This is a genomic window from Aureivirga sp. CE67 (assembly GCF_015767245.1).
Taxonomy (GTDB): domain Bacteria; phylum Bacteroidota; class Bacteroidia; order Flavobacteriales; family Flavobacteriaceae; genus Aureivirga.
On the sequence record NZ_JADOTV010000011.1, the window covers coordinates 1 to 57,671 of the forward strand.

Here is a 57,671-nt window from a genome sequence, read left to right on the forward strand (position 1 = left end):
ATAAAGGAATTCCTATTTCTATGTCTAAAGCTATCTCTGGATGTCATAATGATCTATTTGAAATCGAAAATAACATCAAAAATATGTTAGAAGATTTACATAAATCTAAAATTGAAACTAAAGGACTTTTTTTAAATGCTGATGCAGGTTTTGATTCTGAAAACTTTAGATTATTTTGTTTTAAAAATGAAATCCAAGCTAATGTAGCTTTTAACAAAAGAAATAATAAAATGTCTGATAATGAATACTTTTTTGATGAAGAATTATATAAAAATAGATATAAAATCGAAAGAACTAATTCATGGTTAGATGCTTTTAAAGCTATAATTATAAGATATGAAAAACTAGAAAAAAACTGGACCAGTTTACATTATATTGCGTTTATAATTATACTTTTTAATAAAGTCTATTTTTAAACAGGTTCATTATATAAATAATATTTACGATGAATATTAAAAAAGAAATTAAATTAATAAGGATTAAGATAAATGCGTTCGATTTTAATACATCATATAAAATAAAAGTAGCTACAATTATTACTAAATGTAAGATGGATAATTTTAGATTTGGAAAATATTTTGTTAAGGCTAAAATTCCATAACCCAATAAAAAAATGAATAAAGAACTATATTTAAGAACTAATAAAAAATTAGTATAATCATATTCCCAACTAACAGTTTTATTAAATCCAATAGTACCAATTTCATTCATTTCACTTGGATTATTCCCCTCAAAAAAAGTAAATCCTAAAATCACTAAAATTAGGTTGAGAAGAATTATTATTAGATTTCTTTTTTTGAACAATTTATTTAATTTTTCATTCATTTTTAATGTCATTTAAAATTTTCTCAATATTCACTGGTTCAGGTGGAGGAGGAGGTGGTTTGGTCACATAAAAATCAGAATCAATTAATACTTTTATTTCTTTTGAATTAATTTTTTGATTATCAAATTTATTTAAAATCAATTTTCCACCAACATCCAATCCATTTCCAATCATTCCATGATTTTTAGTGAAAATCCAAACTCCTGATCCATGAGGAGGTGATGAAATATTTCCGCTTCCATATAGAAATACTAAAGCAGTATCATTCAAGGTTTCTAATTTGATCTTTTGAGTTAAAAGAATTGTATCATGTTCTAATAATAATTTTTCTTCAAATATTTTAAAATCAAGAGCTGTGTCTAATCTATTTTCATCAAAATAATAATAGTAAGTTGTCAATTTATCTGAAGAAATTGTTTTTTCAAAGAATAGTACTTCATCTTTTCTTTTCCTAAATGAATCGAAAAACTGGAATTCTGTTTTTATAAGTTCTTTTTTCGAACATGAAATAAAGAAAAATAAACTAAATATTGATACGGTAATTTTTTTCATTTTTTTAATCATCAATTTTTTTCTACTAAAATAGACTAAGAAAGCCTAAAAATTATATTATTTAGATAGAAATTTCTTAGAGTTTCTTTCTATAAATTATATCCTAAATCAAAAGTTATTGGGTTTTTATCTTCAAAAATAAATTTGAAAAATCTCCCATCAGATTCAATCATAACAAGATTTTTAGCTTTTGAAGGTAATATAGGTTCTGTATAATATGTACTATTAAATTCAGTTTCTACAACCTTTGATTTTTGTAACTCTAACCATAGATAGAAATATTCAGACTTATCTAGTATTACCATTTCATCATTTTTTTTAAGTCTAAAATAATTAATTACTGGCTGATTTTGTGTTTTAATTGAAACTGATTTAAGTTCTGTCTGTGTATATAAATATTGAAGTGGAGTATAAGCCCAAATCAATTCTTTAGTAATTGATGAATTATGATTCTCAATAGTTTTGATTATTTTTCCGTCTTTGAATAAAGTTGTAATAAAACTACTATCATCTGTATGATTCGATTTTATAAGAGAATTATTATGTGTTTTTTTTATTTTATTAGATGAATTTTCATTCAGTAAACTATTATAAGCATGCGCGAATTTTGAAAATACCTTATTTACAGTAACACTGTCAATTTGAGATTTATAAACTCCAAGTGGATCAACATACGACTCTCCATAGAAATAAAATTCTCCTTTTTTATTCAGTGAAATATCTATTATTGAACAAGAACCATAACAACCAGTTTTTGAAAGAATAATTTGGTCAAAATCATTGTTTTCAACTAATTCAACTTTTTTTAGTTGCATAAAATCGGTTCTGTCTTTAGTTAAAATTAAAGTGTCTTTTTTAACCTTTGAAATTTCCCATTTAAACTCCCAAACTTTATCAAATGGATTTAAAATAAAAATACTGTCATTATTAATTTTATAATCACTATAAATTCCTTTAAAATTAAGCTTACGTTTTTTTGAAATTGAATCAAGGTCGTATCTTAAAAATCCATTCAAATATTCAACAGTATCTTTTGAAAAACGTATTCCAAAAGGAGGAATTCCAGGTGGTGATGGAGGTGAATTTAAATTTGAGTCTATTTTACTCCATGCTCCTATAAGATCATTTTTAATTTTTTTTTGTTTAGGATTGCAAGCGATAAATAAAAAGGTGAATAATATTAAAAGAATTGTTTTTTCTATTTTCATTTATGTATATTTTTTATGGAGATGTGTTGTATAAAGTTTTCAAATTTACTTTTTCTAGTGAAATAAGCTAAAGTCCAGCTTATAACCTTTTTGAAGGTATTTTTTACTTACAATTTTTGCTATTTCTTTAGGATTATCTCCTTTAGGTAAATTTTCCATCTCTGAATAAAACTTTAATCTTCTACTTTTACAACTTTTCCAATTACATCTCTAATAGGAATCCAACCATTAATTTTACCAAGATTATTTCCAATCAATACTTCATTTTCATTAATCTCTTTAATTATATGAAGCAGATAATTACCTTTCCATTTTACCAAAGCAGCATCTTCAATTTTTATTTCTTCGGGCTTAATTTTTTCAATCGTTACCAATTGTCCACTTTCAATTCGACCTCTCATCGAACCTCCTTGAGGTCTAATCTGACAACTACCATTTTTAGATAATTCTTTTAAAGCATCTTTTACCCAACCCATTTTTATTTCTTTTTATGTTAATCATAAATGCGAGCTGATGATTTATGAAAATTCTCTTCAGCTCGCATTGGATATTTTATTTAGAATACTTTTTAAGTACTCAAATCTGTATCTTCCCAATTTGTTCCTTTAGACACCATCCAAGTTAATGAATGTCTTCTTTCATGAATAACACCTCCGTTACCCATTGGATCAAATCCATTCGGAACCGTTTGTCTTCCCATTTGTGCACTACGAACAGCATTATGTAAACAATAGAATAAATCGGTCATTTGCATTAAATCTTCTTCTGGTAAAATTTCATATTCCTTTATCCACTCATTGATATCTGCATCTAAAGGACAAGTGAAATCCATTAAAATTTCTTGCATTTGCTCTCCAGGCATCATTTCTCCTGTAATACTTGGTTTTTTATATCCAAAATACCAAGCTAGAGGCCAAGCATTTTCAAATTTCCAACCTATAGCATTTCTAGCATCTTCATCTGTTCTTGAGTTATTCAGAATTGCTTTTTCTCCTTCATCCATGAAATCTCTTAAGCCATTCTTTTCTACAAAATTTAAAATCTTAGCACTTTCTAGTTGCTCTTCAGGAATCATCAACCAAAGAATTAATGCTTTGATAGCATTCAGCCTTTTCGCAATTTCCACAGCAGGACGTAATTCTCTTTCAAACTCAGTTGGTAAAGCATTAGAAGGTCTAAAACCATTATGAAGGCAAATAGAAACATTTTGAAGTCTCATATCGGTCATCCAAGGAACTTTTTTGAATTTTTCTAAGTCTGGATGTTCTTCCATTTCTTCTTCCTCTTCAGAATCCATTTCACCGATGGCTTTAAATAATTTTTCAGCAACTACTTCCGCAGAAACTTCCGGTTTAAATTGATCTTGAACATCGATTCTTACCAATTGCATGGTACATTTGAAATTCTCATCAATGTCTTCACCGAAACTTTGCCAAACATAATGCTCTAAAACTTGGCTTTTAAGATTTTCATCTCTAAGTCCCATAGTGATAAATGCATTGTTATCATTATCAGATTTATCTCCTCCAATAGCAACAGTAACTTTAGATCTAAAAAGAATTTCAGGTTTTTCATTACTTGCCAATACTTCTTCAAGCGTTACAGTTTTAGTAGATTCTTGGCTTTTCTCTTTCGTGGCTTTACTACCAAATAATTTTTTTAAAAAACTCATATATTAAAATTTGTAATATTTTTCATTATAGCAAATGTTTTAATCACAGCGATTTTGGTTTTCTATGATCTCCTGAAACTATATTTTGGGAATAATTTTATTTTCATAGCAGCAGGTTTCCAAATATAGGAGATTTAATTCAAAATAAAAATTGACTTTTGAATTGATATGAAATTAAGTAAATATTGAGTAAAAATCACTTAATCCTTACGTTTATCAATAGGAAGATTTTCTAATAATTCTTCAATAGTTTTATTTTTGTGTTGTTTTAAAATTTTAAAGATTTCACGAACATTTCCTCTAGTATAATCAATTCCATTACATTCAAAAGAACTTGTAATAGAAAATGGATCTGACCATAAAACAAAATTTCCAATACTTTCAACTGTTGCACCACATTTAGGATAGCAACAAGAAAGAGCCATTAATCTATTTGTTTCAAATTTACTTATAGAATCAAAAAGAGCTAGTGGATAAATATCGAAAGAAATAGAAGGGATTAAAACTTCATTTTCTTTTTCTATTTTTTCTTTTCGTTTAAATTCTAAAACACCATAATTATCATTGTTTTCAGTTTCTGTTTGAAAATTATATTCCCACATTTCAAGAGAATCAATATTTTTAACGATTGGTGAAATTTTAATTTCTTCATAATTTTCAGAATTTTTACAAGAGCTTAATGAACAAAGAATGATAATTATAACTATATATAATTTTTTCATATTTTAAATTCATTTTTGATTTCATAACAAATAGAAATTAGTCTTTGTACAATTAATTTGTTCATTTCCAAAGTTAAATCCTGTTCCAGCTTTTCGTTATCAAGCCATAAAAATAATTTTTCATTATGGAAATAATATTTGTCTACTTTTACTTTTGTTTTGTCAGTATCGTATGTTTCAATATCCTCATTTTCTAGGGCAGTTTTTTTGTCCCAATAAATTGGTCGATTATATTTATACTGATGTTTTATTGCAAAAATTAAATTAGTATTTTCAAAATAGTATTCTATTTGTGATTTTCCAGTTTCACCAAACCATTCAACTCTAAGTAATTTCAATTTTTTATTTTTAAAAACTGCTGTTTTTTGTGAGTCATCTGTATTTGAACTATTTTCTATTTGGATGAAATTAGAATTGTTAGATTTGAGATTGTAATTAATTTCAGTATAAATTGAATCAATACTTTTAATCAAAGCATTATTATTTTGACTGTATAAAATAGTTTTTGTTAACAGTGATAAGATTATTGTTATTAGTATTTTTTTCATATTTTCAATCTAATAAGGACTATCAAAAGTCAACCATTTAGAAGATTCTGAATTTTGATTTCCACAAATATCCATCAAACTAAATCTTACTTTGTACTTTCTACTGTCTCTAAAACTAAAAGCACCAGAACACATTCCATGTCCTACACTAACAATTTCATTTTCATCAATAGTTAAAAAGAAAGTGTTTGATTCTCCTGTTTTTAAATCTACTAATTCTGCTTTTACCAAAACTTGTGATTCGTCTTGAGTTTTAATTGTAAAATCTGCCGATATTTCAGGACCACATCCGTAGACTTCAACATTTGTATCTACGAATTCAGGTTGATTTATAAATCTAGGTTTTTCAGAATCGATTCCGTTTTCAACTTTCCATTGAATGGGTTCTTCTTTTCGTAGCTTTGAATTCCATTTACTTAAATTTGATTTTTGATCTTCTTTTAAATTATCAATTTTAAGTATATACGTTTTTCCTGTAATAAGTTTTTCGCTTGGTACTAGAATAGCTTGTGTTAATCTGAACAATCCTTTATATGTGTTTTTAACTACTAGTTTTACTTTATGCCCATCGCCTTCAAGATAAATAGGGTAGTCTTTATTTAAAGATTTTATAATTTCTTGACTTGAAGCATATCCATGAATAATAATCCAAGAGTTTTGCTTGATCACTCCGTTTTCTGGATATGTCCATATAGCACTACTAGCACATTTTGCAAAAGCTTGTCCTGTAAAAAGGATTGCAATAATTAAATTTAGAATTGTTTTTGTCATTTTTTTAGTTTTTAGTTTTTCAAAACAGTTTTATTCTTCTACACTACAAGTTGTCCAAGGATATGCGCATTGGTATTTTTTTTCTAACCATCCTTTATATTCTTTTTCATTATAAATAAATTTTACTTTAGCCCATAATCCTTTTGTTTCAATGATATTAACTTTTAGAAAATCATTTGTTTCAAAGATTACTTTAGATTTTTTATTAGACTCTTTATAAAATTTAAAAGTTATGTTTTTTATATCAGGTAAAAATATTTCAAATTGTTCAGCCTTAATCCATTTTTCTTTATACTTTTCAATATTTTGATTTAACTCATGATCTTCACAGCCTGGTAAAACCATAAGGTTTTCAATTTTCAACCAGTTATCTCTTGAATCTGTAATAGCCAATTTAAACCAACAATTTGGGAAATCTAAAACTTCTAATTCTTTAACTAGTTCTCCGTTTGGTTTATTGTATATTATTAGAGGTTTATCTGTTTTATTGGAATAAGTACATTCCACAAAATCAGGGGAAAATATTTTTTGTTGTTCTTGAGAAAATCCAAAAACTGAATTTAGAAATAATATTATTAATGTTAGTTGAGTAAACAATTTTGAATAAGTCTTTTTCATGTTTTATTTATAATATGATTTTGATAATTGTTACAATTTGAATCTGCAATCTGTTTTTTTCAAAAATAAATAAAAACAATAAATTCTTAAATTATTTCTGATAGTATTCTAACATCTTAAAAAGATAATATTGTATCAATATTTTATAAAAACCGTATATTGATTTTCAAAATATTTGATTTATTTAGTGTAACAAAATTTTGCAAAATATAATAATCGATTGTTATAGTTTTTAAAAGAGAAATCTTTTTATAACAAATAATGAAAGTGAAAAAGCTTTTATTGTTTGAAAAATTAATTATTAATCCAAATTTAAAAACTAAAATGAAATCTATTTTAAGTTTGTTAGCTTTCTTTATGCTAACAATTACATTATCAGCGCAAACAATTTCAGATGATTTAATAGAAATTCAACCACCAGGTTTTTCTGAATCAGGAAGTTTTGTTCATGACGGACATTTAATTCAATACGAAGGAAACTACAGTGTTTGGGAAACAACTACCTATAAAATCATGAAAGGATTCATGAAAAGAAAGGATAAAAATAAAAACACTAAGAACTATAAATTTATGGTGAGAGTGTACAGAAATCTATATGGACAAATTACAAGTGTGGAATTTGTAAATCCAGAACCATTTATGCAGTCTCCAGGATTTGCTACTAAATTTATGGGGACTTTAGATCAAATTATTATCATTTTACCACCAGATCCTGTAGAATAAAATTGAATTAATTCTCTTTTTTTTTCATAGGCAAAAGCAATAATAAAACTCAAAATATCAGATTGAAATCTTTAAAAATATTGGATTATTTATTTTTAAAATTAAATAAGATTTTTTCTAATAGAGTGTTTATTATTGCTTTTATATTTTGTTTAATTCGGCATCCAATAAGGATGTTCATAATAACTATAATCCACAGATTCTCCTAGTTCTGAGATTACTCCATTTATATCATTAATATTTTCAATAAAAGATGTTTCATCAAAAATTTTATTTCCCATATGCCATTCAATATTAAGTGGTTTTCCATATTCTACTTCTAAACCTTCTTGATCTTGGTAAATAAATTTTAAAAAATAATCAGTAAGTTCTGGATTGTTTTGTTCTCTAGGAATTGAAATATAGCAATATTTCACCAAATCCATTTCTTCAGTAGAAATTATTGGGGTGTAATTTTTATCTGTAATTTGAAAACAAACCAAACGATCTTGTTTATCATAAACTCGAATTGAATATTTTATCATAGTTTCATTTTCAAAAATATAAGTATCTCTTTCTCTTTCTATGAATAAATCACCCATAGGAAATTTACGTTCTTTAAAAACTACAGAACCAAATTGTTGGATTAATTCTTTGAAAATATCTTTTTCGTTTTCTCCTTCATCTAAATAATAAGTAATATCGGGTATGTTTTGATTTAGATAACTTTCAATTTTTTTAATAACACCATTTTCTTTAAAAATCTTTTCATAATGACCACTTTCTAAAGTTTCTTTTTCAGTCATTTCATATTCTATAACGTTTGTAAAGTATGAAATACGAGCATATGTAATTTCCATAATAATTTAAGTCTTTGAAGTTTAAAAATAGTGTTTCTATTTAATATTATTTTTCATTCCTTTTCCAATTTTGAAGCCTCCCAACCAATTATTGCTTTTTTTCTAATAGGATTCCAGTGATATCCACCAAAATTTCCAGATTTTTGGATCACTCTATGACAAGGAATCAAATATGCAATTGGGTTTTTCCCAATTGCAGTTCCGACTGCTCTTGATGCTTGAGGATGTTCAATCGATTTTGCAATTTCTCCATAAGTAGAAAGATCTCCGTATGGAATAGATAATAGTGCTTCCCAAACTTTCAACTGAAATTTAGTTCCTTTCAAGTGTAATTTTATTTCATTTAACTTAGTCCAGTCATTGCGAAAAATTTGTAAAGCTTCCTTTTGAAATTTATCCGATTTTTGATTGAATGTTGCATTAGGGAAAATTGTTTGTAATTCTTCAAAAGCTAAATCATTATTCTCACTAAAAGCTAAGTGACAAACTCCTTTATTGGTAGAAGCAACTAGAATTTTTCCAAAAGGACTTTCTTCAAAACTATAATTGATTTTTAAACTGGAACCACCATTTTTATATTCTCCAGGAGTCATTCCTTCAATCGTAATAAACATATCATGAAGCCTGCTCGTACCTGATAATCCCATATTAAAAGCAGTTTCAAATAAACTGCTTTCTTTTTTCTTTAGTAAGCTTTTTGCATAATTTGAACTTATAAATTTCAAATATTGCTTAGGACTAATTCCAACCCAATCTTTAAATAATCGTTGGAAATGAAAAGGACTCAAATTAACGTGCTCTGCTATTGTATCTAAAGAAGGTTGTTCCTTAAAATTTTCATCTATAAATGTAATAGCTTCAGCTACTTTGTTATATTGATAAGTTTTATTGTCTTGCATAAGATTTTACTTCATTATTTAGTTCATCTATTAGTTCGTCAATATCCTTTTCTGTCGTATTATAGTTTGTGATACAAGCTCTAAAAGTTGGTGTTCCTTTGATTGGATATACAGATAGCCATGATTTTCCATTGGATAATATATTGTTTAAAACTTCTTTTGTGAAATTAAAATCAGTTTCAAATTCTTCTTTTGTAAAACAAATGACAGGCAAATCAGTATTATTTTTAATTATCCAACCATTTTTTTTCAATTGATTTTTTAAATATTTCCCCATTTCTGCCTGATGATTAATCGTTTCTTCATATCCTTTCCAACCATAAAAAAGAAGAGAGAGATAAACTTTTAAACCGATAAACCTTCTAGACCATTGAATAGAATGCGTAAATGGTTCTGTAACTGTAAGCATATCTGCTTCTTTAGGCATATATTCGGTTGTGATTCTAAATGTTTTTCCTAAAATTTCACTTTTTGAAGTTAAGAAAATACTTGTTCCCATTGGAACAGACATCCATTTATGTGCATCAAAAGTAATAGAATCTGATTTTTCAATACCAGATAATTGCTGTTTTAAATCTTGACTCAAAATTGCTCCACCTCCATATGCAGCATCTACATGAAACCAAATATTATTCTTTTTACAAATAGAACTTAACTTATTTAATGCATCAATTGTTCCAGTTCCAGTTGTTCCTGCAGTTCCAATAACCATCAATGGAGAATATTCAGAATTATCAAGGTTCTTTAGTTCTTCTTGTAAAATGTTAGTGTCTAATTTTAATTCATCAGTAATTGGAATGGATTTTACAAGATTATAACCTAAACCTACAACTTTTGCAGCTTTTTGAATGGAATGATGCGCTTCTTCAGAACAAAAAATAATTGGTTTTTTATTTAATCCAAACATTCCGTCTTTAGCAAAATTTGGATATTTATGGTTCAAAGCACAAAGAATTGCTGTAAGATTAGCTTCAGCTCCACCAGTTGTAAAAACACCATCTGAATTTTTATCATAACCAAATTTATTTGCAAATTCTCGTATTAATAATTCTTCTACTTCAACAGCAAAAGGAGCATGACTCCAAGCAGCTAATTGAGGATTATAAGTTGCTGTGATTAAATCAGCGATTATTCCTGCATAATTAGAACGCGGATTAAATAGACCAAAATATTTAGGATGAGGTGTATGAACTGAAAAAGTTTCAAGCTCTTTTGTTACATGTTCAATTGCTTTTTCTGGAGAAATTCCATTAACTAATTCTTTAGAATATATAGATTCTCTGATTTCTTTTATATTTAAATCAGGATTAGTTTTAAAGTCTTTTGTTTTGCTATAGAAATTTTCTAATTTTTCGAAAGTTGTTTCAAGTATTTCTTTTCTCTGTTTATTGTCAAAATCAAATTGCATACGAATTTTTTTAAATGTTAGGGCAAAATTCTTAATTAAGAGAATTTATTAAAACCCGATTCTTGCGGTATTTCAAATTACTAATAACTTTCCATGTATGTTTATGTAAAAACGATGCTTTTAATTTTTATATTAAATTAAGTTTTTGAAACTTAAAAATAGTGTTTTCTATTTGTTAAAATCTCAATGATTACTTTATAAAGTATATTAGACATTATCACGATTGATTTTGTAAAGAGGTATACAGATTGTCAAGTTCCCCTCTTGAGAGGGGCTAGGGGTGTGTTTTAACTGAAACAAAATTCCCTCATAATATTTTAAACGTGATAATGTCAATTAAATAATTTAGTTTCATCTTTGAAAAAATTATTCTACCACTTTTTCCAAATGCCATATTTTAGAAACAATTTGCCAATCATTTTCACCATAAACAAATCCAAGATGATCAACAAATATATTCTCATGTGCCCGAATTCTTATTTTAACTGTAGCGCATTTAGGAGATAACCAATCAATCATTAAAATTTCAGCGTCTGGTTCTTGGTTCTTACTATTTGGAGATATTCTTGTTCCAACATCTTTACTAAAACTCTCGATGGATTCTACAAAAACGTTGCCTTTATCTACATCAAAAAGACTGGATTTCTTGTGAAAAACTTTATTCAGTAATTCCGTATCACAATAAAAAAGAGCATCGAAATAAGTTTGTACAGCATCAAGTAATTCGGTAGTTGTATTCTTTTTATGATTTTGCATAATTTCTTAGATTTATTTTTTCAAACTTAACAGAACAAGCTTCAAATTTTAAATTTAGAAATTGAACTAATTTAATTTTTTGTTGAAATATTTTCAATTATAGCATGATATTAAAATATTACATTTGTTTATATGGAAATTAAATATTTTAAGTTAATAAAATCAATAGAAGAAGAAGGGAGTATTGCTAATTCTGCTGAAAAATTATTCTTAACACAATCTGCCCTAAGTCATCAATTACGAGATTTGGAAGAACGATTAGGGTTTAAGGTTTTTTTGAGAACAAGAAATAAATGGAAATTAACAGAAGAAGGCTTAGAATTATATAATTTAGGAAATGAAATCCTAGAAAATATTGAGAAGAGTTTTCAAAATATTAATCATTTAAGATCAGGTTCTCGAGGAAATATAAAATTAAGTACAGAATGTTATAGTTTTTATCAAGGACTTGCTGGTTTTATTCAAAAAATGGGACTTTTATATCCAGAAATAAATGTTGAATTAAATATTGAAGCAACACATCAGCCTATTTCGAAGATTTTGTCTAATGGAATAGATGTAGCTATTGTAACTACAAAACCCCAAAATAAAAAATTAGTATGCATTGAAGTTTATCAGGATGAAATTTTTGCGATAATGCATCGAGAACATCCTTTGCATTCAAAATCATTTTTGGAGTCAGAAGATTTTTTAAATATAGATTTAATTATTCATTCTTATCCTTTGGAAACAGTTTCGGTACATAAACAGTTTTTAAAACCAAAGGATATAAAACCCAAAAAAATAACTGCAATACCACTTACAGAAATTGCATTGGAAATGGTAAATGCAAATATGGGAATCATTTGTATGCCACAATGGGCAATCAAATCATTTAAAATATCTAGAGATTTAGTTTTTAAAAGAATTGGTGAAAATGGTTTAAAAAGAACTCATTATTTGATTTGCCGAAAAGAAGATGAATCAAAAAAATATTTAAATGATTTTATTTCAAATTTGAAAGATTCTTTCTCTGAACATTGAATCATTTATGAAAGTAGGGTAATTCCCCTCTTGAGAGGGGCTAGGGGTGTGTTATTTGTAAAATACAGGTTTATAATATTATAAGTTGCATGTGACTTACTTATACAAAAGTGCTTAAAACCTACCTTTTTCAGAATCTAAATTCCAAACTTTATGTTCTAATTTATATTTTGTAAACATTTCTTTAGCTTCTTTCATGGTCCATTTTTGCCAATTCTCATCTAAGTGTTTACCATACCATTCTTTAGAAAACTCCCAAATATTCGAGATTGGTTGCACATCTCCTTTTGGAATATTATGTTGTTTAACCCAATCATCAATTTGCTTTTCATTTTTAAAAACAAGCATGGTGCTACAAGTATAAATCACATTATCCCAAGCATTTTTCATTGGAATAGGGAAGTGTATGTATAAATCTTGATTTACAATTTTTCCATCTTTAATTTGAATTTCTACTTTTTCTCCGTGCGCTCCATAACTTGTTGTGATGGTCAGATCTTCTTTTAAAAGAGCCGCAACACCCAAAGAACACTAAGCGCAATTTCCCCACCATTCTCCTTTTTCTGATTTTACCAAAAAGTTTGTTGGTGCCAAAGAAAAAGGATGAATTACCCAGATTTTTGGCGCATTAGGATGCAAAACCACACCATGATATTCTTGCAAATCATACAAACCTTTTTCAATACTTGCAATGTTGTTATTTAAAAGTTTTGACAATGTTTTGTTAGTAGGAGCAAAGCCATTTTTGATAATATATTTGATGATTGTATAATGTAAACTAGAGTTTGTAACCATTTTTGTTTTCTGTTTGATTAATGTTCTAATTTATTAGTTTAGCACTATCTTGCCCATGTTTTATTAGTGAATATTGGGTGTAGTTATTCTTTTATACATAATTCTTTTCCAAATATTTTCTGGTGTTTAGATTTGTCTTCAACAATGTTAATGATTTGATGTTTCGCTTCTTGTGTAAAAACAATCTTACTTCTCTTTGTGTGTTGATCTAGAATTTCTTCCCATAAATACTTATCAAATCCTTTTTGGATTGTTCCTTTAGGTGGCTTTTCAACTTTGAAATTCGCATCATTAACCCAACCTAAATAATGAATGACACATTTCAATTGGACGTTAGTGAATTTATATTTTGTTTTTTCTTTTACAACTTTTTCTAAGCTACTTATTGTCATATGATCGCCACCACGTTTAATTTCACCTACAATTTTATAAATTGGCTTGCCCTCTGTGTCACTTATTTTTCCAATTTCACCCGCACTTATTGCATTGAGGATAATATTAAAAACTCCATCTTTTGACTTATCAATTTCAACATTACTGCCAGCCAACTTTTTGTCTTTCCCATTAAAACCATATATCTTGTTTTGATTAGGATTGACAATGAGAACTTCTCTAGGATTTATGTCAACCATTTCTGGCAAAAGATTTGACCATATTTCCATAAACTCTTTACTTTTCTCATTTGCTTTTAATTGCAAAAAACGATTGAATTCTGACGAGGAACTATTAGCATGTTCATTTTTAGCAGAATCTCTGTAATATATGTCTCCTTTCTTTATTTTATATTCTTTACATTCTTTAACAGGTATTAATGTATCCACAGATTTTTGAATAAGAAGAGAATAGAATTTTCGGGTTGCTATTTGAAACGGCTGTAAGTCGATAGAAATTCCAATTTGTAAAATGCTCTTAAATTTTTGCGAAACTAGATTTAAATCTAATTTCTTCAATAATTCTTGATCAACTTCTTCAAGACCTTTGTCATGAATTTCTCCTGTAATTTTATTTTCCTGAAAACCAATCAAAATTATGCCACCTTGACCATTAGCAAAAGAGATAATATCTTTTGCAAAATTCTTCATAAATGTCTCTACTTCTGTTTCATTTGGCTTGATTACTAGCATCATTTTATAATCAAAAAGATTATTTTCTTTTGGAGAATAGCCGTAATCTTTAAAATCTTTGACTATTTCGTCAAATTTTATTACTAGTTCTTTTAATGTCATTTATTATTGTTTATTTTGATTCAGTAGGTGAGAACAAGTAATTACTAATAGCTATTATTTAAACAGTTATTTGATTTAACTATTTTTGTTTTGCTTTTCTTTCCATTTACTATGACCTTTTTTGGCAACAAATACTGCAATCACTACTGTTGCTAAACCTTTTATTAATTGCCCTACTAAACTTCCATTACTTGACTTGCTCATTATATTTTAATTATTAATTTCTAATTTGATTTCTGCACTTTCTACCTCACTATAACTTGGAATTCTTTTAATCGCTTTTATGGAAGCGTTTGAAATTAATTTCCAATTCTTATCTGATGTTTCCCATTCATTAATTTTATATACTATATCATCATCATTAATGAATTCCATAAAATCTTTTAAAGGAGCTAATGATTGTATTAAAGATAAAGGTTCATTTAGTTCGTGATAAATTGTTAAAATAATTTGTGAAGAACGTTGAATGTAAAATACTTCTTTTACAAATTCTTTAATATTTTCTAGTTGTGTCTTTTTGTAATTCCAAGTTTTTAATTCCTTAATCAAGGATTTCCAAAAGCCAACTTCTAAATTATTTATTCTCTGTTTAGAACTTTCTATTAGTTGACTTCTTCCTTCATTCAAAGATTGGTGAGCAAAAATAAGTGCCATTTCTCTTTTATTTTTATCGGTCATTTGAATTGCATCTAAATACTTACTATACCCAGCTTGTATTTTACCAATTCTATCGTTATTAAATTCTTTGTGTATGTCAGTTAATTTTTTTTCAATATGTTCAAGTTGACTACTAAGTTGATTTAAAGAACTCATAACTGCCATATTTTGCAGTGAAGAAAGTAAATTATTTAGTTTTTCAGAATCAGTGATTTCTCTCAATCGTAGTTGTTTAATAATCTTATTTGTTTTTTTATCTTTTACAAAAGCTAAAAAATCATTTGTTCCATTTTTCTTGTTAAGTACATATTCTCCACTTTTTAATTTTTTAAGAATTCCTTTTGGAAATACAACTTCAAAATTTTTGTAATTTTTTTCAGAATTTTCTAAAAACTCAGCAAAGGGTGGAATTTGCTTTAGAAAAGTTAAAACTGTTTTATTTGCATTGTCAAAATCATTTGTTGTTTTTGTTTTAAAATCCCCAAAAATATTAGAATGACAATTTGTCAAATCAGTGCTTTTTAGTTCGGAAACATTTGCAGATTTTTGAATTGGTCTATGTATTTTGATTTCTTTCACAGTCTTTTTATAATTGTTTTACAACATAACTATAATAGGAATTTATGTTATTTCTATTATACCTGTAACCATAAAATTTCTGTAAATTTTGAATTTTCATAGCTCAGGTTAGCAAATATAAAAGAATCATAAAATATTAACAAGAAAATATTGAAATATTTAATACGGTTGTCTTAAATATTATTTATATAGATATGCAATTGAAATAACCTTAAAAATTTAAGAAGATTTCAAAATTCAAAGTGCCTTCAAGAACCTCAGGCATCAGCCTTTGAGAATTTCAGACACCAGCCTTCGACTCCGCTCAGGCACCAATAATCAAGTCAATAATCATCGTAAACTTTCCTTGCGAAAGGGATTGTAGTGGAAAGCTTTTGTTTTTCAAAAATTAGAAAATCTAGGAAGCGGAGGCGACCAACGGAAGTCCACGAATGACGTAGAATTTCTTTTTTTGAAAATCAAAACTTGGAGGGAAAAGCCCGACCTTTTTCTGAGTTTTTGCAAACGAAGAAAAATGGTTTCGCCCAAAAATAAAAAACGACACAAAGAGGGAATCTAAGTGTCGTTTTTGTTTGTTTTTTATTTACACACCCCTTGCCCCTCTCAAGAGGGGAACTAGTTTGAATTAGTTGAAAATTAATCCATTTTCAAGGTGATTTAAATACAAATTTTATCTCTTTTATGATATACCTCTCAAGAGGGGAGCTTTAATATTTTAATGAATAATTTTAAAAATAAGTTCTTTTAATAAATCTTCGTTAGAGACATTTGCGTCTACACCTTTGCTTTTTACATCGGCATCACGTAGGAAAGAAATTACTTGTGATACTTTTCGCATTGGGTAATTTCGGATAGCAGTCAGATATTCTGGAACGAAAAACATATTTACACCCAAAGTTTTGGAAATCGATTGTTTTGACTTGTCCGACAATCCGTGAACTAAAAGTAATTGTGTGAAAAAAGTATTCAACAAAGAAATAGTTACTTGTAGCGGATGATTTTTCGGATTCAGACTAAAATGCGTAATAATCTGATTTGCTCTCAAAACATTTCGTTCACCAATTGCTTTTCGAAGCTCAAAATTATTGAAATCCTTACTGATTCCGATATTTTCTTCGATATCTTTAGGGCTAATCGTAGCTCCTTGCGGAAGAATAATCAGAAGTTTTTGTAGCTCATTATTGATTTTTGCTAAATCGGTTCCTAAATATTCCGTTAGCATAATCGAAGCTTTTGGCTCAATTTTATATTTTTTTCCAGCCAAAACTTTCTGAATCCATTCCGGAACTTGGTTTTCATAAAGTCTTTTGCTCTCGAACAAAACTCCAGCTTTGTCAATAGCTTTGTAAAGCTTCTTTCTTTTGTCTAACTTTTTATATTTATAACAAAAAACCAAAACGGTTGTTTCTTGCGGATTTTCTACATAAGAAGTTAACTGATCAATGGTTCTTGATAAATCTTGCGCTTCTTTGACGATAATTACTTGCTTTTCAGCCATCATCGGAAAACGCTTCGCATTGGAAACTATTTCATCTATAGAAACATCTCTTCCGTATAAAACCATTTGATTAAAACCTTTGTCTGCTTCAGATAAAACATTCTCTTCAATATATTCTGCAATTCTATCTATATAATAAGGTTCGTCACCCATTAAAAAATAAATTGGCTTCGTATTTCCATTCTTAATATCCGAAACTATTTTGGTTACTTCCTTCATAAATCAAAAAATAATTAGCATTTTTGCGGCATGCAGCGATTAAATCTACCTACATATCATTTCAAAATCAAAAGTAAGGAAAATAAACAATTCATATTTGACTCTGTGAGGAAAAAATATGTGATTTTAACTCCTGAAGAATGGGTACGCCAGCATGTGATGCAGTTTTTAATTCAGTATAAAAAATATCCGGCTTCCTTAACTGCTGTAGAAAAGGAACTTAAGCTTCATACGAGAAAAAAACGTACGGATATTGTGATTTATAACACACATGCGACTCCAGAGATAATTGTAGAGTGTAAGCGACCAAATGTGAAAATTACACAAGATACTTTTGATCAGATTGCTCGATATAACATGGCTTTAAACGCCAAATATTTAATGATTACTAACGGAATTAACCATTATTTCTGTATTATGGATAATGAAAAAGAGACCTATACTTTTTTGAGAGATCTTCCGGAATGTGATTATTTCAAATCTTAATTTTTGAATTTATGACAACAGCGATTGTAATATTAAACTGGAATGGAAAAGGTTTATTAGAAAAATATATTCCAATTGTTTTAAAATATAGTAAAGGAGCAACGGTTTATGTTGCGGATAATGCTTCTACGGATGATTCGGTTTCTTTTATTAAAGAGAATTTTGAGGAAGTGAAAATTATTCAAAATGCCGAAAATACTGGTTATGCAGGAGGTTATAATGAATCTTTGCAATTTGTGGAAGAAGATATTTTAGCTTTGGTAAATTCAGATATTGAGGTTACGGAAAATTGGTTAGCGCCAATTCTGAAAACTTTTGAAAAAGAAGAAAATACGGCTATTATCCAACCAAAAATTTTAGACGAAAAAAAGAAAACACATTTTGAATATGCTGGAGCAGCAGGAGGTTATGTGGATAAATATGGTTATGCTTTTTGTAGAGGAAGAATTTTCAATACGCTAGAAAAAGATGAAAATCAATATGATAATGAAACTTCTATTTTTTGGGCTTCAGGAGCATGTTTGTTTATCCGAAATTCGGTTTTCAAATCTGTAAATGGTTTCGATATGGACTTTTTTGCACATTATGAAGAAATTGATTTGTGTTGGCGTGTAAAGTCTTTGGGTTATGATGTGAAGTTTGTTGGGAAATCTACGGTATATCACGTAGGAGGAGCAACTTTAGAAAATACAAGTCCTTTTAAAACTTATTTAAATTTCAGAAATAGTCTTTTTACACTTTTAAAGAATTTGCCAAAAGGAAAATTATTCCCAGTAATTTTTACAAGAATGGTTTTAGACGGAATTGCAGGAGTTCGATTTTTGACACAATTTCAGTTTTCTCATTTTTTCAGTATTCTAAAAGCGCATTTTAGTTTCTATAAAAATCTTGGAAAAATGTATAAAAAACGTACAGATAATCAGATTTCTGATTATTATGAAGTGAATAATATTGTTTCTCAATATTTTATAAAAGGAAAGAAGTTTTTTTCTGTTTTGAAGAAATAGAGGTTAAATAGCAAGGTATGTGACTTCGACTCCGCTCAGCCACCGGTTAATGTTTAAGAATATTTATTAGAAATAAAGTTCCCCTCTCGAGAGGGGCTAGGGGTGTGTTATTTAAAAAATGTTTTGTAAATCAGGTTATTAAGTTGAATTTGTGAATTTTGATCACATAAACACTAGAAGAATAGGCATACTTTACAAAAGTGCACCAGGTTTTCAATTTTTTAAATCATATACTTCATAACACTTCCATAAAAAATTAAATAATCACTTAAATAAAAAGAAGAATTTTTTAATACATTCGCATAGAATCAAAAAAATGTGAAAAATGTTCAAAAAAATCATCTGCTTTTTTCTTTTATCTTCTGCATTATTTGCGCAAGAGCAACCAGAATTTATTCAATATTCAAATAATATGAATATGATCAATCCAGCTTATGTGATTCATGAGGAAGGAATCATTCGAGTTGGAGCTTTTTATAAAACCAGAAAAGTTTCAGAGGAAGGATCCGTTCATACTTTAAATGCTTATGCGAATATTCCAATTACAAAAAACTTTGAAGGAAGTATTAATTATATTCGAGATGATTTTAGTGGTTTTTTTCATGAAAATGCTTTTGATGTAAATTTTTCTTACATATTTAAAGTATCAGATTTATGGAATTTATCTTTAGGAATGAAAGTTCGAATAGATGAATATGATATCAATTTTCAAGATCGAGGATTTGGGCATGATTTTGCTTTAGCAAATGAAGATAATGCATTGTTCAATTTTGGTGCTGGAGCTTATTTTTTCTCAGATAATGCTTATGTAGGACTTTCAGTTCCTAGTTTTAGTAGAGATAATAATGAGAATAGAAATATTGAAAAAGAATTTAAAATTTATGCTATCGGAGGTTATGTTTTCGAGATCGATGATTTTTTAATTAAACCATCTGTTTTATTAAAACAACCAGAAAAAGGAGATTTTTCATTTGATCTTTCAGGAAGTGCTCTATATAAGGAATTTATTGAGGCAGGAATTTCTTATAGATTGGATAGTGGAGTAGCAGTTAATTTAGGTTTTTATGTCTTAAAAGGTTTCTATTTAAGTTATGCTCATAAATTTGAAACTTCACAAACTTGCAGTTCTTGTGATAATAATCAGTTCTTGATTCAATATAATATTGATTTACTCAATTTAGATTCAAAGTATAGGATTAAAAGATTTTTCTAGTTTAAAAATTGTATTTGTTTTTGTAATACGTGTAATTAAAAATAAGTGTTAAAATTTAAAAGTTAACATATTATTTATACCTTAGATATGAAAACTTTATAAAAATAATACAATTATGATTAAAAAAATTACTTCGTGTTTAGCGTTAGCTATGATGATTACTGGTGGTCTGAATGCCCAGACTGTTCACCATTCTGATGATTTTGAAGATTATCTAGAAGATGATTTAGGAGATTGGACAAATTATGATGTAAATGAAGATACATATACTTGGCAAGCTTATGAATGGAATGAAGAGAATGGTATTTTAGGAATGAATACTATATATTCTCTTTCAGGTGGATATACGCAAGATGGAGCCTATGTTGAACTTGATCCAGATAATATTTTAACTTCTCCAGCTTATTCTTTACCATCAGAAAATCCTGATCAGTTAATTTTAACATTCAATTATTTTACTGTAACGAATGATCCAGATTTAGTAGCAGATAAACTATCTGTTTATGTAACTACATCCAATGCACAAGATGACATTATAGATGCGACACCATTGTTCACAACAATTTTAGAGAATGATACAATGAATACTGCATATATTAATTTATCTGATTTTGCAGGTCAAGATGTGTATATTTCATTCAGACATTATGATTGTCCTGGAAACTACGTTTTATTTGTTGATAACATGTCAATTCAAACACAACCACAATATGATGTGGAAATTGCAGGAGTTGGAGTTCCAAAATACAACGAACAATCAACAGATACGGATTTAGCTTTTGCAATTACAAATAACGGAGCAGATCCTGTTACTTCTTATGAGTTAAAATGGAGTGATGGAGATGGAACTGAATATACAGAAACTTTTACGCCAGAAACTGGGATTGCTCTAGGAGAGTCAACAAGTTTTACAGAACCAGAAGTTTTTACAAATAAAGTAAATTACGCTTCATTGGTAAACAAAACTTTAACGGTAGAAGTTGTTAGTGTGAATGGAAATACAGATGAAAACGATGCTAATGACTCACAATCTGCAAAATATATCACAGTAAGCGAGAAACCATCTAAAAAAGTTTTATTCGAAGCAATGAATGGGGTTTGGATGGAAGAAGCTGATTCTCCTTCAGCTGCTTTAGATTATATGAAAGCAAACAGTGCTGAATTTATTGGAATCGCAGTTCACCAAGATGAATCAGAAGATGGAGCAACAGATCCTTTCCAAGTTGAAGCTTATACAGAAGCAGCTGGTTTATTAGCAACTGGAATGCATGCAGATAGAATTTCTACTAATATTGCTTCTTCACAAGAAAACATGGAGTCTTTATTAGAGTCTTATAAAGAATATGTTTCACCATCTACAATTTCTGTAGAAACAGATGGAGATGATAGTAGTGTTGCAATTACTGTTTCTGCGGATTTAAAAGCTACAATGCAAGATGAAGAATTAAGGATTGCTGTTGTAATTACAGAAGACAATGTGGATCATGATGGAACTCCTTACAACCATGTTGCTAAAGCAATTTTAGGTACTTATGATGGTTTAGAAAATTCAATTGATTCTAATGATCTTGTAGATGGACAAACTGCTACATATACTTTTAATTATGCAGTACCACAAAGTTCTAATTTTGATAATATGAACGTTGTTGCAATGATTATCGATCAAGCAGACGGAACAGTTTTAAATTCAGAAATCACACCTTTAAAGCCAACGATTGGTATTAACGAATTTTCTAAAGATGATATTAAATTATCAGCTTTCCCTAATCCTGCGACAGATAACTTAACGGTTTCTTTTGACGGGCAAGGAGATTATTTAGTAATGATTACTGATATGTTAGGTAAAGTTGTTCATAAAGAAAATGTTTTAAATATTTCTGGACAAAAAGAAATGAAAATTGGAGTTTCTGATATTGCAACTGGAAATTATATTTTAAGTGTTTCTAATAACACAGCTTCATACAATAAGAATATTACAATTAAATAATTGTTTATTATAGTTTGAAATTAAAGAAGGTATTAAATTTTTAATACCTTCTTTTTTGTTTAGGACTTAATTAATACTTTTATCTTCTCTTTAAAATATTTACAATCATTAGCCTAAAGATTGAAATATAATTTTATTCAAATTTTCTTAAATAATTAAACAAAAGCATTCTGATAAATTAGAAGAAACTTATATCTTTGAGACATAATTAAAAATTTAAAATTAAAAAAATATATATGGAGATTACGGCAAATAATCCAAATAGAAAATCATGGATAGAAGTAGGTTCTAATTCAGATTTCCCTATTCAAAATATTCCTTTTGGAGTATTCATCACAAAAGATGATATCATTACTGTAGGTTCTCGTATTGGAGATAAAGCAATTGATCTTGCAGCACTTCACCAATTAGGATATTTCGATGGGATCGATTTAACAGAAGATATTTTTTTACAAGATACTTTAAACGATTTTATCTCTCACGGAAAAAAATGTTGGAGAGAAGTAAGAAATAGAATTGCTGAGGTTTTTGATGCTGAAAATAGTTCTTTACAAAATAATGAAGAGCACAAAGCAAAAATCTTATTTGATATTTCTGAAATCGAAATGTTATTACCTGCTAATATTGGTGATTATACAGATTTCTATTCGAGTAGAGAGCACGCTACAAATGTTGGAACAATGTTTAGAGATCCAGACAATGCTCTTTTACCAAACTGGTTACACATTCCTGTAGGATACCACGGAAGATCTTCTTCTATTATCGTTTCTGGGACTCCAGTTCACCGTCCAATGGGACAAACTTTACCAGCTGATGCAGATGCTCCAGTTTTCGGACCTTCAAGATTAGTTGATTTTGAATTAGAGATGGCTTTCATTACAACTGATTCTAATAATTTAGGTGAAAGAATTGGTGTAAACGAAGCTGAAGATTACATCTTCGGTATGGTATTATTCAATGACTGGAGTGCAAGAGATATCCAAAAATGGGAATATGTTCCATTAGGACCTTTCTTAGCGAAAAACTTTGCTTCAACAATTTCTCCATGGATTGTAACTCTTGACGCTTTAGAGCCTTTCCGTGTTGAAAGTCCAAAACAAGAACCAACTCCACTTCCATATTTACAACAAAAAGGAGATAAGAGTTTCGATATTCAATTAGAAACTTACATTAAACCTGAAGATGGTGAAGAAAACAAAGTTTGTACTTCAAACTTTAAATACATGTACTGGACGATGGCTCAACAATTAGCACACCACACTGTAAATGGTTGTAATGTAAGAGCTGGAGATATGATGGGATCTGGAACTATTTCTGGACCAACTCCTGATAGTTACGGTTCTATGTTAGAGCTTTCTTGGAGAGGAACTAAGCCATTAAAAATGAATGATGGAACAGAAAGAAAATTCATCAATGATAACGATACTGTAATCATGAGAGGATTCTGTCAAAACGATTCTGTAAGAATTGGATTTGGAGATTGTGAAGGAAAATTACTTCCAATTGTTGAGTTCGAATCTTAAGATTTTCTTTTAAAACAAAATATTTAGAGCCTGTTTAAATTCATATCAAAAAGTTTTATACACTTCTTAAAAGTTCTTTTTTGTCTTTTTTTTCGTCCATAGCGATGCTATGAATTCAAAAAAAGGCGTCAAAAGATCAATTTAATAAGCTACAAAACAATTCTGATACAATTTTAAACAGGTTCTTGAAGGCTGTTGTGATTTTTTTACAACAGCCTTTTAATTTTTAAGACTTTTAAAACAAAATAACTGATGATAAATAATTAAATTGGAGTGAGAACTAAGCTAATTTTTTTATGTCAGTTAATACTAAAATTATTCATCCAAATATCATCAAACAGATTTTTACGCTATTGATTTTATTCTTGATTGGACGATTAATTATTGTAGAATTACTTCCTTATTTATCTGGATTTTTAGGTTCACTAACACTTTATATTTTATTAAAAAATCCGATGAAAAAATTGCTTGCTAAAAAATGGAAACCAACCATTGCAGCAGCAGTTCTAATTTTATTTTCCATAGTCTGTATTTTGATTCCTATTTCTTTAATTATACTTTTGTTGAAGAAAAAAACGGTTCTTTTTATTAAAAAATTTCACCATGTTTTAGTTGTAGTAAAAAATCAAATAGGTTTTGTAGAAGATTATTTTGGTTATGAAGTAAGTGATCAATTTAATACAGAATCTATTTCAGTTTGGGTTTCAAAGCACCTTAAAACTTTTGCAGGAACTTCTTTTCATACGGTACTTTCGGTGATTTTGATGTATTTCCTTCTATATTTTATGTTGATTAGTGGAAAAAAGTTTTTTGATTCCATCTTAAAATACATTCCTATAAATGAAGATAATAGCAAATATGTTACGGAAGAAAGTCAGAAAATAATTAGATCCAATGCAATTGGAATTCCTTTGGTAGCTTTGGTTCAAGGAGTTGTTGCTTTTATAGGGTTTTTAGTTTTTGATATTAATAACCCGCTTTTCTGGTCAGTAATGGTAACACTTGGGTCAACAATTCCATTTCTTGCTTTATTAATTGGAATTCTACCAGTTTTTCTTTTAAATATTTCAGCTGGAAATAATTTTCAAGCTTATGGAATTTTATTTTATGGACTTTTCATTTTAGGACTTTCGGATAGTTTAGCTCGACTTTTAATCTTAAAAAAAATGCAAGATGTACATCCTGTAGTTACGCTTCTCGGAATTTTAGTTGGATTTCCACTTTTTGGGTATATTGGGTTAATATTCGGACCTTTACTGATTAATTTATTTATGATGTTTGTACGTATTTACAAAACTGAGTATGAGATACGATCAAAATCATAAACCAAAAAACTTCTTTTTTTCGAAAAATATCTTAAAATTTTAAGCTTCGAACTCTTGAAACTCCTATAGGTTTTATTATCTTTGCGAATCGAAAAATAAAAAATATAGAATGAAAATATCATACAATTGGTTAAAGCAATTTTTACAAGTTGATTTAGACGCTGAAAAAACAGGTGAGCTACTTACTGATTTAGGTCTTGAAGTAGAAGGAATCGAAGTTGTAGAATCTATCAAAGGTAGTTTAAAAGGAGTTGTTGTAGGAGAAGTTCTTACGCGCGAGCAACACCCAAATGCTGATAGATTAAGTGTTACAACTGTAAATGTTGGTGAAGAAGAACCAGTACAAATTGTTTGTGGAGCTCCAAATGTGGCTGCAGGTCAAAAAGTTCCTGTTGCAACTGTAGGTACTACATTGTATGATCAGAACGGAGAAGCCTTTAAAATTAAAAAAGGAAAGATAAGAGGAGAGGTTAGTTTAGGAATGATTTGTGCCGAAGACGAATTAGGTTTAGGTTCAGGTCATGACGGAATTATGGTTTTAGAAGAAAACTTAGTTCCAGGAACGCCAGCTTCTGAAGTATTCGATATCGAAATTGATCATGTATTTGAAATAGGACTTACACCAAACAGGGCAGATGCAATGAGTCACTTAGGAACAGCTCGTGATTTAAGAGCAGGATTAATCCAACAAGGAAACATGGTTTCTGGATTAATTACACCTTCTGTAAGTGCTTTTCATGTAGATGAAAGAGTTTTAAAGACAGACATAGAAGTAGAAAATAAAGAATTAGTTCCAAGATATACAGGAGTTACTATTACGGATATTAAAGTTCAAGATTCTCCAGAGTGGATTCAAAATAGATTAAAAGCAATTGGTTTAGCTCCAATTAACAATGTTGTGGATATTACAAACTACGTGTTACACGAGTTAGGACAACCACTTCATGCTTTTGATGCTTCTAAAATTAGAGGAGGAAAAGTTTTAGTGAAAAACTTACCTACAGGAACTAAATTTACAACTTTAGACGGAGTTGAAAGAGAATTACACGAAGATGATATCATGATTTGTGATGCAGAATCAAATCCAATGTGTATCGCTGGTGTATTTGGAGGAGAGCATTCAGGAGTAACTGAAAATACAACTTCAGTTTTCTTAGAAAGTGCTTATTTCAACCCAGTTTCAATTCGTAAGACTGCAAAAAGACATGGATTAAACACAGATGCTTCTTTCCGTTTCGAAAGAGGAATTGATCCAAATATTACGAAGTATGCTTTAAAAAGAGCAGCTTTATTAATTACTGAAATTGCAGGAGGTAAGATTTCTTCAGATGTTGAAGATGATTATCCAGTAAAAATTGAAGATTTCCAAGTAGTTGTTTCTTACGAAAATATTTTCCGTTTAATCGGTCAAGAAATTCCTAAAGATACCATCAAAAATATTTTAGCTTCATTAGAAATTAAAGTGATCAATGAAACTGCAGGAGGTTTAGGATTAATTATTCCAGCTTACCGTGTAGATGTTCAAAGAGAAGCAGATGTTATTGAAGAGATTTTAAGAGTTTATGGATATAACAATATCGAATTTTCTCATAAATTAAATGCATCTATTTCTTTTGATAAATTTGATGAAGTAAAATATGAAAATAAAGTAGCAGATACTTTAGTAAGTTTAGGTTTCCACGAAGCAATGGCAAATTCTTTAACAAAACCTGAATACGCTGAAAAATCTGAAAGATTAAATCCAGAGCACAACGTTGAGATGTTAAATCCTTTAAGTAATGATTTAGCAGTTATGCGTCAGTCTTTATTATTCTCGGGATTAGAATCAGTTGCTTACAATATTAATAGAAAGAATAATTCTTTAAAGCTTTTCGAATTTGGAAAAACATATCACAAATTTGAAAGTGGATATTCTGAGCACAAACACTTAACACTTTTCGTAACAGGAAGTAGAACAAAAGATACTTGGACTGGAGCTTCAAAATCTTCTGACTTCTTTTACTTAAAAGGAATTGTAACTTCTATTTTAGCGAAATTAGGTTTTGGAAAAATTAAAGTTTCTCCAACTAAAAATTCTGATTTCTCTGAAGGAATCACTTTAAGTTTAGGTAAAACTAAATTAGTTGATTTAGGAGTTGTGAAGAAAGCCATTTTAAAAGATTTCGGAATCAAACAAGAAGTTTTATTTGCTGATTTCGATTGGAAAAATGTTCTTGAAATGATTAGTAGAAAGAACAATAAAGTAGTTGCTTTACCAAAATTCCCAGCTGTTAAGCGTGATTTAGCTTTATTATTAGACACAGAAGTTACTTTCAACGAGATTTATAATTTAGCTTTCCAAGCAGAAAGAAAATTATTAAAAGAAGTTGATTTATTCGATGTTTACGAAGGAGATAAATTACCAGAAAACAAAAAGTCTTATGCAGTTAGTTTCTTAATTCAAGATGAGAACAAAACTCTTAACGATAAACAAATCGATAAGATTATGCAACGACTACAAACAACTTTTGAAAAAAATGTGGGAGCCACATTAAGATAATTTATTTGAAAGCCTTTAGATTTAGTTCTAAAGGCTTTTTTTAAAACTAAAAAGATGCAAATAGATTTTACAAATTTGAAATATTTAGAAAATGGAAATCCGAAACAACAAAAGGTTTTTCAGCTTTTAAATCAATTTCAAATATTTGAAAAACTAAAATCATTTCATCCGATTTTAGTTGGAACTATTCCAATCAATATTGATACTGAAAATAGTGATTTGGATATTATTTGCGAATTTCAAGATGAAAATAATTTTAAAGAAATAATTCAAAGTTTATTTGAAAACTATAAAAATTTTAAAATAAAAGAAACGAATAAGTTTTCAGAAAAAGCAATTGTTTCTTCTTTTGAAATGGAAGGTTTTCAGTTTGAAATTTTCGGACAAAAGATTCCAACAGTTCAACAATTTGGATATTTGCATATGCTTGTTGAAGCAAGAATTTTACAAGAAAAAGGAGAGGATTTTCGACAGAAAGTTATTGATTTAAAGAAAAAAGGTTTGAAGACAGAACCAGCTTTTGCAAAACTTTTGAATATAGAAGGAGATCCTTTTCAAGAACTTTTGAAATATTAAAACAAAACACACAACTAAACTAAAATATAATGTACAAATCTCTTATTAGACCAATTTTATTTTCATTTGACCCTGAGAAAATTCACCATTTTACATTTTCATTCATTAAAGCAACTTCAAAAATTCCTGGAGTTTCAGCTTGTTTACGCTCAAGATATCAAGTAAATGATAAAAAATTAGAAAGAGAATTATTTGGATTGAAATTTAAAAATCCGGTCGGACTTGCTGCAGGATTTGATAAAAATGCAGTTTTATATAACGAATTAGCAGATTTCGGTTTTGGATTTGTAGAAATAGGGACTGTAACACCAAAAGCACAAGTTGGAAATCCTAAAAAACGTTTGTTCCGTTTGAAAGATGATCAAGGATTAATCAATAGAATGGGATTCAATAATAATGGAATGAAAGCTGCAATTGAGCAGTTGAAAAAGAACAAAGGAAAAATTATTATTGGTGGAAATATTGGGAAAAATACTGCAACTGCACCAGAATTGGTAATTGAAGATTATAAATTAACTTTTAAAGAATTACACCCTTATGTGGATTATTTTGTAGTGAATGTAAGTTGTCCAAATGTTGGAAGTATGGCAAAACTTCAAGATAAAGATTATCAAGAAGAATTACTTTCAGAACTGCAAAAAATCAATAAAACGTTTGAAAAGCAAAAACCTATTTTATTGAAAATAGCTCCAGATTTAAATACAATTCAATTAGATGAAATCATCGAATTAGTTGCGATTACTAAAATTGATGGAGTTATTGCTTCCAATACAAGTGTAAATAGAGAAGGTTTAAAAGCCTCTGATGAAATGTTACAAAACATTGGAAACGGAGGATTGAGTGGAAAACCTGTAAAAGATAGAAGTACGAAAGTAATTAAATATTTAGCAGAAAAATCAAATAAAGCTTTTCCAATTATTGGAGTTGGAGGAATTCATTCTGCAGAAGATACTTTAGAGAAAATAGAAGCTGGAGCAGATTTAGTACAAGTTTATACTGGGTTTATTTATGAAGGACCTAAATTAATTAAGAATATTAATAGGCTTTTATTAAGTAAATCTAAATAGTTTGTTAAAAGTTGTAATATAATTAACGAAAAGTCTTAAAAAATTTTAAATTAGCAGCTGTTAAAAATTTAAAACATTATTTATGATTAAAAAAATTACTTCTATTATAGCTTTAGCTTTATTAAGCACACAAATTCAAGCACAAGAAACTTATTTTTCTGATGATTTCGAAGATACAGATGCTTCTTTAGAAAAATGGCAAGCAACAGATTTCGATGGAGACGAAAATATTTGGGCTTTCTCTGATATGACGGGATATGAAGATAATGCTGCAGCTGCAGAATTCGGTTCTACAGCATTAATTTCTCAGTCTTGGATGGGAGAAGAAGGAAATAATGATGGAATTTCTTTAGATCCAGATAACTTAATTACTTCAATTGCGATTGATTTAACGGCTGCTTCAGGGAACTTAGTTTTAAAGTTTGACCATGGTTCAATCGAAGAAGACGACACAGATTATGTAGACGATCACTTTGGAGTATATTTAACTACTACAAATGATGCAAATGAAATCATTGCTGAATCTTTGATTTTTGAAAAAACATTTGATGCAGCTGGAAAAAACACAGAGATTATTGATATTTCTTCTTATGCAGGTCAAACTGTTTATTTATCATTCAGACACTTTAATTCTGCAGATAACTGGTTAGTTGCAATTGATAACATTGAGGTGAGAGATGCAGAAGAAGGAGAATTATCAAATGAAGAATTTTCTTTATCAAGCTTTAATATTTTCCCTAACCCTGTGAAAGATCAAATTAATTTATCTTTTGAAACAATTGGAGAATACAATGTAGTTTTATCTGATATTTTAGGTAGAGAAGTTAGAAATGTAAAAGTTTCAAACTTAAGTAATACTTCAATTGATGTTTCTGATTTAAAATCTGGAAATTATATTTTAAATGTAAATTCTGAAGATAAATCATTCAGCAAGAAAGTTATTATCAAATAAAAGAATAGATAAAATAATTTATTTTATAAACAAAAGGATAATCATTTTTTGATTATCCTTTTGTTGTATGTTTAAATTGTAATGATATTAATCTAATCTGCTTTATTTTTTTATTCTTTTATGTTTAAAAATTAATATTAAACAAATGTAATCAGAGTGTTATATTAGGATGTGTTTTTTGATGTTTAATGTTAAATTATATTAATATTGTTCGATAAACACATTAAAAAATAAAGATTTATGATTAAAAAAATTACTTCTATTATTGCTTTAGCTTTATTAAGCACACAAATGACACAAGCTCAAGAATATTTTTCTGATGATTTTTCTGATGGAGATGCATCAGATTGGTCAATTGTTGATCAAGATGAAGACGGTTATGTTTGGTCTGTGGAAGATTTATCAGCAGCCGTAGCCACTTTTGATAATTCGTTAGTTTCTTTCTCTTGGGTAAATACTGACCCTGATGATCCAAATGTGGGAGATCCGCTTAATCCTGATAATTTTGCAATTTCACCTGCAATTGATTTGACAAATGCTAGTGGTAGTATTGTTCTTACTTTTAATTATGGGACAGCTGCTTCAGCAAATTTTGTAGCTGATAATTTTTCAGTTTATGTATCTACAACAAATGATCATACTGCAATCATGAATGAAACTCCAATCCATACAGAAACTTTAGATTTTCAAGGTTCAGAGTCGAAATTATTTGATTTATCTTCTTATGCAGGTCAAACAGTATATGTTACTTTTAGACATCATGATGTTACAGATATGTATTCAATGATTATTGATGATGTAGTTGTAAGAGATGCAGAAGAAGGAGAATTATCAAATGAAGAATTTTCTTTATCAAACTTCTCAATTTTTCCAAATCCAGTAGAAGATAAAATTAATTTATCTTTCGAAACTTTAGGAGAGTACAATGTAGTTTTATCTGATATTTTAGGGAGAGAAGTTAGAAATGTAAAAGTTTCAAACTTAAGTAATTCTTCGATTGATGTTTCAGATTTAAAATCAGGTAACTATATCTTAAATGTATATTCTGATGATAAATCATTCAGTAAAAAAGTTGTTATCAAATAATTTTTTACAAAAGAATAAAAAAAGGGATAACTTAATTGTTATCCCTTTTGTTTTTTATTGTGCTAATAATTCATCAATTGTTTTTCTAACTTTTGAAGTATTCCAGTCTGCAGCTCCTTTTTTGTCTATTACAATTTTTCCATTTTTACTTATAAGGAAAGTTGCAGGTATTGAACTAGATTCTAATTCTTTCGGAGTTTTACTTAAACCAGAATAAATAGGTAAATCATATTCATTCTTTTTTAAAAAGCCTTTAATTTTTTGAGGCTCTTCATTTGATACAAAAACAAATACAACTTTATCTTTATAATCATTATATAATTTTTGTAAGCTAGGCATTTCCGCAACACATGGCGGACACCATGTTGCCCAAAAGTTAACTAAAACTACTTTGTCTTCTGTGTCTTTAAAATTTAGATTATCTGACGTAACACCCTTTAAATTCCAACCATGATTGGAAAGTGTTTTTCGATCTTCTACATTCTCAACGGATGGAGACATAGAAATAAATTGCAAGATTTTTGCTTTTGTTGAAGGAATAATCAATAAAACAATTAGTCCTATAAACAAAATGTTTGAGATTAGCTTTTTCTTATTTTTAATCATCTGTTTTATTTTTCAATATAGATTGTAGTCGCAAATATACTTACTCCTTAACATTTATTTCGAAAGAATAAATTCCTTTTGAAAGCATATTAATATAAGGTGGTAAATTTTTCTCATCCATCCATTCGTATATTTTATTGAGAGAATCGAAAAGTTCTTTTTCAAAAACGTTTTCATTTTTATAATGTTCAATTTTAAAAAAATGATTTTGTGAAGAATATTTATCTTTCAAATTTAAATTATAGTATGAACGATGCGTATCTTGATTATCAATAAATTCTTCAGAATATAGTTTTTCTAAAGTTTTGGTATTTGTTAGATATTTTACAACAGATTGAATCTGTCTAGGTAAAATTCCTTTTAAATTGAATTTAAGTAAACCATAAGAGTCAGCATAATGATCAATGACTGCTTCAAAATTATAATTTTCATAGATCAAAATAGAAAAACTCATTTTATTTTCTATAAACCTTCCCAACTCTTGATCGTTAAAACTTAAGAAAAGAATTTCATTTCCTTTCAAATCACAATTTCCATCTGCATATTTTTCTAATTTATTCATCGCTTATTTTTAGTGAAATTTAAAAATTTTGAGGTAAACCTAGTAAATTTCTTTTCTAATTAGATGCTTTTTTACAGATATATTTTTAATGTTTAATGATTTAGAAGTTTAAATAAATAATAATAGTTCTTTCTTTGATAGCACAAGGAAAACTCTTATTTTTGGTACTTTAAAAACAACACAAAATGCCAAATATACAAGAGTTACAAGATTTCTCTTCACAGGTGAGAAGAGATATAGTTAGGATGGTACATGCAGTACAATCTGGTCACCCTGGAGGTTCTTTAGGATGTGTAGAATTTTTCACTGTTTTATACAAAGAATTAATGGAATATTCTACAGATTTTGATATGGACGGAAAGAATGAAGATCTTTTCTTTTTATCAAACGGACATATCTCACCAGTTTATTACAGTGTGTTATCAAGAGTAGGATTTTTTCCAGTGGAAGAATTAAAAACTTTCAGAAAATTAGATACTCGTTTACAAGGACATCCAACAACTCACGAAGGATTACCAGGAATTAGAATTGCTTCTGGTTCTTTAGGACAAGGAATGAGTGTTGCTGTTGGTGCTGCTGAAACTAAAAAATTAAATGGAGATTCTCATTTAGTTTATAGTTTACATGGAGATGGAGAGCTTCAAGAAGGTCAAATTTGGGAAGCAGCGATGTATGCAGCAGGAAATAAAGTGGATAACTTAATTTCTACTGTAGATTACAACAAAAAACAAATTGATGGAGAAACAGATGATGTACTTCCATTAGGAGATTTGAGAGCGAAGTTTGAAGCTTTTGGTTGGACAGTTGTTGAAGTTGAAAAAGGAAACGACATTGAAAGTTTAATCAAAGGAATGAATGAAGCAAAATCATTAACTGGAAAAGGAAAACCAGTTTGTGTTTTAATGCATTCTGAAATGGGGAATGGAGTAGATTTCATGATGAATACACATGCTTGGCATGGGAAACCACCAAGTGATGAACAATTAGAAATTGCATTAGCTCAAAATCCTGAAACATTAGGAGATTATTAAAAAACTAAGTCCCGCTGAAAAGCGGGATTTTTTGTTTAGATATCTTAAAGTTTTGTTAAATAGAGAATTTTGGAGTTATTTTTAAATAAAAAGTAGACAAAAAGAAAAAGCTAGAAAAAGAATATTTTTTGTAAATTATTAAGTGAAATATTCACTTTGGAATATCATTGGATTTATCCAATACATTAATTTTTTTGATAAGAATGAAAATAGGAATCGTTTGTTATCCTACCTTTGGTGGAAGTGGCGTAGTAGCTACAGAACTTGGAATTGCGTTGGCTGGAAAAGGGCATGAAATTCATTTTATTACTTATAATCAACCTGTGCGTTTAGGTTATTTATCAAATAATATTTTCTTTCATGAAGTATTCGTAAAAGAGTATCCTCTTTTTCAATTTCAGCCTTATGAATTAGCACTTTCAAGTAGAATTGCAGAAGTAATTGAAAATAATGACATTGATATTTTACATGTTCATTATGCAATTCCACACGCATATGCTGCTTTTATGGCAAAACAAATGTTGAAAGAGAAAGGAATTGATATAAAAGTAATTACCACACTACATGGAACAGATATTACGCTTGTAGGAAGTCATCCAAATTATAAATCATCAGTAGAGTTTAGTATTAATAATTCAGATTATGTAACAACAGTTTCTAATAGTTTGAAAGAAGATACTTTAAGGCTTTTTAATATTAGAAAAGAAATTGAGGTAATTTATAATTTTATAGATTTTAAAAAATACCCTCAGATTGCTCATGCAGAATGTAAACGTATAAATCTGGCAGAAGAAGGAGAGTTTATTCTGACACATATCAGTAATTTCAGACCTGTAAAAAGAATTATGGATGTAATTAGAATCTTTGCTAAAGTGCAAGAGAAAATACCGTCTAAATTATTAATGGTAGGAGATGGGCCACTAAGAGAAAAAGCAAGAGAACTTTCGAATGAATTAGGTATTAGAGAAAAAGTATTGTTTTTAGGTAATAGTAATGAAGTAAATAAACTTCTTTGTTATACAGATTTATTCCTTTTACCTTCAGAAACAGAAAGTTTCGGATTGGCAGCTCTAGAGGCGATGGCAGCGGAGACTCCTGTTATTTCTACAAATACCGGAGGTTTACCAGAAGTAAATATTCAAGGAGAAACAGGTTTCTTAAGCGATTTAGGAGATGTTGATGACATGGCGAAAAATGCAATTTATCTTTTAGAAGATAAAGAACGTTTGGATAAATTTAAATTTAATGCTAAAAAACATGCTGCAAATTTCTCTTTAGACGAAGTTTTACCAAAATACGAAGAACTTTACATAAAAGCATTAAGAGAAAAAGAATAATATATAATTCATCTTTTTTTATAGAATTTTAAAATTCACGTAAATAAAACATTAAGCGACAAATTTCATTTTTTTAATATGGAATTTGTCGTTTCATTTTTAAGATAAAATGAGTTTAGATTAAATTTTCTTGCTTTGATTTAGTTTATGAGAAAGTTTATTTTTTCGTTATTTAAGATTTTCATCAACTAATTTTCTATAACTGTTTTAATTATTACCAGAATATTCTTTAATTTTGGTGAAATTAAAATTTAAAACATGTTATTAATTGCTATTCTATTACCTTGGCTATCATTTTTCTTAAGAGGAAAAATACTTACAGGTATATTATGTCTAATTTTACAATTAACTTTGATTGGTTGGCTTCCAGCAGCGTTGTGGGCAGTTTTTTCTTACAACAATGCAAAAAATGAGAAAGCCATGCGAAAATTAGAGAAAAAATTAAAAGCAAACAGAAATTAATAACGAACTCGTTTAAACTTTTTAACTCAAAATTCGTTTTAAACATTTTCATCGCTGACTTGTAAAAATTTTTAATCATAGTTAAGGCTATGCCGAAAAATATTTCCTTCACCAGCAATAAACATCAGATAAAACTCTTTGTTTTGGTAAAAAATCTAAATGAGTTCAATAAAAAAAGACTGCCATTAGACAGTCTTTTTTCTTTTATATTTTGAATCAATTATCTGAAATTGATTTTACGCATTCTTAAGCTTTCTGGAGTTACTTCTAAGAATTCATCATCTCTAATGTATTCCATACACTCTTCTAAAGAATAATCGATTTTTGGAGCAATTTTCACACCATCATCAGAACCTGAAGCACGAACGTTAGTAAGTTTCTTACCTTTAATTAAGTTCACACCCATATCTTCTTGACGAGAATTCTCTCCAACAACTTGTCCTTTATAGATCTCTTGGTTAGGATCGATGAAGAATTTTCCTCTATCTTGTAATCTATCAATTGCATAAGCAGTAGCTTTTCCAGTTTCAGAAGAAACGATTGCTCCATTCTTTTGAGAACCGATTTCACCTTTGTAAACATCATAACCTCTTAATCTGTGGTTGATGATTGCTTCTCCAGCTGTAGCAGTTAATAATTTATTTCTTAAACCAATTAATCCACGAGAAGGAATATCAAACTCTAAGTGTTGTAAATCTCCTTTTGGCTCCATCACCATTAAGTCTCCTTTTGCTAAACTTACTAAGTTTACAACTTTACTAGAAGATTCTTCTGGTACATCAACAACTAAAGTTTCGTATGGCTCACATTTTTGTCCATCAATTTCTTTGATGATAACTTGTGGTCTACCAACTTGTAATTCGTATCCTTCACGACGCATTGTTTCGATTAATACTGATAAGTGAAGAATTCCACGTCCAAATACGTTGAATTTATCTTCTGTATCTGTATCCTCAACACGTAATGCTAAGTTTTTCTCTAATTCTTTGTATAAACGATCTCTTAAGTGACGAGAAGTTACAAATTTTCCTTCTTTTCCGAAGAAAGGTGAATTGTTAATTGTAAATAACATACTCATTGTAGGTTGATCTACTTCAATTCTTTCTAAAGCTTCTGGATTTTCTAAATCAGCAATTGTATCTCCAATTTCGAAACCTTCAACTCCAGTTACAGCACAGATATCTCCAGAACGAACTTTATCTACTTGTACTTTCCCCATTCCTTCAAAAACATGAAGTTCTTTGATTCTTACTTTCTTCTGAACTCCGTCAGATTTACATAAAGTATAATCTTTTCCAACTTCTAAATCTCCTCTAAATACACGTCCGATAGCGATACGACCTGTAAATGCAGAGAAATCTAAAGATGTAATTTGCATTTGTGGAGTTCCTTCATTGTAAGGAGCTTCAGGAATAGTTTCGATAACAGCGTCTAAAAGATCTAAAATATTTTCTTTTGGTTCTTGCCAATCTGTAGACATCCATCCATTCTTAGCAGATCCATAGATTGTTGTAAAATCTAATTGCTCTTCTGTTGCTTCTAAAGCAAACATTAAATCGAAAACTTTTTCGTGAACTAAATCAGGAGTACAGTTTTCTTTATCTACTTTATTTACAACTACGATTGGAGTTAATCCTAATTCAAGTGCTTTTCCAAGTACGAAACGAGTCTGTGGCATTGGTCCTTCAAATGCATCTACTAAAAGTAACACACCATCAGCCATTTTTAAAACACGTTCTACTTCACCTCCAAAATCGGCGTGGCCAGGAGTATCGATGATATTTACTTTTACTCCTTTATAATTCACAGATACGTTTTTAGAAAGAATAGTAATTCCTCTTTCTCTTTCTAAATCATTATTATCTAATAATAAATCTGTTCTTTCTTTTCTATCATCAAGAATTTTAGCTTGATCGATGATTTTATCAACTAATGTTGTCTTACCGTGGTCAACATGCGCAATAATTGCGATATTTCTAATAGATTGCATACGATTATTTTTGAAGTGGCAAAACTACTATTTTTTTTGAATTAAATTGTTTCTATTGTTTTAAGATTTTAGAACTTAACAAAACTTATATGTAAATTTAAAAATTCATTAAGATTCAAAGAGTTACATTTTGATTATATCAATAATAAATACAATAGCTGGGTGAAAATTGCAATATTTTTTAAAATATTTTAAAAAACTTTACAATTTGTTAAACTTAAAACCGCTAAAAAAAAGTTATATTTGCCTGCAATTAATTTCTAAGTTAGTTGCACCATGATAACAGACAACACAAAATTCGCAGGTGAAGGTTTAACATACGATGACGTATTACTAGTTCCTGCATATTCAGAGGTCTTACCGAGAGAAGTAAATATTCAAACAAAATTTTCAAAAAATATATCACTAAACGTGCCTATTATTTCCGCTGCAATGGATACCGTAACGGAATCTGCAATGGCAATTGCAATGGCTCGTGAGGGAGGAATTGGAGTTTTACATAAAAACATGCCAATCGAAAGACAAGCAGGTGAAGTTCGTAAAGTAAAAAGATCAGAAGCTGGAATGATCTTAGATCCGATTACTTTAAGGGCTACAGCAAAAGTTTACGATGCGAAAGTATTAATGAGAGATTACAAAATTGGAGGAATTCCAATTGTAGATGAAAACAATACTCTAATCGGAATCGTAACAAATCGTGATTTACGTTTTGAAAAAGATCACGAAAGATCAATTTCTGAAGTGATGACTTCAGAAAATATCGTAACAGTACAAGAAGGGACTTCATTGAAAGATGCAGAGATTATTCTTCAAGAAAACAAAATTGAAAAGCTTCCTGTAATAAATTCTGACAACAAATTAGTAGGGTTAATCACATTTAGAGATATCATTAAAGTTCGTGAGAATCCGAATGCAAATAAAGATAAATACGGGCGTTTAAGAGTTGCAGCAGCTCTTGGAGTAACAGGAGATGTTTTAGATAGAGCTACAGCATTAGTAGAAGCTGGTGTTGATGCTTTAATTATTGATACTGCACATGGACATACAAAAGGTGTGGTTGAAGTATTAAAAAGCGTTAAAGAAAAATTTAACAACATTGATGTTGTTGTTGGAAATATTGCAACAGGAGAAGCAGCAAAATATTTAGTGGAAGCTGGAGCTGATGCTGTAAAAGTTGGTATCGGACCAGGATCAATTTGTACAACAAGAGTTGTAGCTGGAGTTGGTTATCCTCAATTATCAGCTGTTTATGAAGTTTCTAAAGCAATTGAAGGAACTGGGGTTCCTGTGATTGCAGATGGAGGAATTCGTTATACTGGAGATATTCCTAAAGCTATTGCTGCAGGAGCTGACAGCGTAATGTTAGGTTCTCTTTTAGCTGGAACAAAAGAATCTCCAGGAGAAACAATTATTTTTGAAGGAAGAAAATATAAGTCTTATAGAGGAATGGGGTCTGTAGAAGCAATGAAACAAGGTTCTAAAGATCGTTATTTCCAAGATGTAGAAGATGATATTAAAAAATTAGTTCCAGAAGGAATTGAAGGACGTGTACCTTACAAAGGTGAAATGTTTGAGACTATGCACCAATTCATTGGTGGACTTCGTGCAGGAATGGGATACTGTGGTGCAGGAAGTATTGAAGCTCAAAAGAAAGCCAAATTTGTAAAAATCACTTCTTCAGGAATTAGAGAAAGTCATCCACATGATGTAACTATCACTAAAGAAGCACCGAATTATTCTAGATAAATAATTTAAAATATTAGATTTAAAGGTAACGGAATCAATTTTCGTTACCTTTTTTAGTTTTAAAATTTAGGTTTAATATGTACTTATGATATTCTTTTTAAAGTTTGAAAAAATTAAATACAAATAAATAAAAAGAGATTGATTCTAAAACCAATCTCTTTTATGTCAAACTATTGAAAAGGATATTTATTTAATACTAATTTTACTAGTTTTTGAACTTTCATTTGAAGAAACTTTTAAAATATACATTCCAGAACTTATAGAAGAAGTATTGATACTTTTCGAAGTAATAGAATCAGAAATATCAGAACTATAGACAATCTTTCCAGTTAAATCCATAATTGAAATTTTTTCAATAGCAAGATTTTTATTCCAATTAAGATTTAATTGATCTGAAGCTGGATTAGGATAAACTATCAAATTATTCCAAATTTCCTCATTTACATTTATAACTTCGTCTGTTACGCTAATTTCTCCTTGGTAAGGTAAGTAGTTTTGTTTTACTCCAATTACAACTAAAGGATTTTCTTGCGCATATTCTTCTAAAGTAATTTCTACAGAACCATTTTGTGCAATTCCTGTGTTTAAAATTTCTCCATTTTGAGAAATCGTAATTAAAGTATCATCTATATCACAATTTATAGTAACAGCAGTCGCATTTTTTACGATGGATTCTACATGAGCAACTGTCATATCCATTGTTTCTTTCGTTCTGAAAATTGTAGAAGGATCTCCAAACATTACCCAAGTTTGCATTACTTCAATTGCAGTAGGACTATCTGTATATTCTTCCAACATACTCATTTGTGAATTGTAAAAAATACCTCCAAGAGTAATTTTATGATTGTCTTCATGAGCTTCTGTGATAATATCTGTCATTTCATCTTGAGTTTGCATTGGTTCAGCCCAAGCCATCAAAATTGACGAACCAGTTGCAGCAATTGCACCAGTTGGTGTATTTTCGTTTGTTGCTAAAAGCCATGTTTCTGAAATACATTCTCCAGCAGTAAAAGTCCCATTATTACAAGCAACTGAAATTACAAATGGATATTTACCATTGTTTACAGCTTCATTGATATGATTTGATCCATAATTACCCGTAACACAAACATTTTGTGCTCCATGTCCTGTATAATTAATTAAACCAACACCTTCGTTTACAGCATCACTAATAGCTGAAGAATTTGGATTTCCGTCTGCATCTGCACCTCCCTGGCTACCATCATAGAATTCAAAAACTTCAGTATAACCAAATTCTAAGAATTTTGCTCTATTATTTCTTGCATGTTCCCAGTCAGATTCACCATCATCACCATAACCTTCTCCTTCGTTAGAAGCAATTCCGATTGCTTTTTGCATCCAAGTTCCAGCAGCAGGATTTTTTTCATACTCTAAAGTTCTATCTATTTGAATTGTAATTTCATCAGAATTTGCTCCGGAAAGTCTTCCAACAAAAAGCTCAGGATAAAAGTCATCTCCTTCTAATTGTCCATAATAAGTATCGCTCCAAAGTTCTTCCCAAGCACTTGTTATTCCATAAGTGTGCGATGGAACTTGATCATGATCTCCAACTAATAAAACGAAAACTAGATTCGGGTTTTCTTCATAAAATGTCTCAACATAAGCTTTGATTTCTTCATCTGTTGCACCTGTATCCGTTATTGTTGCTACTGTAGTTTTGATACCAGATCTAATTTTCCAATCTACTAAAGGTTGTACAGCATCTTGAAAATCATCGTAAGTTATTACCAACATTTCTCCTTGTTCTTCCACAGGAGTATATCTTCCTAATGTGTTCTCACTGTTGATATAATGATTTTTATAGATAGAATTAAAAGCATCTTTTTTTGGTGATGAAAATGCTAATTCATTAATTCCTTCTTGGTTTAAATCTGTAGAAACGCTTGCTCTTATATTTTTATAAACTCGAAGTGTTTTAGTTACAGGATTATATTGATATGGAGAAAAACGAACTGTTATTCCACGAGTATTTCTAAGATTATAAGGTGTGCTTAAAGTTGCAATTTCTGCAGGATAAAAAGCATCTGTTTGATATTCAATCCCGAATTCGTAAGGAATATCGTCTGGATTTATATTTCTTTTTAAACTTCCTTTTGAAGGTGTAATATTTACGTTAGTATATTCTTCAAACCCATCGTGTTCTATAGTGATAGAAGATTTACCCTGATTTGGGATAATTAAAGATTCTGAAAAAGTTGGTAGGGCAGGAGCTCCTTTTTTCATGGAATTGATTTTGTAAGTTTTATCAAAATTCCAATAATCGACTCCATTTAAGTTAGTTTCTCTAGCAGAAAGTTCAGTGAATTGATGCTCGATTGTAAGATTGTCTTGAGTAGACGATAAGAGGGAAAAATCTTGTGCAATAGCAAAAGTTGATAGAAAACAAGCAATTGCTGAAATGTAAATTTTTTTCATTGGTTGATTTAAAGTTAAAAATTGGTTAGTTATATTAATACAATATTAAATAAAAAAGAGTTGTATTGCAAAATAAATAATATTTCATTTACAAAACACTGATAAATGTAATATTTTAATACAATAAATTTTATAATGCTAATTCGAAGAAGTTTCTGGAAAACTCAATTATTTTGGAAATGATTTTTTCTTTAAGAACTATTAAGAAAGTATTTTTTTGAAAATGAGTAACTTTAATTAGTTTAAAATTGGAATAGTAAATTTTATGGAATTGTATAATTTATATTTCAAAGCAATATGCTAAATTTACAGCAAAATTAAAGAATGAGCACAAGTATAGATAATTTAAATCCGAAAGAATTTATATTAATAAAAGGAGCAAAACTCCATAATTTGAAAAATATCGATGTGGCAATTCCAAGGAATAAACTGGTTGTGATTACTGGTTTGTCTGGTTCTGGAAAATCTAGTTTGGCATTCGATACTTTATATGCAGAAGGACAAAGGCGATATGTGGAAAGTTTGTCATCTTATGCTCGTCAATTTTTAGGAAGATTGAATAAGCCACAAGTGGATTATATCAAAGGAATTTCACCTGCAATCGCAATTGAACAAAAAGTAAATACTACAAATTCTCGTTCAACTGTCGGAACTTCAACAGAAATTTATGATTATTTAAAGCTTCTTTTTGCAAGAGTTGGAAGAACTTTTTCACCAATTTCAAATCAAGAAGTAAAAAAACACACAGTTACAGATGTTTTGAACTTGATTAAATCTTTTGAAGAAAAAACAAAATTACTTTTACTTGCTCCAATCGATTTAAATAATGGAAGAAACCTTCCAGATATTTTGAAAATTCTTGGACAACAAGGATATTCTCGTGTAAAAATAGATGGAAAAGTACAACGAATCGAAAGTATCACACAAGAAAGTGCAGATTCTCTTTTTTTAGTTGTAGATCGTATTGTGCTTTCTCATGATGAAGATTTTTACAATCGTTTGGCGGATTCTATTCAAACTGCTTTTTTTGAAGGAAAAGGAACTTGTATCATCGAAAATATTGTAACTGAAGATTCAACAGAATTTAGTAATAAATTTGAGTTGGACGGAATGCAATTTTTAGAACCAAATACACATTTATTTAGTTTTAATAATCCTTATGGGGCTTGTCCTACTTGTGAAGGTTATGGTGATATTGTTGGTGTAGATAGAGAATTAGTGATTCCAAATACTGGACTTTCGATTTTTGAAGATGCTGTTTTGCCTTGGCGTTCGGATTCTTTTAAAAAATACAAAGATGCATTTATCAAAAATGCTTATAAATATGATTTTCCAATTCATAAACCTTGGTTCGAACTTTCGAAAGAGCAACAAGATTTAGTTTGGAATGGTAATAAAGATTTACCTGGTATTAATGATTTTTTCAAGTTTTTAGAAGAAAAAAGTTATAAAATCCAGTATCGTGTAATGCTTTCTCGTTATAGAGGAAAAACGATTTGTACAACATGTCATGGAAAACGTCTTCGAGAAGAAGCTTCATATGTGCAAGTTGGAGGGAAAAATATTACGGAATTAGTAGATATTTCTATTGATAAATTAGCTAAATTTTTCAAAAACTTAGAGTTATCAGAGCATGATTATAATGTTGCAAAAAGACTTTTAATTGAAATCAATAATCGATTGTCTTTTTTACAGAATGTTGGTCTGAATTATTTGACTTTAAATCGTGCTTCAAATACACTTTCTGGAGGAGAAAGTCAGAGAATTAATTTGGCAACTTCGTTAGGAAGTAGTTTAGTTGGTTCTATGTATATTTTAGATGAGCCAAGTATTGGTTTACATCCAAGAGACACAGAAAAATTAGTTGAGGTTCTGAAAAATCTTCGTGATTTAGGAAATACAGTAATCGTTGTAGAACATGATGAAGACATTATGAAAGCAGCGGATTATATTATTGATATTGGTCCAGAAGCAGGTTTTCATGGTGGAGAAGTTGGTGCAGTTGGAACTTTTGATGAAATTCTAAAAACTAAAACACTTACTGCTTCTTATTTAAATGAAACTTTAGAAATTCCTGTTCCAAAACAAAGAAGAAAATCGAAAAATTATGTGGAGATTGTTGGAGCAAGAGAAAATAATTTGAAAAATATTGATGTAAAATTTCCTCTAAATGGAATGACTGTGATTACTGGAATTTCAGGTAGTGGAAAAAGTACATTGGTAAAGAAAATTTTATATCCAGCACTTCATAAAAAAATAAATCAAGCAGGAGGGAAAGTAGGTCAATATTCAGAATTGAAAGGTTCTTATGAACAATTGCAAAATGTTGAGTTTATTGATCAAAATCCGATTGGACGATCTAGTCGTTCAAATCCGGTGACATATATAAAAGCTTATGATGATATCCGTAATCTTTTTGCTTCAACAACTTTAGCGAAAGTTAGAAATTATAAACCAAAACATTTTTCTTTCAATGTAGAAGGCGGAAGATGTGAAGTTTGTAAAGGAGAAGGAGAAGTTACAATTGAAATGCAATTTATGGCAGATGTTCATCTGGAATGTGAAGCTTGTAAAGGAAAGCGATTTAAGAAAGAAGTTTTAGAAATCACTTATGAAGAAAAAACGATAAGTGATATTCTGAAGATGACGATTGAAGAAGCAATTGCATTTTTTGAAAAACATAAGGAAACAAAAATCGCAAAAAAACTGCAACCTTTGTATGATGTTGGTTTAGGTTACGTCCAATTAGGGCAGTCTTCTTCTACTTTATCCGGTGGAGAAGCGCAGAGAATCAAATTAGCTTCGTTTTTAGTGAAAGGAACAAGACAAGCAAAATCGTTATTTATTTTTGATGAACCAACAACAGGATTGCATTTTCATGATATAAATAAATTGTTAGATTCGTTTAATGCTTTGATTGCAAACGGACATTCATTGATTGTAATTGAACACAATATTGATTTAATCAAATGTGCAGATACAATCATTGATTTAGGGAAAGAAGGAGGAGAAAATGGAGGATCCTTAATTTTTACTGGAACGCCAGAAGAACTTGTAAAATGTAAAGATTCTTACACTGCAAAATTTTTAAAAGAAAAATTAATCTAATTAAAATAATAAGGGAAAATGAAATTAATCGTTAAATCAATAGCTGTTTGCGCTTTACTTTTAGTATCTTGTAAGGAAGGAAAAAAACAAGAAGTTGAAACTACTAAAACTGTAAAAGAAATGGCTACAAATGATGCAACACAAAATACTTCAATTTATCAATTTAAGGTGAAAGATATTGAAGGAAATACGTTTGATTTTGATTCATTGAAAGGAAAGAAAATAATGGTTGTGAATACTGCTTCAGAGTGTGGATTAACACCACAATATGAACTTTTAGAGCAATTATATAAAGATTTTAAAGATTCAAATTTTGTAATTGTTGGTTTTCCAGCAAATAATTTTGGAGCACAAGAACCTGGAACAAATGTTCAAATTGCTGCTTTTTGCCAAAAGAATTATGGAGTGACTTTTCCTATGATGGGTAAAATTTCTGTAAAAGGAGCTGATATTGCGCCAATTTATAGTTTCTTAACAGAAAAATCTAAAAATGGTGTAGAAGATTCTGATGTAAAATGGAATTTTCAAAAATATTTAATCGGAGAAAACGGAAAAGTTAATAAAGTTGTAGCACCAACTACTTTGCCAAATGATGAAGAAATTATCCGTTGGATAAAAGGAGAATAAATTCATTTAAATATATTTTTTTTAAGCGTATCATTTTATAATTGATACGCTTTTTTATTTCATATATTTGTTAAAATTTAACAAAATATGAGAAGGTTTTTAATTAAAATATTGCTATTTATTACCGTTTTATCTTTTTTTAATTGTGACAAAACTCCAGAAAATCAATTTATTTTAAATGGAACAATTTCAGAAGAATATGATGGGTATGTTTATCTTGCTTTTGGGCAAAAAATAAATGATAGTGTAAAAGTTAAAAATGGAAAATTTACATTTGAAGGGATTGCAAAAAAGCCTTATTTAAGATATATCACTCTTGAAACTCCATCTACAAATCAAAAATTTTATTTAGAAAAAGGAACTTTGGAAATAGATTTAAATTATGAAAGAAATGGAAAAGTTTTTAAAGAAATTAAAATAAATGATATAAAAGGATCTAAAACATACAAACTTAGAAAGTCGTATGAATTATTTTATGCAGAAAATAAAAATAAGCCAAATTTTAAAAAAGATTTATATAAAGTTATTGATACTCTGTTTGAAAATAATCCAAAAAACCCCTTCTGTGGTTCTGTTTTAGAGAAGCTATTTGTGGAAAGAAAATTCAAATTAAGTAAATTACAAGAGCTTTTTAAAAAAATAGATACTACAAATTTTAATGAATTCACACAATTAAATATTTATGATGGATTTAAAGCATTAGAAAAATACTCTGTTGGTAAGAAGTTTCCTTTAGTAGCTTTTAATAATTCTAACTCAGAAAAAAATAGTATTTCTAGTTTTAGAGGTAAATATCTTTTAATTGATTTTTGGGCAAGTACGAATAAACCAAGTAGAAAGAATCATGTTCAATTAAGAGAATTAAATAATAAATTAAAAAAGGAAGATTTTGATATTCTTAGTATTTCTGTTGATAAAAATACACAAGATTGGAAGAGAGCAATTAAAGAAGATCAATTGACTTGGGAAAATGAAATAGATAACTACATGTTTCTTTATAATCAATTGGGATTAGTGGAAATACCAACAGTTTTGTTATTAGATAAAGATGGAAATATACTTTTAAAAAACACAAATATTTCTAAAGAAGAAATTGAAGAAATTATTAAAGTAGATAATGAGAAAATGAAGTAGTCGAAAAATTAAATTTAGAATAAATAATCAAGATTTTTATAAGCACATTTTTATAATGTGCTTTTTTTATTTCGTAACTTCAAGAACTTTAAAAATATAATTGCTTATTCAAAATAAATTTATGAACAAAAAAATATTTTACCTTGCTATTGTTGGGGTGATATTCACAAGTTGTGGAGAGAAAAAGGACTCAAAAAAATCAAATGAAAACAAAGAAGTTGTTGTAGAAAAATCGGTATATCCTAATTGGAAAAATCAAACTTTAGAAGAAATTAAAAAAAATAAAGATTGGGATATTCTTAAGGAAGTAAAAGGAGATTTAAACAAAGATGAAAAAGAAGATGTTGTTTTAGTTCTGGAATCTAAAGATTCAATTCTGGAAAAAAGATATAATCAAGATCCAAGAAAAATTCAAGGTAGGATTTTAGCTGTGCTTTTAAACAAAGATGGAGAACAAAAAGTTGTGGTTCAAAATAATGAATTTCTACTTCGAGGAGATGAAGGAGGAATGTTTATTGGAATTGAACCAGAATTAAAAATTGCTAATAATAATTTGCATGTTGCTTATGAATTTACAAGAAGTAGTATTGAATATGAGTTTAAACATAAAAATGAAGATTTTGAGATTTTATATTTTAGAAGTTCAGGTATGTCAGGTGGTGAATATGAGACTACTGAAGTAGATTTTGATAATCAGAATATTGTGACAAAAACAGGTGAAATAGAAGAAGATCAAATAGAAACAGAGAAAATTGGATTTAAAGAAAAACCAAAAAAACTTTCTGATTTTAAAGTGATGTTGGATTGGGGAATTTCTGAAAAGGTTTATCTTTAAAAAAGTTAAAAAGCACCTTCAATTGAAGGTGCTTTTAATTTATATTAAAGAAATTATATTTTTTATACTTTTAATTCCAGGAATATTTCTAGTAACGGTATTTAAGAAATGAATGAAAGCGCATAAGAAAGCGATTGCAGTTATAATTAAAGCAATATTTCTCATTTTTAAATTAGTAATAGTCGTTGCCAACAAAATAAATAAAACAGTAATAATAAAATTAAATATAATATTGAAACTGTCAAATATCTTGAAAATAATATCATCTATATCATCAGGGAAAACTATGAAAGAAACTGTCACCCAAAATAATTGTTGAATTGTAAAAGCAATGATTAAAGCAATAATTATCGAAGTTTTGTGTTTCTTCTGTTGTATAATTTCGTTTGATATTTCATCTTCGGATTTATTTTTCTTTAATTTGATAGGATTCTCACCATATTGATTTCGTCCAGACTCACTTTTAAGTAAAAGTAAAATGAAAAGCCCAATTGCTCCAATAAGAGGAATAAAAACCAAAAGGATAAACCATCCACTTTTTCCAATATCGTGAAGCCTTCTAATTGTAATTGCAAGTGAAGGAATAAATACCAAAATAGAATAAATACCGCTTAAAACACCTAAGCCTACATCTTGGGAATAGAAGCTAAAAATAATGTCAATTCCCATAAGTATATAACTAACGGAAGCACTTATAATTGCAAAAATCCAAAATTCTTTCCTGCTTACTCTAGAATCAAAATCTGTGTATTGTTGAAATGCTTTTAAATAATAATTCATTAGTCTTTTTTTTATTGTTTTTGCAAATCTATAATAAAAACGTTAAAAATGAATGTTTTATAAAGTATTTTGATGGTTGATAGAGGTTGTTATTACTATTTATCTAAATAAAATAATTGATGTTTTTTGATTTAAATCAAAATATATTTAGAAGATAGTTTTTAGCTTCGCAGAAGATAATTTTAGATCAAATAATGAAAAGAATTTTGTTTTTCACCTTTGTTTTTATGCTGATTATTGTAAGCTGTAAAACATTAAAGGTTTCCAAAAAAGAATACACTCCAATTGATTTATCAGAAGATATTTCTTATTCAAATCATATAAAACCAATCATAGAAAATAATTGTTTGACTTGTCATTCTGGAGAATTTGCTTCTGCAAATCTGACTTTAGAAAAATATGAAGAAGTCATAGCAGCTATTAAAAATGACGGACTTTTAAATAGAATAAATAATCATGAAAAACCAATGCCAACAAGTGGTTTGATGCCAAAAAATGCTAGAATGACTTTTCAGAAGTGGGCAGACAATGATTTTTTAAAAGTTTCTGAAAACCCTGTAAAACAAACTGAAGAAGAAAATTTTGTATTTAATCCTCCAACCATAAATGCTGTGGATATTGAAAAGAATGGTTTTGAATTTATGAATAAAATTCAAGGACATTGGACAGGTAAGATGTTTCTACTTGGACAGAAATTACCTTGGTTTTCATTTGATTTTCGTGCAATAAATACTTCTCAAGTTCACGGAATGTTTGAAGGAGGAAGTATGGGGAATTTATTTAACACCTTTTTTGTTGGAGAGTTTAAAGGGACTAAAACGATTATGCTTCGTAATGGTGGAATTCTTAGTGGAATTTACAGAACAAGTTATTTTGTTTTAACAGAAGCAAACGAAAATGAATATTTGTTTGTAGATGCTTATGGAGGAAAAGATATTATGTGGGTGAAAATTAAGTTTGGTCATGATAAAATGAACATGACAACTTATACTAGTAAATTCGGATCTGTAAAATCAAGTCGTCATATGGAATTTGAAGGGAAATTACAGAATGAAGATTTAGCACAACAAGCCGCAGAAAAATTTAATTATCCAACTAAAACAGTTTTTAAGAGTTTTCCGAATGGAATGCCAAAACCTGACTGGGGAAAAGAGTATGAAACTGTAACTTCTGCTAGTTATATGATGATGGCAGATTCTTCTATGGATTACGAAACGTTGGGTAAATGGGCACAAGATCCAATTCAAATTTCAGACTTAGAAAATATTGCTAGATTAAACTTAGTTTTCGAAAGAGATGATTTGAGTAGAGATAAAAATATAAGCGTTTACTTATCAAGAGAACCTTTGACAGATTCAAATGATAAAATGAAAATGGAATATGATTATATTTCTATGAAAGCTATGAATCAAGTTATTTTATTCCCACAAATAAATAAAAATCAAAAACAATTTGAGTTAACTTATTTACATACCGGAAAATGTTATATCACTTTTGTTGTTGATAATAATAAAGATATGGTTCCAAATAAAGGGGATTTCTACAGCAAAAGCATTGAGTTGAATTTAAACTCAGAAACTATTCAGAAATTGAGTGTAAACATGATTGATAAAAGTATGTAATTTTATTTTTTTGCAAGTGATCCTACAATGAAAACCACCTTTCTAGGTGGTTTTTTCTTTATTTAAAATTTACTTATTTCCATTCCGATAAAACCTATTTCATTGATTCCTTTAATTCGTTGAGAATGTTCAAGGTTAATCTCTTTAATTTTAGTGCACTTTTTATTTTCTACTTTATAAAAACATGTTTTAAAGTTATCATGATCTATTTGAGAGAAAATCAAGGAGTTTTCGAAATTTATAAATGAATTAGGGTAGTTAAGATTTTTATTGTTAAAATAAATCCATTTTTTTGAAATTACTTCTAATTGATTCAAACAAAAGTCTAATATTAAAGATTTTTCATTAGAACCTGTATAACATAAAATTTGAATTTTTTCAGAATTAATTCTTAGAAAAGATTTCACTTCATAAACATCTTTACTTGAATATTTGTATAAAAGGTTTCCATTTAGATCAAAAACTACAAAACGATTTCTTTCTATTTCATTTGAAGAATCTATAAGACATTCTGAATAGGAAACAATAATCTTTTTTTTAATAATCAAACAATCTAATACATCTCCAATTTGAATAGACCTAATAAGTTTTCCTTGGATATTAAATAGGAAAGCATTTTTTTTATTTATAGTATCTCTATCTATCACTAGAAAGGTTTCAGAGTCAATAAATCGAATCAAAACATCATTGGAACAAACTATTTTTTCGGTTCTTATTATTTCATAGTTTAAAAAGATTTCCCCTTTTTTGGTAAAATAAATTGTTTTATCATCCAAAATGTCATAGGAAAAGATAGGTTCTTTTGTTCTAAGAATTTTTATTTTCATAGATTTTTAAAAATATAAAATAAGACTTGATTTTATTCTTTTTTATTTAAAGTGAAAAAAATGTTTGATTTCAATTTTTATCATTAAAAAAGCTTTTCTTTTCAATTCCTTTCGCAAAGGAAATTACAGTAAAGCACGAAAAGTCAAACTCATTCTTCCGTTTTCAGTATTCTTTTTAGGAATAGCATGTTGCCATTTTTCCTGAACTTCTGCTATCATATAAAACAGAGAACCAGAATTTAATTCAAAATCCATCTTAATTTCAGGATTTTCAATATTTCTAAAACGAATAATTCGAGTTTCGCCCAAAGAAACAATTACCACTCCAGTATTTTCTTCCAAAATATCTGTTTGATCTGAGTGATATCCCATTTTTGATTTTCCATCCAGATAAAAATTAATCAAACAATTATTAGGCAAGAAACCAATTTCTTTTTCAATTTTCTGATTCAAAATTTTTAATTCTTCGCTAAATTCTTGAAATGGATAAGCAATCTGAGAATAATTATAAGCTTTTCCAAAACTTGCTGTTTTTCTAGATTTCATTCTTTCATCCCAAGAAATATTAGATTTAAAATTTTCAAATAATTCAAAGGAGTTTTCAATAAAATTCTCATTGAAATAGGTTCCATCAATTTTTGTATTCATAGCTTTTCGGATTAAAATTTAGTATTGTTGGATAATTTAAACAAAAAAAGGAAAACAGATTTCGTCTGTTTTCCTTTTAAATATTTTTAGACTAAAAAATTATTTAGAAATAACAGTTTCAATTCTTGCGTCTTCAGCGCAGTTTTTAATTGTTAATTCAATTTCTTTTTCTTCATTTGAAGTTCCTGTAATTACATATTTTCTACAAGGTTTAGATTTTGTGTTACTTCTATCAAAATCCACATCTCCAAAATTCAAAATCTTCTTAATATCTGTAGAATCTATTTTTAAAGAAAGCATTTCATTTTGTGCTTCTTCAGAATAGTATAGTTTTTTTGTTCGGATGTTTTTTAAAACTCTATCATTTGGTAAATAATCACAAGAAGCTTTTTTTCCATTTAAAAAGAAAAATAGGAAAAAAATCCCCATCATTAATCCTCCACCAAAATAAGTTAAACGTTTGAATAAATTCATTTTTAAAAAATCAATAGGTTAATATCTCTATACGGAAGATTGAACCAATCTGCTACTGCTCGGTTGGTCAAAATTCCGTGGTAAAAATACATACCTTTTTGCAAACTTTTATCAAATCTTGCAGCATTTTCAAAATCTCCTGATTCTGCAATCGTTTGAAGATATGGGGTGAAGATGTTACTTAGTGATTCTGAGGCAGTTCTAGAGTATTTTGAAGGAATGTTTGGAACGCAATAATGAATTACACCATGTTTCATAAATGTAGGTTTTTTATGATTTGTGATTTCTGAAGTCTCAAAACAACCTCCACGATCGATACTAACATCCATTATTATGGAATTTTCTTTCATTTGCATCACCATTTTTTCGGTAACAACAACAGGAGAACGAAATTTTCCATGAATAGCTCCAATTACAACATCACAACGCATCAAGGCTTTTTGTAATGTTTTTGGTTGTATTGTTGAGGTATAAACAGGTTGTCCTAAACGGTGTCTAAGTGTTTGGAGTTTTGTGATGGAATTATCAAAAACTTTAATGTTTGCTCCAAGACCTAAAGCCGTCCTGGCAGCGAATTCAGCTACAGTTCCTGCTCCTAAAATTACGATTTCTGGAGGTGGAACACCGCCAATATTTCCTAATAAGATTCCGTTCCCTTTATTAGAACATCCCATAATTTCTGCAGCCAATAGGATAGAAGCTGTTCCAGCAATTTCGCTCAATGATTTTACTACAGGATAAGCACCATGTTCATCAATAATAAAATCGAAAGCAACTGCGGAAATTCTTTTTTTAGCTAAAGCCTCAAAGTATTTTTTGTTTTGCGTTTTTAGTTGTAACGCAGAAAATAAAACAGTTTGAGGCTTGATGTATTCAATTTCTTGAAGTGAAGGTGGTTCAACTTTTAAAATAATATGACAATCAAAAGCTTCTTTTGAAGAGTAAACTATTTTTGCACCAGCTTCTGAATATTCTCTATCTGAGAAATTTGCCCCATCTCCAGCACCAGATTCAATTACAAATTTATGTCCTTGATAAGTCAGTGCAGCAACAGCATCAGGTGTTAGACATACTCTTTTTTCTTGGTAAAATGATTCTTTAGGGATTCCAATTACTAAAGCACCTTTACGTTTTTGTATTTCTAACATTTCTTCTTGAGGAAGAAGTTCCTTTAAGCTGAATGGAGATGTTGGATTATTACTCATGATTTAATTTCTAAAGTTCTTTCGGTAGCACTTTTTACTGTGATTTTAAGTTTAACCGCACTTAAAGGTAATAAATTTTCTATATTCTGAGGCCATTCTACAAAACTCCATGCATTACTATCGAAATATTCTTCAACTCCAATGTCGTAAGCTTCTTCTTCTTCTTCAATTCTATAGAAGTCAAAATGGTAGATAATTTCTCCTTTATTAGAGTGATATTCATTAACCAAAGAAAAAGTAGGAGAGTTTGTCAAATCATTTACTCCAATCTTTTTTGCAAGTTCTTTAATTAATGTTGTTTTTCCAGCTCCCATTTCACCATAAAAAAGTAAAACTTTATTGGAAGTGTTTTTTAAAACAAAATCAGCTACTTCTGGTAAATTCTCAAGTGTATAATCAATCTTCATTTAATAATTAAATTATTTTGGGTCAAATATAATACAAGGAACAATCATTTCCTCCATAGAAATACCACCATGTTGGTAAGTGTTTTTATAGTATTTTACAAAATGATTATAATTGTTCGGATATGCGAAGAAATAATCTTCTTTTGCAAAGATAAACGAACTACTCATATTAATCGAAGGTAAGAAAATATCTTTCGGATTTTTTACAGCAAATACTTCCTTATCGTTATAAGTTAAGCTTTTTCCAGTTTTGTATCTTAAGTTTAAACTAATATTTCGGTCTCCAATAACTTTTGAAGGTGCTGTACAATTAATGGTTCCATGATCTGTTGTGATAACCAAACGCATTCCTAAAGCATGTGCTTTTTCAATCATTTCAAACAATGGTGAATTTTTAAACCAACTTGCAGTAATAGATCGATATGCTTTATCATCACTAGCTAATTCCTTGATAACTTCCATGTCTGTTTTTGCATGTGAAAGCATATCAACGAAATTATAAACCACTACAGTCAAATCATTTTCTTTCATTGCACTGAAATTTTCGGCTAACTGTTTTCCAGATTTTAAGTTCGTGATTTTATAATATTCATGTTTGATTCCAAGACCTAATCTTCGAATTTGCGAATCTAAAAACTCAGCTTCATAAAGGTTTTTACCTCCTTCATCTGTATCATTTTTCCACCAATCTGGATACATTCTTTCCATTTCAGAAGGCATTAAACCTGAGAAAAGAGCATTTCTAGCATATTGGGTTGCTGTTGGTAAAATACTGAAGTAGGATACTTCTTTGGTTTTCTTATAATATTCTTCTAAAAATGGTTCTAAAATTCGGAATTGATCATATCTTAAATTATCAATAACTGCTACGAAAGTTCCGTTTTTCTTGTCAATATTTGGTGCAATAATATCTTTAAAAAGAGTATGAGAAAGTACTGGTTTATCATCTTCATGAAGCCAATCTTTATAGTTTTTCTTTACAAATTTGAAAAACTGCGTATTAGCTTCTTGTTTCTGACTTTCTAAGATTTCCATCATTCCGGAATCTTTGATATTGTCTAATTCCAACTCCCAATACACTAGTTTTTTATATAAATCAATCCATTCTTCATAAGAGTTCACCATACTAAGATCCATTGCGATTTTGCGGAATTCTTGTTGGTAGTTAGAAGAGGTTTTTTCAGAAACAAGTCTAGAATGATCTAAGTTTTTCTTTAAACTAAGAAGAATTTGGTGAGGATTTACAGGTTTAATCAAATAATCTGCAATTTTATTTCCAATTGCATCTTCCATTAAATATTCTTCCTCACTTTTTGTAATCATTACAATAGGAAGTGTAGGTTGAATTTGTTTTATTTCGGTTAAAGTTTCCAAACCAGTTAGTCCTGGCATGTTTTCATCTAAAAATACAATATCAAATGTTTCTTCATTTATTAAGTCAATTGCATCGGCGCCATTTGTGCAACTAGTTACTTTGTAGCCCTTTTTTTCTAAAAATATGATGTGTGGTTTTAATAAATCGATTTCATCATCCACCCACAGTATATGTATGTTATTCATAGTTGCTATATTTGTATTTATTTATCTTTTAAATTAAGCATTTTGAACGAGAATACTACGAACAAAATTAAAATATTAAACGACCCAATTTACGGATTTATTACCATTCCATCCGCATTAATTTTTGATTTGATAGAACATCCTTATTTCCAACGTTTAAGGCGTGTTTCGCAAATGGGAATGTCTTATATGATATATCCTGGAGCACATCATACGCGTTTTCATCACGCAATTGGGGCGATGTACCTTATGCAAAAAGCGGTCCGAATTTTACGATCTAAAGGTGTAAATATTTCAAATGCTGAAGCAGAGGCTGTGCAAATTGCAATTTTACTACATGATATTGGACATGGAGCTTTTTCTCATGCGTTAGAATATAGTATTGTTTCAGGAATTACACATGAAGAAATTTCGATTAAATTCATGGAATCTCTAAACGAACAATTTGATGGTAAATTAGATTTAGCAATTACTATTTTTAAAGGAGAATATTCAAGAAAGTTCTTATATCAGCTAATTTCTAGTCAGCTTGATATGGATCGTTTGGATTATCTGAAAAGAGATAGTTTTTATTCAGGAGTAGCAGAAGGAGCAATTAATTCGGATCGATTGATAAAAATGCTACATGTAAAAAATGATGAATTAGTTGTAGAAGAAAAAGGAATTTATTCTGTAGAAAATTTTCTTATTGCAAGAAGGTTGATGTATTGGCAAGTTTATTTGCATAAAACAGGAGTGGTTGCTGAAAAGTTATTAGTCTCTGTTTTAAGACGTGCAAAAGAATTAGCAAAGCAAGGTGTTGAGGTTCCAGCTTCAAAGACTTTTAGATACTTTTTATATAATGAAATTGATGTTGAAAATTTTGACCAAAATACCTTAGAGATTTTTTCAAGATTGGATGATTATGATGTTTTAGGAGCAATAAAAGAATGGGTTTATGAAGAAGATTTTGTGCTTTCGACACTTTCAAAAATGATAATTGATCGTAATTTCTTAAAAATTGAAATGCAAAAAGAATCTTTTCCGGAATCAAGAATTGAAGAATTAAAAGAAAAATGTATAAATAAGTTTCAAATCTCTGACAGCTTAATAGATTATTTTATATTTGCAGGCGAAATAGGTAACCAAGCTTACGATGCTGTATATAGTCCAATTAAAATGCTTTTTAAAAACGGTGAAGTTAAAAATGTAACAGAAGCATCAGATCAATTAAATATTCAAGCTTTATCTACTAAGGTGACGAAGCATTTTATTTGTTACCCAAAAGAATTAATTAACTAAACTAATGGAGTTTTAGAATTACAACTATTGAAAATTTGTACAAAACATACTAGTAGCGTTTATTTTAGATTAAAAAAATAAGTTGATTTAGAATTAATTTGATTTTTTTCTTAAAAAAATATTAAAAACAAAATCGATGTTTTTTAGGATTCGATTTTGTTTTTTTGTTAATATAACGTGAATTATATATTTTTATAAACGAAAATCTAAAGAAATGTTAACGTAAATTTCGAAAATATATTTTCAATTGTGAATAATTAAATATTTCTAAACATTTCCATAAAGTATATTTTTTATATTTTTGCATTTAATGAAATTTAAGGCAAGTCAAATAGCAGAAGTTTTAGAAGGAAAAGTGGTTGGGAATCCAGATGCTGAGGTTTCAAAACTTTCTAAAATAGAAGAAGGGGAGAAAGGATCTTTATCTTTCTTGTCAAACCCGAAATATATCCCATATATATATAATACAAAAGCTACAGTAGTTATTGTAAATAAAGCTTTCGAACCTGAAAAGGAAGTTTCATGTACGATGATTAAAGTAGATGATGCATATAAAGCTTTTTCTAAGATTTTAGCATTTTACAATGAGGTAAAACTAAATAAATCAGGAAAAGAAGATCCTCATTTTATTGGAGAAAATGTTTCAATAGGTGAGAATATTTATCTTGGAGCTTTTGCATATATTGGAAATAATGTAACAATTGGAGATAATGTAAAAATTTATCCTAATGTCTATATAGGAGATAATGTAACAATTGGAGATAATACTTCAGTTTTTACAGGTAGTATTATAAATTCCGAATCTATAATTGGAAAAGAATGTACTATTCATTCAGGAGCGATTATTGGAGCAGACGGTTTTGGTTTTGCGCCAAATGGAGAAGGAGCTTATGATAAAATTCCACAAATAGGTAATGTTGTAATTGAAGATAATGTAGATGTAGGTGCGGCAACAACCATTGATAGAGCGACATTAGGTTCGACAATAATTCGTAGAGGTGTTAAATTAGATAACCAAATCCAGATAGCACATAATGCTGAGATAGGTGAAAACACAGTAATTGCTGCACAATCAGGAGTTGCAGGTTCTGCCAAGATTGGTAAAAACTGTATGATTGGAGGGCAAGTAGGAATTGCTGGTCATTTAGTTATCGGTGATAACGTAAAAATTCAAGCGCAAGCAGGAATTGGAAGAAATGTAAAAGATAATGAAGTACTTCAAGGAAGTCCAGCATTACCTTATGCAGATTATAATAAATCTTATGTTCACTTTAAGAATTTGTCAAAATTAGTTTCGAAGATAGATATATTAGAAAAAGAAATAAAAGCACTAAAAGACAAGTAATGAATCAAAACCAAAAAACAATCAAAAATACGGTTACTTTATCAGGAGTAGGATTACATACTGGAAATAAAGTAACAATGACTTTTAAACCAGCACCAGAAAACCATGGTTATTCATTCATTAGAGTTGATTTAGAAGGTCAACCAGAGATTGAAGCAAAAGCAGATTATGTTGTAGGAACTCAAAGAGGGACGAATTTAGATAAGAATGGTGTGAAGATACATACAACTGAACATGTTTTAGCCGCAGTTGTAGCTTTAGGTATTGATAACATTATTATTGAATTAGATGCTCCAGAACCTCCAATTATGGATGGTTCATCAATTCATTTTATTGAAGCTTTAGAAG

General features: G+C 28.9%; 55 protein-coding genes (1 of these 55 running past the window's edge). 26 read left to right on the top strand and 29 right to left on the bottom strand.

Annotated elements, in window-relative coordinates:
• Window positions 1-416: transposase (locus tag I0K12_RS13095; RefSeq protein WP_196888577.1), on the top strand; the 416-nt coding region annotated here is incomplete at its 5' end.
• Between the two features lie 401 nt (window positions 417-817).
• Here I0K12_RS13095 and I0K12_RS13100 read toward each other — a convergent pair.
• From I0K12_RS13100 to I0K12_RS13135, 8 genes are all read right to left on the bottom strand, one after another.
• Complete coding sequence (locus I0K12_RS13100) at window positions 818-1,378, bottom strand: hypothetical protein (RefSeq protein ID WP_196888578.1); 561 nt, start codon at window positions 1,376-1,378, stop codon at window positions 818-820.
• An 89-nt stretch (window positions 1,379-1,467) separates the two neighbouring features.
• The gene (locus I0K12_RS13105; RefSeq protein ID WP_196888579.1) at window positions 1,468-2,586 is read right to left on the bottom strand and encodes a DUF6438 domain-containing protein; all 1,119 of its coding nucleotides are present in this window, start codon (window positions 2,584-2,586) and stop codon (window positions 1,468-1,470) included.
• Between the two features lie 173 nt (window positions 2,587-2,759).
• On the bottom strand, window positions 2,760-3,062 hold the full coding sequence (locus I0K12_RS13110; RefSeq protein ID WP_196888580.1) for a hypothetical protein: 303 nt from the start codon (window positions 3,060-3,062) through the stop codon (window positions 2,760-2,762).
• Between the two features lie 92 nt (window positions 3,063-3,154).
• On the bottom strand, window positions 3,155-4,258 hold the full coding sequence (locus tag I0K12_RS13115; protein ID WP_196888581.1) for a DUF4272 domain-containing protein: 1,104 nt from the start codon (window positions 4,256-4,258) through the stop codon (window positions 3,155-3,157).
• Between the two features lie 200 nt (window positions 4,259-4,458).
• On the bottom strand, window positions 4,459-4,980 hold the full coding sequence (locus I0K12_RS13120) for a hypothetical protein (protein WP_196888582.1): 522 nt from the start codon (window positions 4,978-4,980) through the stop codon (window positions 4,459-4,461).
• Window positions 4,977-5,528: a hypothetical protein gene (locus I0K12_RS13125; protein ID WP_196888583.1), complete on the bottom strand. Its 552-nt coding sequence runs from the start codon at window positions 5,526-5,528 to the stop codon at window positions 4,977-4,979. The genes I0K12_RS13120 and I0K12_RS13125 overlap by 4 nt, the downstream gene beginning before the upstream one ends.
• Window positions 5,529-5,537: 9 nt before the next feature.
• Window positions 5,538-6,299 (bottom strand): hypothetical protein, encoded by a 762-nt coding sequence (locus I0K12_RS13130; protein ID WP_196888584.1) that lies wholly within the window; start codon window positions 6,297-6,299, stop codon window positions 5,538-5,540.
• A gap of 30 nt (window positions 6,300-6,329) precedes the next feature.
• Entirely contained in the window at window positions 6,330-6,917 is a 588-nt protein-coding gene (locus tag I0K12_RS13135; protein ID WP_196888585.1) for a hypothetical protein, read from the bottom strand.
• A 324-nt stretch (window positions 6,918-7,241) separates the two neighbouring features.
• On the opposite strand from I0K12_RS13135, the gene I0K12_RS13140 reads away from it, so the two are divergent.
• Window positions 7,242-7,640, top strand: coding sequence for a hypothetical protein (locus tag I0K12_RS13140; protein WP_196888586.1), 399 nt, complete (start codon window positions 7,242-7,244; stop codon window positions 7,638-7,640).
• A gap of 152 nt (window positions 7,641-7,792) precedes the next feature.
• Here the strand turns inward: I0K12_RS13140 and I0K12_RS13145 are convergent, their stop codons facing one another.
• The 4 genes from I0K12_RS13145 to I0K12_RS13160 form a co-directional block, all read right to left on the bottom strand.
• Window positions 7,793-8,479 carry a hypothetical protein gene (locus I0K12_RS13145; RefSeq protein ID WP_196888587.1) on the bottom strand — a complete coding sequence of 229 codons (687 nt, stop codon included), beginning with the start codon at window positions 8,477-8,479 and terminating at the stop codon, window positions 7,793-7,795.
• Between the two features lie 53 nt (window positions 8,480-8,532).
• Window positions 8,533-9,378 (bottom strand): bifunctional helix-turn-helix domain-containing protein/methylated-DNA--[protein]-cysteine S-methyltransferase, encoded by an 846-nt coding sequence (locus I0K12_RS13150; RefSeq protein WP_196888588.1) that lies wholly within the window; start codon window positions 9,376-9,378, stop codon window positions 8,533-8,535.
• The gene (locus I0K12_RS13155; RefSeq protein WP_196888589.1) at window positions 9,365-10,786 is read right to left on the bottom strand and encodes a pyridoxal phosphate-dependent decarboxylase family protein; all 1,422 of its coding nucleotides are present in this window, start codon (window positions 10,784-10,786) and stop codon (window positions 9,365-9,367) included. The genes I0K12_RS13150 and I0K12_RS13155 overlap by 14 nt, the downstream gene beginning before the upstream one ends.
• 366 nt (window positions 10,787-11,152) lie before the next feature.
• A complete protein-coding gene (locus tag I0K12_RS13160) occupies window positions 11,153-11,542 on the bottom strand; it encodes a nuclear transport factor 2 family protein (RefSeq protein WP_196888590.1) in 390 nt (129 codons plus the stop codon).
• 132 nt (window positions 11,543-11,674) lie between these two features.
• On the opposite strand from I0K12_RS13160, the gene I0K12_RS13165 reads away from it, so the two are divergent.
• Window positions 11,675-12,565 carry a LysR family transcriptional regulator gene (locus tag I0K12_RS13165; RefSeq protein ID WP_196888591.1) on the top strand — a complete coding sequence of 297 codons (891 nt, stop codon included), beginning with the start codon at window positions 11,675-11,677 and terminating at the stop codon, window positions 12,563-12,565.
• Window positions 12,566-12,679: 114 nt separating this feature from the next.
• On the opposite strand, the gene I0K12_RS13170 is transcribed toward I0K12_RS13165, so the two are convergent.
• The 6 genes from I0K12_RS13170 to holA form a co-directional block, all read right to left on the bottom strand.
• Window positions 12,680-13,090 carry an alkylmercury lyase family protein gene (locus tag I0K12_RS13170; protein WP_196888592.1) on the bottom strand — a complete coding sequence of 137 codons (411 nt, stop codon included), beginning with the start codon at window positions 13,088-13,090 and terminating at the stop codon, window positions 12,680-12,682.
• A 6-nt stretch (window positions 13,091-13,096) separates the two neighbouring features.
• The gene (locus tag I0K12_RS13175; RefSeq protein ID WP_196888593.1) at window positions 13,097-13,360 is read right to left on the bottom strand and encodes a hypothetical protein; all 264 of its coding nucleotides are present in this window, start codon (window positions 13,358-13,360) and stop codon (window positions 13,097-13,099) included.
• Between the two features lie 83 nt (window positions 13,361-13,443).
• Window positions 13,444-14,586, bottom strand: coding sequence for an ATP-binding protein (locus I0K12_RS13180; RefSeq protein ID WP_196888594.1), 1,143 nt, complete (start codon window positions 14,584-14,586; stop codon window positions 13,444-13,446).
• A gap of 75 nt (window positions 14,587-14,661) precedes the next feature.
• Window positions 14,662-14,790 (bottom strand): hypothetical protein, encoded by a 129-nt coding sequence (locus tag I0K12_RS22115; protein WP_255552898.1) that lies wholly within the window; start codon window positions 14,788-14,790, stop codon window positions 14,662-14,664.
• A 6-nt stretch (window positions 14,791-14,796) separates the two neighbouring features.
• Complete coding sequence (locus I0K12_RS13185) at window positions 14,797-15,822, bottom strand: hypothetical protein (protein WP_196888595.1); 1,026 nt, start codon at window positions 15,820-15,822, stop codon at window positions 14,797-14,799.
• A 715-nt stretch (window positions 15,823-16,537) separates the two neighbouring features.
• Window positions 16,538-17,539: a DNA polymerase III subunit delta gene (holA, locus tag I0K12_RS13190; protein ID WP_196888596.1), complete on the bottom strand. Its 1,002-nt coding sequence runs from the start codon at window positions 17,537-17,539 to the stop codon at window positions 16,538-16,540.
• Between the two features lie 30 nt (window positions 17,540-17,569).
• Between holA and I0K12_RS13195 the strand changes: the two genes are divergently transcribed.
• From I0K12_RS13195 to I0K12_RS13245, 11 genes are all read left to right on the top strand, one after another.
• Window positions 17,570-18,025: a type I restriction enzyme HsdR N-terminal domain-containing protein gene (locus I0K12_RS13195; RefSeq protein ID WP_196888597.1), complete on the top strand. Its 456-nt coding sequence runs from the start codon at window positions 17,570-17,572 to the stop codon at window positions 18,023-18,025.
• An 11-nt stretch (window positions 18,026-18,036) separates the two neighbouring features.
• Window positions 18,037-19,032, top strand: a complete 996-nt coding sequence (locus I0K12_RS13200; protein WP_196888598.1) for a glycosyltransferase family 2 protein — start codon at window positions 18,037-18,039, stop codon at window positions 19,030-19,032.
• A gap of 325 nt (window positions 19,033-19,357) precedes the next feature.
• Window positions 19,358-20,245, top strand: a complete 888-nt coding sequence (locus I0K12_RS13205) for a PorP/SprF family type IX secretion system membrane protein (RefSeq protein WP_196888599.1) — start codon at window positions 19,358-19,360, stop codon at window positions 20,243-20,245.
• 115 nt (window positions 20,246-20,360) lie between these two features.
• Window positions 20,361-22,232 carry an Omp28-related outer membrane protein gene (locus tag I0K12_RS13210; protein ID WP_196888600.1) on the top strand — a complete coding sequence of 624 codons (1,872 nt, stop codon included), beginning with the start codon at window positions 20,361-20,363 and terminating at the stop codon, window positions 22,230-22,232.
• 236 nt (window positions 22,233-22,468) lie between these two features.
• Window positions 22,469-23,755 (top strand): fumarylacetoacetase, encoded by a 1,287-nt coding sequence (fahA, locus tag I0K12_RS13215; RefSeq protein WP_196888601.1) that lies wholly within the window; start codon window positions 22,469-22,471, stop codon window positions 23,753-23,755.
• A 296-nt stretch (window positions 23,756-24,051) separates the two neighbouring features.
• On the top strand, window positions 24,052-25,080 hold the full coding sequence (locus I0K12_RS13220; RefSeq protein WP_196888602.1) for an AI-2E family transporter: 1,029 nt from the start codon (window positions 24,052-24,054) through the stop codon (window positions 25,078-25,080).
• Between the two features lie 109 nt (window positions 25,081-25,189).
• The gene (gene pheT / locus I0K12_RS13225; protein WP_196888603.1) at window positions 25,190-27,619 is read left to right on the top strand and encodes a phenylalanine--tRNA ligase subunit beta; all 2,430 of its coding nucleotides are present in this window, start codon (window positions 25,190-25,192) and stop codon (window positions 27,617-27,619) included.
• Window positions 27,620-27,673: 54 nt separating this feature from the next.
• Complete coding sequence (locus I0K12_RS13230; protein ID WP_196888604.1) at window positions 27,674-28,195, top strand: DUF4269 domain-containing protein; 522 nt, start codon at window positions 27,674-27,676, stop codon at window positions 28,193-28,195.
• Between the two features lie 29 nt (window positions 28,196-28,224).
• Complete coding sequence (locus I0K12_RS13235; RefSeq protein WP_196888605.1) at window positions 28,225-29,262, top strand: quinone-dependent dihydroorotate dehydrogenase; 1,038 nt, start codon at window positions 28,225-28,227, stop codon at window positions 29,260-29,262.
• A gap of 82 nt (window positions 29,263-29,344) precedes the next feature.
• A complete protein-coding gene (locus I0K12_RS13240; RefSeq protein ID WP_196888606.1) occupies window positions 29,345-30,214 on the top strand; it encodes a T9SS-dependent choice-of-anchor J family protein in 870 nt (289 codons plus the stop codon).
• 240 nt (window positions 30,215-30,454) lie between these two features.
• Window positions 30,455-31,300: a T9SS-dependent choice-of-anchor J family protein gene (locus I0K12_RS13245; protein ID WP_196888607.1), complete on the top strand. Its 846-nt coding sequence runs from the start codon at window positions 30,455-30,457 to the stop codon at window positions 31,298-31,300.
• Window positions 31,301-31,354: 54 nt separating this feature from the next.
• On the opposite strand, the gene I0K12_RS13250 is transcribed toward I0K12_RS13245, so the two are convergent.
• Both I0K12_RS13250 and I0K12_RS13255 read right to left on the bottom strand, forming a co-directional pair.
• On the bottom strand, window positions 31,355-31,906 hold the full coding sequence (locus I0K12_RS13250) for a TlpA family protein disulfide reductase (RefSeq protein WP_196888608.1): 552 nt from the start codon (window positions 31,904-31,906) through the stop codon (window positions 31,355-31,357).
• A gap of 40 nt (window positions 31,907-31,946) precedes the next feature.
• Window positions 31,947-32,468, bottom strand: coding sequence for a hypothetical protein (locus tag I0K12_RS13255; protein ID WP_196888609.1), 522 nt, complete (start codon window positions 32,466-32,468; stop codon window positions 31,947-31,949).
• Between the two features lie 185 nt (window positions 32,469-32,653).
• On the opposite strand from I0K12_RS13255, the gene I0K12_RS13260 reads away from it, so the two are divergent.
• From I0K12_RS13260 to I0K12_RS13270, 3 genes are all read left to right on the top strand, one after another.
• A complete protein-coding gene (locus tag I0K12_RS13260; protein WP_196888610.1) occupies window positions 32,654-33,499 on the top strand; it encodes a transketolase in 846 nt (281 codons plus the stop codon).
• Between the two features lie 203 nt (window positions 33,500-33,702).
• Window positions 33,703-34,836 (top strand): N-acetyl-alpha-D-glucosaminyl L-malate synthase BshA, encoded by a 1,134-nt coding sequence (gene bshA / locus I0K12_RS13265; RefSeq protein ID WP_196888611.1) that lies wholly within the window; start codon window positions 33,703-33,705, stop codon window positions 34,834-34,836.
• Between the two features lie 258 nt (window positions 34,837-35,094).
• Window positions 35,095-35,298 carry a YqaE/Pmp3 family membrane protein gene (locus I0K12_RS13270; protein WP_196888612.1) on the top strand — a complete coding sequence of 68 codons (204 nt, stop codon included), beginning with the start codon at window positions 35,095-35,097 and terminating at the stop codon, window positions 35,296-35,298.
• 220 nt (window positions 35,299-35,518) lie between these two features.
• Here the strand turns inward: I0K12_RS13270 and typA are convergent, their stop codons facing one another.
• Window positions 35,519-37,288: a translational GTPase TypA gene (gene typA, locus I0K12_RS13275; RefSeq protein ID WP_196888613.1), complete on the bottom strand. Its 1,770-nt coding sequence runs from the start codon at window positions 37,286-37,288 to the stop codon at window positions 35,519-35,521.
• 276 nt (window positions 37,289-37,564) lie between these two features.
• On the opposite strand from typA, the gene guaB reads away from it, so the two are divergent.
• Entirely contained in the window at window positions 37,565-39,034 is a 1,470-nt protein-coding gene (gene guaB, locus I0K12_RS13280) for an IMP dehydrogenase (protein WP_196888614.1), read from the top strand.
• A 186-nt stretch (window positions 39,035-39,220) separates the two neighbouring features.
• On the opposite strand, the gene I0K12_RS13285 is transcribed toward guaB, so the two are convergent.
• Window positions 39,221-41,470 (bottom strand): C25 family cysteine peptidase, encoded by a 2,250-nt coding sequence (locus tag I0K12_RS13285; RefSeq protein ID WP_196888615.1) that lies wholly within the window; start codon window positions 41,468-41,470, stop codon window positions 39,221-39,223.
• A 324-nt stretch (window positions 41,471-41,794) separates the two neighbouring features.
• On the opposite strand from I0K12_RS13285, the gene uvrA reads away from it, so the two are divergent.
• The 4 genes from uvrA (at window position 41,795) to I0K12_RS13305 (ending at window position 47,174) form a co-directional block, all read left to right on the top strand.
• Entirely contained in the window at window positions 41,795-44,578 is a 2,784-nt protein-coding gene (gene uvrA, locus I0K12_RS13290) for an excinuclease ABC subunit UvrA (RefSeq protein WP_196888616.1), read from the top strand.
• A gap of 18 nt (window positions 44,579-44,596) precedes the next feature.
• On the top strand, window positions 44,597-45,205 hold the full coding sequence (locus tag I0K12_RS13295; protein WP_196888617.1) for a glutathione peroxidase: 609 nt from the start codon (window positions 44,597-44,599) through the stop codon (window positions 45,203-45,205).
• 87 nt (window positions 45,206-45,292) lie between these two features.
• The gene (locus tag I0K12_RS13300; protein WP_196888618.1) at window positions 45,293-46,339 is read left to right on the top strand and encodes a TlpA disulfide reductase family protein; all 1,047 of its coding nucleotides are present in this window, start codon (window positions 45,293-45,295) and stop codon (window positions 46,337-46,339) included.
• 121 nt (window positions 46,340-46,460) lie between these two features.
• The gene (locus I0K12_RS13305) at window positions 46,461-47,174 is read left to right on the top strand and encodes a hypothetical protein (RefSeq protein ID WP_196888619.1); all 714 of its coding nucleotides are present in this window, start codon (window positions 46,461-46,463) and stop codon (window positions 47,172-47,174) included.
• A gap of 39 nt (window positions 47,175-47,213) precedes the next feature.
• On the opposite strand, the gene I0K12_RS13310 is transcribed toward I0K12_RS13305, so the two are convergent.
• Window positions 47,214-47,954 (bottom strand): DUF805 domain-containing protein, encoded by a 741-nt coding sequence (locus I0K12_RS13310; protein WP_196888620.1) that lies wholly within the window; start codon window positions 47,952-47,954, stop codon window positions 47,214-47,216.
• 194 nt (window positions 47,955-48,148) lie between these two features.
• On the opposite strand from I0K12_RS13310, the gene I0K12_RS13315 reads away from it, so the two are divergent.
• Entirely contained in the window at window positions 48,149-49,576 is a 1,428-nt protein-coding gene (locus I0K12_RS13315) for a hypothetical protein (protein ID WP_196888621.1), read from the top strand.
• A gap of 62 nt (window positions 49,577-49,638) precedes the next feature.
• Here the strand turns inward: I0K12_RS13315 and I0K12_RS13320 are convergent, their stop codons facing one another.
• The 6 genes from I0K12_RS13320 to I0K12_RS13345 form a co-directional block, all read right to left on the bottom strand.
• On the bottom strand, window positions 49,639-50,403 hold the full coding sequence (locus tag I0K12_RS13320) for a hypothetical protein (protein ID WP_196888622.1): 765 nt from the start codon (window positions 50,401-50,403) through the stop codon (window positions 49,639-49,641).
• A 123-nt stretch (window positions 50,404-50,526) separates the two neighbouring features.
• Window positions 50,527-51,051, bottom strand: coding sequence for an alpha-ketoglutarate-dependent dioxygenase AlkB (locus I0K12_RS13325; protein WP_231372762.1), 525 nt, complete (start codon window positions 51,049-51,051; stop codon window positions 50,527-50,529).
• A 99-nt stretch (window positions 51,052-51,150) separates the two neighbouring features.
• Window positions 51,151-51,525 carry a DUF4258 domain-containing protein gene (locus I0K12_RS13330; RefSeq protein WP_196888623.1) on the bottom strand — a complete coding sequence of 125 codons (375 nt, stop codon included), beginning with the start codon at window positions 51,523-51,525 and terminating at the stop codon, window positions 51,151-51,153.
• A gap of 2 nt (window positions 51,526-51,527) precedes the next feature.
• Window positions 51,528-52,730 carry an alanine dehydrogenase gene (locus I0K12_RS13335; RefSeq protein ID WP_196888624.1) on the bottom strand — a complete coding sequence of 401 codons (1,203 nt, stop codon included), beginning with the start codon at window positions 52,728-52,730 and terminating at the stop codon, window positions 51,528-51,530.
• Complete coding sequence (gene tsaE / locus I0K12_RS13340; protein ID WP_196888625.1) at window positions 52,727-53,137, bottom strand: tRNA (adenosine(37)-N6)-threonylcarbamoyltransferase complex ATPase subunit type 1 TsaE; 411 nt, start codon at window positions 53,135-53,137, stop codon at window positions 52,727-52,729. Before tsaE ends, I0K12_RS13335 begins: the two co-directional genes overlap by 4 nt.
• A gap of 12 nt (window positions 53,138-53,149) precedes the next feature.
• Complete coding sequence (locus I0K12_RS13345; protein ID WP_196888626.1) at window positions 53,150-54,697, bottom strand: bifunctional response regulator/alkaline phosphatase family protein; 1,548 nt, start codon at window positions 54,695-54,697, stop codon at window positions 53,150-53,152.
• Between the two features lie 42 nt (window positions 54,698-54,739).
• On the opposite strand from I0K12_RS13345, the gene I0K12_RS13350 reads away from it, so the two are divergent.
• The 3 genes from I0K12_RS13350 to I0K12_RS13360 form a co-directional block, all read left to right on the top strand.
• A complete protein-coding gene (locus I0K12_RS13350) occupies window positions 54,740-55,978 on the top strand; it encodes an HD domain-containing protein (RefSeq protein ID WP_231372763.1) in 1,239 nt (412 codons plus the stop codon).
• 310 nt (window positions 55,979-56,288) lie between these two features.
• Window positions 56,289-57,323: a UDP-3-O-(3-hydroxymyristoyl)glucosamine N-acyltransferase gene (gene lpxD, locus I0K12_RS13355; protein ID WP_196888628.1), complete on the top strand. Its 1,035-nt coding sequence runs from the start codon at window positions 56,289-56,291 to the stop codon at window positions 57,321-57,323.
• Window positions 57,323-57,671 carry the beginning of a bifunctional UDP-3-O-[3-hydroxymyristoyl] N-acetylglucosamine deacetylase/3-hydroxyacyl-ACP dehydratase gene (locus tag I0K12_RS13360; protein ID WP_196888629.1) on the top strand. 1,043 nt of this gene lie beyond the right edge of the window, so only the first 349 of its 1,392 coding nucleotides appear in the window; its start codon is at window positions 57,323-57,325; its stop codon lies off the right edge, out of view. The genes lpxD and I0K12_RS13360 overlap by 1 nt, the downstream gene beginning before the upstream one ends.

Coding starts and splice junctions, on each gene's coding strand:
- I0K12_RS13310 (WP_196888620.1), bottom strand. CDS start 47,954: ATGAATTATTATTTAAAAGCATTTCAACAATACACAGATTTTGATTCT.
- I0K12_RS13105 (WP_196888579.1), bottom strand. CDS start 2,586: ATGAAAATAGAAAAAACAATTCTTTTAATATTATTCACCTTTTTATTT.
- I0K12_RS13230 (WP_196888604.1), top strand. CDS start 27,674: ATGCAAATAGATTTTACAAATTTGAAATATTTAGAAAATGGAAATCCG.
- I0K12_RS13320 (WP_196888622.1), bottom strand. CDS start 50,403: ATGAAAATAAAAATTCTTAGAACAAAAGAACCTATCTTTTCCTATGAC.
- I0K12_RS13270 (WP_196888612.1), top strand. CDS start 35,095: ATGTTATTAATTGCTATTCTATTACCTTGGCTATCATTTTTCTTAAGA.
- bshA (WP_196888611.1), top strand. CDS start 33,703: ATGAAAATAGGAATCGTTTGTTATCCTACCTTTGGTGGAAGTGGCGTA.
- I0K12_RS13175 (WP_196888593.1), bottom strand. CDS start 13,360: ATGGTTACAAACTCTAGTTTACATTATACAATCATCAAATATATTATC.
- I0K12_RS13240 (WP_196888606.1), top strand. CDS start 29,345: ATGATTAAAAAAATTACTTCTATTATAGCTTTAGCTTTATTAAGCACA.
- I0K12_RS13205 (WP_196888599.1), top strand. CDS start 19,358: ATGTTCAAAAAAATCATCTGCTTTTTTCTTTTATCTTCTGCATTATTT.
- I0K12_RS13165 (WP_196888591.1), top strand. CDS start 11,675: ATGGAAATTAAATATTTTAAGTTAATAAAATCAATAGAAGAAGAAGGG.
- I0K12_RS13220 (WP_196888602.1), top strand. CDS start 24,052: ATGTCAGTTAATACTAAAATTATTCATCCAAATATCATCAAACAGATT.
- I0K12_RS13180 (WP_196888594.1), bottom strand. CDS start 14,586: ATGACATTAAAAGAACTAGTAATAAAATTTGACGAAATAGTCAAAGAT.
- I0K12_RS13130 (WP_196888584.1), bottom strand. CDS start 6,299: ATGACAAAAACAATTCTAAATTTAATTATTGCAATCCTTTTTACAGGA.
- I0K12_RS13115 (WP_196888581.1), bottom strand. CDS start 4,258: ATGAGTTTTTTAAAAAAATTATTTGGTAGTAAAGCCACGAAAGAGAAA.
- I0K12_RS13285 (WP_196888615.1), bottom strand. CDS start 41,470: ATGAAAAAAATTTACATTTCAGCAATTGCTTGTTTTCTATCAACTTTT.
- I0K12_RS13200 (WP_196888598.1), top strand. CDS start 18,037: ATGACAACAGCGATTGTAATATTAAACTGGAATGGAAAAGGTTTATTA.
- I0K12_RS13235 (WP_196888605.1), top strand. CDS start 28,225: ATGTACAAATCTCTTATTAGACCAATTTTATTTTCATTTGACCCTGAG.
- holA (WP_196888596.1), bottom strand. CDS start 17,539: ATGAAGGAAGTAACCAAAATAGTTTCGGATATTAAGAATGGAAATACG.
- I0K12_RS13315 (WP_196888621.1), top strand. CDS start 48,149: ATGAAAAGAATTTTGTTTTTCACCTTTGTTTTTATGCTGATTATTGTA.
- I0K12_RS13210 (WP_196888600.1), top strand. CDS start 20,361: ATGATTAAAAAAATTACTTCGTGTTTAGCGTTAGCTATGATGATTACT.
- I0K12_RS13300 (WP_196888618.1), top strand. CDS start 45,293: ATGAGAAGGTTTTTAATTAAAATATTGCTATTTATTACCGTTTTATCT.
- I0K12_RS13330 (WP_196888623.1), bottom strand. CDS start 51,525: ATGAATTTATTCAAACGTTTAACTTATTTTGGTGGAGGATTAATGATG.
- I0K12_RS22115 (WP_255552898.1), bottom strand. CDS start 14,790: ATGAGCAAGTCAAGTAATGGAAGTTTAGTAGGGCAATTAATAAAAGGT.
- I0K12_RS13195 (WP_196888597.1), top strand. CDS start 17,570: ATGCAGCGATTAAATCTACCTACATATCATTTCAAAATCAAAAGTAAG.
- I0K12_RS13140 (WP_196888586.1), top strand. CDS start 7,242: ATGAAATCTATTTTAAGTTTGTTAGCTTTCTTTATGCTAACAATTACA.
- guaB (WP_196888614.1), top strand. CDS start 37,565: ATGATAACAGACAACACAAAATTCGCAGGTGAAGGTTTAACATACGAT.
- I0K12_RS13335 (WP_196888624.1), bottom strand. CDS start 52,730: ATGAGTAATAATCCAACATCTCCATTCAGCTTAAAGGAACTTCTTCCT.
- I0K12_RS13155 (WP_196888589.1), bottom strand. CDS start 10,786: ATGCAATTTGATTTTGACAATAAACAGAGAAAAGAAATACTTGAAACA.
- I0K12_RS13150 (WP_196888588.1), bottom strand. CDS start 9,378: ATGCAAGACAATAAAACTTATCAATATAACAAAGTAGCTGAAGCTATT.
- I0K12_RS13345 (WP_196888626.1), bottom strand. CDS start 54,697: ATGAATAACATACATATACTGTGGGTGGATGATGAAATCGATTTATTA.
- tsaE (WP_196888625.1), bottom strand. CDS start 53,137: ATGAAGATTGATTATACACTTGAGAATTTACCAGAAGTAGCTGATTTT.
- I0K12_RS13295 (WP_196888617.1), top strand. CDS start 44,597: ATGAAATTAATCGTTAAATCAATAGCTGTTTGCGCTTTACTTTTAGTA.
- I0K12_RS13305 (WP_196888619.1), top strand. CDS start 46,461: ATGAACAAAAAAATATTTTACCTTGCTATTGTTGGGGTGATATTCACA.
- fahA (WP_196888601.1), top strand. CDS start 22,469: ATGGAGATTACGGCAAATAATCCAAATAGAAAATCATGGATAGAAGTA.
- I0K12_RS13120 (WP_196888582.1), bottom strand. CDS start 4,980: ATGAAAAAATTATATATAGTTATAATTATCATTCTTTGTTCATTAAGC.
- uvrA (WP_196888616.1), top strand. CDS start 41,795: ATGAGCACAAGTATAGATAATTTAAATCCGAAAGAATTTATATTAATA.
- I0K12_RS13250 (WP_196888608.1), bottom strand. CDS start 31,906: ATGATTAAAAATAAGAAAAAGCTAATCTCAAACATTTTGTTTATAGGA.
- I0K12_RS13260 (WP_196888610.1), top strand. CDS start 32,654: ATGCCAAATATACAAGAGTTACAAGATTTCTCTTCACAGGTGAGAAGA.
- I0K12_RS13325 (WP_231372762.1), bottom strand. CDS start 51,051: ATGAATACAAAAATTGATGGAACCTATTTCAATGAGAATTTTATTGAA.
- I0K12_RS13100 (WP_196888578.1), bottom strand. CDS start 1,378: ATGAAAAAAATTACCGTATCAATATTTAGTTTATTTTTCTTTATTTCA.
- I0K12_RS13135 (WP_196888585.1), bottom strand. CDS start 6,917: ATGAAAAAGACTTATTCAAAATTGTTTACTCAACTAACATTAATAATA.
- typA (WP_196888613.1), bottom strand. CDS start 37,288: ATGCAATCTATTAGAAATATCGCAATTATTGCGCATGTTGACCACGGT.
- I0K12_RS13160 (WP_196888590.1), bottom strand. CDS start 11,542: ATGCAAAATCATAAAAAGAATACAACTACCGAATTACTTGATGCTGTA.
- pheT (WP_196888603.1), top strand. CDS start 25,190: ATGAAAATATCATACAATTGGTTAAAGCAATTTTTACAAGTTGATTTA.
- I0K12_RS13245 (WP_196888607.1), top strand. CDS start 30,455: ATGATTAAAAAAATTACTTCTATTATTGCTTTAGCTTTATTAAGCACA.
- I0K12_RS13255 (WP_196888609.1), bottom strand. CDS start 32,468: ATGAATAAATTAGAAAAATATGCAGATGGAAATTGTGATTTGAAAGGA.
- lpxD (WP_196888628.1), top strand. CDS start 56,289: ATGAAATTTAAGGCAAGTCAAATAGCAGAAGTTTTAGAAGGAAAAGTG.
- I0K12_RS13125 (WP_196888583.1), bottom strand. CDS start 5,528: ATGAAAAAAATACTAATAACAATAATCTTATCACTGTTAACAAAAACT.
- I0K12_RS13145 (WP_196888587.1), bottom strand. CDS start 8,479: ATGGAAATTACATATGCTCGTATTTCATACTTTACAAACGTTATAGAA.
- I0K12_RS13110 (WP_196888580.1), bottom strand. CDS start 3,062: ATGGGTTGGGTAAAAGATGCTTTAAAAGAATTATCTAAAAATGGTAGT.